Origin of the sequence: Paracoccus aestuariivivens (genome assembly GCF_009711225.1) — a bacterium.
Classification (GTDB): Bacteria; Pseudomonadota; Alphaproteobacteria; order Rhodobacterales; family Rhodobacteraceae; genus Paracoccus; species Paracoccus aestuariivivens.
In genome coordinates, this window is record NZ_WMIE01000001.1 from 167,833 (window position 1) to 222,033 (window position 54,201).

The 54,201-nt window shown below is 60.8% G+C and carries 60 protein-coding genes and 3 tRNA genes (1 of these 63 only partly in view); 12 read left to right on the forward strand and 51 right to left on the reverse strand.

All coding sequences use genetic code 11. The features are described from left to right. Window positions 1–52: 52 nt before the first annotated feature. The 4 genes from GL286_RS00855 to GL286_RS00870 form a co-directional block, all read right to left on the reverse strand. Window positions 53–1,342, reverse strand: coding sequence for a PQQ-dependent sugar dehydrogenase (locus GL286_RS00855; protein WP_155093664.1), 1,290 nt, complete (start codon window positions 1,340–1,342; stop codon window positions 53–55). Between the two features lie 336 nt (window positions 1,343–1,678). Next, window positions 1,679–2,287, reverse strand: coding sequence for an SCO family protein (locus GL286_RS00860; protein ID WP_155093665.1), 609 nt, complete (start codon window positions 2,285–2,287; stop codon window positions 1,679–1,681). Next, a complete protein-coding gene (locus tag GL286_RS00865; RefSeq protein ID WP_246184794.1) occupies window positions 2,274–3,251 on the reverse strand; it encodes a copper chaperone PCu(A)C domain-containing protein in 978 nt (325 codons plus the stop codon). Before GL286_RS00865 ends, GL286_RS00860 begins: the two co-directional genes overlap by 14 nt. A gap of 57 nt (window positions 3,252–3,308) precedes the next feature. Further along, a complete protein-coding gene (locus GL286_RS00870) occupies window positions 3,309–3,668 on the reverse strand; it encodes a hypothetical protein (protein ID WP_155093667.1) in 360 nt (119 codons plus the stop codon). 224 nt (window positions 3,669–3,892) lie between these two features. Between GL286_RS00870 and GL286_RS00875 the strand changes: the two genes are divergently transcribed. Beyond that, window positions 3,893–5,773 (forward strand): bifunctional sugar phosphate isomerase/epimerase/4-hydroxyphenylpyruvate dioxygenase family protein, encoded by a 1,881-nt coding sequence (locus tag GL286_RS00875; protein ID WP_155093668.1) that lies wholly within the window; start codon window positions 3,893–3,895, stop codon window positions 5,771–5,773. 36 nt (window positions 5,774–5,809) lie between these two features. Here the strand turns inward: GL286_RS00875 and GL286_RS00880 are convergent, their stop codons facing one another. Beyond that, a complete protein-coding gene (locus GL286_RS00880) occupies window positions 5,810–6,217 on the reverse strand; it encodes a metallopeptidase family protein (RefSeq protein WP_155093669.1) in 408 nt (135 codons plus the stop codon). Window positions 6,218–6,295: 78 nt separating this feature from the next. On the opposite strand from GL286_RS00880, the gene gltX reads away from it, so the two are divergent. Continuing rightward, complete coding sequence (gene gltX / locus GL286_RS00885) at window positions 6,296–7,621, forward strand: glutamate--tRNA ligase (protein ID WP_155093670.1); 1,326 nt, start codon at window positions 6,296–6,298, stop codon at window positions 7,619–7,621. A gap of 225 nt (window positions 7,622–7,846) precedes the next feature. After that, window positions 7,847–7,923 (forward strand) — tRNA-Met (locus tag GL286_RS00890). 131 nt (window positions 7,924–8,054) lie between these two features. On the opposite strand, the gene GL286_RS00895 is transcribed toward GL286_RS00890, so the two are convergent. The 11 genes from GL286_RS00895 to rpmH all read right to left on the reverse strand — a co-directional run bounded on the left by GL286_RS00895 (window position 8,055) and on the right by rpmH (window position 17,524). After that, entirely contained in the window at window positions 8,055–9,050 is a 996-nt protein-coding gene (locus tag GL286_RS00895; protein WP_155093671.1) for a Hint domain-containing protein, read from the reverse strand. A 228-nt stretch (window positions 9,051–9,278) separates the two neighbouring features. After that, window positions 9,279–9,797, reverse strand: a complete 519-nt coding sequence (locus tag GL286_RS00900) for a SixA phosphatase family protein (protein WP_155093672.1) — start codon at window positions 9,795–9,797, stop codon at window positions 9,279–9,281. Between the two features lie 86 nt (window positions 9,798–9,883). Then, window positions 9,884–10,783 (reverse strand): acetylglutamate kinase, encoded by a 900-nt coding sequence (gene argB / locus GL286_RS00905; RefSeq protein WP_155094486.1) that lies wholly within the window; start codon window positions 10,781–10,783, stop codon window positions 9,884–9,886. Window positions 10,784–10,877: 94 nt separating this feature from the next. Then, entirely contained in the window at window positions 10,878–11,528 is a 651-nt protein-coding gene (gene yihA, locus GL286_RS00910; RefSeq protein WP_155093673.1) for a ribosome biogenesis GTP-binding protein YihA/YsxC, read from the reverse strand. Then, a complete protein-coding gene (locus GL286_RS00915) occupies window positions 11,525–12,289 on the reverse strand; it encodes an MOSC domain-containing protein (RefSeq protein WP_155093674.1) in 765 nt (254 codons plus the stop codon). The genes yihA and GL286_RS00915 overlap by 4 nt, the downstream gene beginning before the upstream one ends. Continuing rightward, the gene (gene yidC / locus GL286_RS00920) at window positions 12,286–14,187 is read right to left on the reverse strand and encodes a membrane protein insertase YidC (RefSeq protein ID WP_155093675.1); all 1,902 of its coding nucleotides are present in this window, start codon (window positions 14,185–14,187) and stop codon (window positions 12,286–12,288) included. The genes GL286_RS00915 and yidC overlap by 4 nt, the downstream gene beginning before the upstream one ends. A 225-nt stretch (window positions 14,188–14,412) precedes the next feature. Next, entirely contained in the window at window positions 14,413–15,639 is a 1,227-nt protein-coding gene (locus tag GL286_RS00925; protein ID WP_155093676.1) for an EAL domain-containing protein, read from the reverse strand. A 60-nt stretch (window positions 15,640–15,699) separates the two neighbouring features. Beyond that, window positions 15,700–16,602: a tRNA 2-thiocytidine(32) synthetase TtcA gene (ttcA, locus tag GL286_RS00930; protein WP_155093677.1), complete on the reverse strand. Its 903-nt coding sequence runs from the start codon at window positions 16,600–16,602 to the stop codon at window positions 15,700–15,702. Between the two features lie 60 nt (window positions 16,603–16,662). Then, window positions 16,663–16,899 (reverse strand): membrane protein insertion efficiency factor YidD, encoded by a 237-nt coding sequence (yidD, locus tag GL286_RS00935; RefSeq protein WP_155093678.1) that lies wholly within the window; start codon window positions 16,897–16,899, stop codon window positions 16,663–16,665. Next, window positions 16,896–17,357 (reverse strand): ribonuclease P protein component, encoded by a 462-nt coding sequence (gene rnpA / locus GL286_RS00940; RefSeq protein WP_155093679.1) that lies wholly within the window; start codon window positions 17,355–17,357, stop codon window positions 16,896–16,898. The genes yidD and rnpA overlap by 4 nt, the downstream gene beginning before the upstream one ends. A 29-nt stretch (window positions 17,358–17,386) precedes the next feature. After that, window positions 17,387–17,524, reverse strand: a complete 138-nt coding sequence (rpmH, locus tag GL286_RS00945; RefSeq protein WP_036742148.1) for a 50S ribosomal protein L34 — start codon at window positions 17,522–17,524, stop codon at window positions 17,387–17,389. 242 nt (window positions 17,525–17,766) lie between these two features. On the opposite strand from rpmH, the gene GL286_RS00950 reads away from it, so the two are divergent. The 3 genes from GL286_RS00950 to GL286_RS00960 all read left to right on the forward strand — a co-directional run bounded on the left by GL286_RS00950 (window position 17,767) and on the right by GL286_RS00960 (window position 19,585). Beyond that, the gene (locus GL286_RS00950; protein ID WP_155093680.1) at window positions 17,767–19,197 is read left to right on the forward strand and encodes an ATP-binding protein; all 1,431 of its coding nucleotides are present in this window, start codon (window positions 17,767–17,769) and stop codon (window positions 19,195–19,197) included. A 105-nt stretch (window positions 19,198–19,302) separates the two neighbouring features. Then, window positions 19,303–19,379 (forward strand) — tRNA-Arg (locus GL286_RS00955). Between the two features lie 129 nt (window positions 19,380–19,508). Continuing rightward, window positions 19,509–19,585: transfer RNA gene (locus GL286_RS00960), tRNA-Arg, on the forward strand. Between the two features lie 119 nt (window positions 19,586–19,704). Here GL286_RS00960 and ptsP read toward each other — a convergent pair. Further along, complete coding sequence (gene ptsP / locus GL286_RS00965; protein ID WP_170295051.1) at window positions 19,705–21,948, reverse strand: phosphoenolpyruvate--protein phosphotransferase; 2,244 nt, start codon at window positions 21,946–21,948, stop codon at window positions 19,705–19,707. A 30-nt stretch (window positions 21,949–21,978) separates the two neighbouring features. Further along, window positions 21,979–23,235, reverse strand: a complete 1,257-nt coding sequence (locus tag GL286_RS00970; RefSeq protein ID WP_155093681.1) for an aspartate kinase — start codon at window positions 23,233–23,235, stop codon at window positions 21,979–21,981. 491 nt (window positions 23,236–23,726) lie between these two features. Here GL286_RS00970 and GL286_RS00975 point away from each other — a divergent pair, with 491 nt between their 5' ends. Together GL286_RS00975 and GL286_RS00980 are read left to right on the forward strand one after the other, a co-directional pair. Continuing rightward, a complete protein-coding gene (locus GL286_RS00975) occupies window positions 23,727–24,377 on the forward strand; it encodes a hypothetical protein (protein ID WP_155093682.1) in 651 nt (216 codons plus the stop codon). A gap of 535 nt (window positions 24,378–24,912) precedes the next feature. Next, window positions 24,913–25,872 (forward strand): calcium-binding protein, encoded by a 960-nt coding sequence (locus GL286_RS00980; protein ID WP_170294999.1) that lies wholly within the window; start codon window positions 24,913–24,915, stop codon window positions 25,870–25,872. A 98-nt stretch (window positions 25,873–25,970) separates the two neighbouring features. On the opposite strand, the gene GL286_RS00985 is transcribed toward GL286_RS00980, so the two are convergent. Together GL286_RS00985 and GL286_RS00990 are read right to left on the reverse strand one after the other, a co-directional pair. Beyond that, window positions 25,971–26,624: an SOS response-associated peptidase gene (locus GL286_RS00985; RefSeq protein WP_343038807.1), complete on the reverse strand. Its 654-nt coding sequence runs from the start codon at window positions 26,622–26,624 to the stop codon at window positions 25,971–25,973. A 71-nt stretch (window positions 26,625–26,695) separates the two neighbouring features. Beyond that, window positions 26,696–26,896, reverse strand: a complete 201-nt coding sequence (locus GL286_RS00990) for a hypothetical protein (protein ID WP_155093684.1) — start codon at window positions 26,894–26,896, stop codon at window positions 26,696–26,698. 149 nt (window positions 26,897–27,045) lie between these two features. On the opposite strand from GL286_RS00990, the gene GL286_RS00995 reads away from it, so the two are divergent. After that, on the forward strand, window positions 27,046–27,282 hold the full coding sequence (locus tag GL286_RS00995) for a hypothetical protein (RefSeq protein WP_155093685.1): 237 nt from the start codon (window positions 27,046–27,048) through the stop codon (window positions 27,280–27,282). 13 nt (window positions 27,283–27,295) lie between these two features. Here GL286_RS00995 and GL286_RS01000 read toward each other — a convergent pair whose 3' ends face one another. The 25 genes from GL286_RS01000 to GL286_RS01120 form a co-directional block, all read right to left on the reverse strand. Beyond that, window positions 27,296–27,889 carry a glycoside hydrolase family protein gene (locus GL286_RS01000; RefSeq protein ID WP_155093686.1) on the reverse strand — a complete coding sequence of 198 codons (594 nt, stop codon included), beginning with the start codon at window positions 27,887–27,889 and terminating at the stop codon, window positions 27,296–27,298. Between the two features lie 60 nt (window positions 27,890–27,949). Then, the gene (locus tag GL286_RS01005) at window positions 27,950–28,216 is read right to left on the reverse strand and encodes a hypothetical protein (RefSeq protein ID WP_155093687.1); all 267 of its coding nucleotides are present in this window, start codon (window positions 28,214–28,216) and stop codon (window positions 27,950–27,952) included. Between the two features lie 72 nt (window positions 28,217–28,288). Then, window positions 28,289–29,110 (reverse strand): hypothetical protein, encoded by an 822-nt coding sequence (locus GL286_RS01010; protein WP_155093688.1) that lies wholly within the window; start codon window positions 29,108–29,110, stop codon window positions 28,289–28,291. A gap of 11 nt (window positions 29,111–29,121) precedes the next feature. Then, window positions 29,122–31,212, reverse strand: a complete 2,091-nt coding sequence (locus GL286_RS01015) for a hypothetical protein (RefSeq protein WP_155093689.1) — start codon at window positions 31,210–31,212, stop codon at window positions 29,122–29,124. After that, a complete protein-coding gene (locus GL286_RS01020; protein ID WP_155093690.1) occupies window positions 31,212–31,553 on the reverse strand; it encodes a hypothetical protein in 342 nt (113 codons plus the stop codon). Before GL286_RS01020 ends, GL286_RS01015 begins: the two co-directional genes overlap by 1 nt. A 61-nt stretch (window positions 31,554–31,614) precedes the next feature. Beyond that, window positions 31,615–33,381, reverse strand: coding sequence for a hypothetical protein (locus GL286_RS01025; RefSeq protein WP_170295000.1), 1,767 nt, complete (start codon window positions 33,379–33,381; stop codon window positions 31,615–31,617). 283 nt (window positions 33,382–33,664) lie between these two features. Beyond that, on the reverse strand, window positions 33,665–35,701 hold the full coding sequence (locus GL286_RS01030) for a phage tail protein (protein ID WP_155093692.1): 2,037 nt from the start codon (window positions 35,699–35,701) through the stop codon (window positions 33,665–33,667). Next, the gene (locus GL286_RS01035) at window positions 35,702–36,097 is read right to left on the reverse strand and encodes a hypothetical protein (protein ID WP_170295001.1); all 396 of its coding nucleotides are present in this window, start codon (window positions 36,095–36,097) and stop codon (window positions 35,702–35,704) included. After that, a complete protein-coding gene (locus GL286_RS01040; protein ID WP_155093694.1) occupies window positions 36,085–36,699 on the reverse strand; it encodes a hypothetical protein in 615 nt (204 codons plus the stop codon). Before GL286_RS01040 ends, GL286_RS01035 begins: the two co-directional genes overlap by 13 nt. After that, window positions 36,696–37,382, reverse strand: a complete 687-nt coding sequence (locus GL286_RS01045; protein ID WP_155093695.1) for a hypothetical protein — start codon at window positions 37,380–37,382, stop codon at window positions 36,696–36,698. Before GL286_RS01045 ends, GL286_RS01040 begins: the two co-directional genes overlap by 4 nt. Further along, window positions 37,382–39,688, reverse strand: a complete 2,307-nt coding sequence (locus GL286_RS01050; protein WP_155093696.1) for a hypothetical protein — start codon at window positions 39,686–39,688, stop codon at window positions 37,382–37,384. The genes GL286_RS01045 and GL286_RS01050 overlap by 1 nt, the downstream gene beginning before the upstream one ends. Before the next feature lie 34 nt (window positions 39,689–39,722). Further along, complete coding sequence (locus GL286_RS01055) at window positions 39,723–39,917, reverse strand: hypothetical protein (protein WP_155093697.1); 195 nt, start codon at window positions 39,915–39,917, stop codon at window positions 39,723–39,725. Window positions 39,918–40,006: 89 nt separating this feature from the next. Next, the gene (locus tag GL286_RS01060) at window positions 40,007–40,360 is read right to left on the reverse strand and encodes a hypothetical protein (RefSeq protein ID WP_155093698.1); all 354 of its coding nucleotides are present in this window, start codon (window positions 40,358–40,360) and stop codon (window positions 40,007–40,009) included. 2 nt (window positions 40,361–40,362) lie between these two features. Next, the gene (locus GL286_RS01065) at window positions 40,363–40,839 is read right to left on the reverse strand and encodes a phage tail protein (protein WP_155093699.1); all 477 of its coding nucleotides are present in this window, start codon (window positions 40,837–40,839) and stop codon (window positions 40,363–40,365) included. Next, window positions 40,832–41,221 (reverse strand): DUF3168 domain-containing protein, encoded by a 390-nt coding sequence (locus GL286_RS01070; RefSeq protein WP_170295002.1) that lies wholly within the window; start codon window positions 41,219–41,221, stop codon window positions 40,832–40,834. The genes GL286_RS01065 and GL286_RS01070 overlap by 8 nt, the downstream gene beginning before the upstream one ends. Window positions 41,222–41,226: 5 nt before the next feature. After that, a complete protein-coding gene (locus tag GL286_RS01075; RefSeq protein ID WP_246184796.1) occupies window positions 41,227–41,742 on the reverse strand; it encodes an HK97-gp10 family putative phage morphogenesis protein in 516 nt (171 codons plus the stop codon). Then, on the reverse strand, window positions 41,742–42,083 hold the full coding sequence (locus tag GL286_RS01080; RefSeq protein WP_170295003.1) for a head-tail adaptor protein: 342 nt from the start codon (window positions 42,081–42,083) through the stop codon (window positions 41,742–41,744). The genes GL286_RS01075 and GL286_RS01080 overlap by 1 nt, the downstream gene beginning before the upstream one ends. Next, complete coding sequence (locus GL286_RS01085) at window positions 42,083–42,586, reverse strand: hypothetical protein (protein ID WP_155093702.1); 504 nt, start codon at window positions 42,584–42,586, stop codon at window positions 42,083–42,085. The genes GL286_RS01080 and GL286_RS01085 overlap by 1 nt, the downstream gene beginning before the upstream one ends. A 6-nt stretch (window positions 42,587–42,592) precedes the next feature. Continuing rightward, window positions 42,593–43,039: a hypothetical protein gene (locus tag GL286_RS01090; RefSeq protein ID WP_155093703.1), complete on the reverse strand. Its 447-nt coding sequence runs from the start codon at window positions 43,037–43,039 to the stop codon at window positions 42,593–42,595. Between the two features lie 58 nt (window positions 43,040–43,097). Continuing rightward, complete coding sequence (locus tag GL286_RS01095; RefSeq protein WP_155093704.1) at window positions 43,098–44,414, reverse strand: phage major capsid protein; 1,317 nt, start codon at window positions 44,412–44,414, stop codon at window positions 43,098–43,100. Between the two features lie 80 nt (window positions 44,415–44,494). Next, entirely contained in the window at window positions 44,495–45,394 is a 900-nt protein-coding gene (locus GL286_RS01100) for a S49 family peptidase (RefSeq protein WP_155093705.1), read from the reverse strand. After that, window positions 45,384–46,661 carry a phage portal protein gene (locus tag GL286_RS01105; protein ID WP_155093706.1) on the reverse strand — a complete coding sequence of 426 codons (1,278 nt, stop codon included), beginning with the start codon at window positions 46,659–46,661 and terminating at the stop codon, window positions 45,384–45,386. Before GL286_RS01105 ends, GL286_RS01100 begins: the two co-directional genes overlap by 11 nt. Then, window positions 46,658–48,319 carry a terminase large subunit gene (locus tag GL286_RS01110; protein WP_155093707.1) on the reverse strand — a complete coding sequence of 554 codons (1,662 nt, stop codon included), beginning with the start codon at window positions 48,317–48,319 and terminating at the stop codon, window positions 46,658–46,660. The genes GL286_RS01105 and GL286_RS01110 overlap by 4 nt, the downstream gene beginning before the upstream one ends. Then, window positions 48,306–48,743, reverse strand: coding sequence for a P27 family phage terminase small subunit (locus GL286_RS01115; protein ID WP_155093708.1), 438 nt, complete (start codon window positions 48,741–48,743; stop codon window positions 48,306–48,308). Before GL286_RS01115 ends, GL286_RS01110 begins: the two co-directional genes overlap by 14 nt. Window positions 48,744–48,890: 147 nt before the next feature. Then, window positions 48,891–49,298, reverse strand: coding sequence for an HNH endonuclease signature motif containing protein (locus GL286_RS01120; RefSeq protein ID WP_155093709.1), 408 nt, complete (start codon window positions 49,296–49,298; stop codon window positions 48,891–48,893). Window positions 49,299–49,460: 162 nt separating this feature from the next. Here GL286_RS01120 and GL286_RS01125 point away from each other — a divergent pair, with 162 nt between their 5' ends. Further along, on the forward strand, window positions 49,461–49,724 hold the full coding sequence (locus GL286_RS01125) for a hypothetical protein (RefSeq protein WP_155093710.1): 264 nt from the start codon (window positions 49,461–49,463) through the stop codon (window positions 49,722–49,724). A gap of 113 nt (window positions 49,725–49,837) precedes the next feature. On the opposite strand, the gene GL286_RS01130 is transcribed toward GL286_RS01125, so the two are convergent. From GL286_RS01130 to GL286_RS01155, 6 genes are all read right to left on the reverse strand, one after another. Further along, window positions 49,838–50,605 (reverse strand): hypothetical protein, encoded by a 768-nt coding sequence (locus tag GL286_RS01130; RefSeq protein ID WP_155093711.1) that lies wholly within the window; start codon window positions 50,603–50,605, stop codon window positions 49,838–49,840. Beyond that, window positions 50,602–51,165, reverse strand: coding sequence for a hypothetical protein (locus tag GL286_RS01135; RefSeq protein WP_155093712.1), 564 nt, complete (start codon window positions 51,163–51,165; stop codon window positions 50,602–50,604). Before GL286_RS01135 ends, GL286_RS01130 begins: the two co-directional genes overlap by 4 nt. 233 nt (window positions 51,166–51,398) lie before the next feature. Then, window positions 51,399–52,028: a hypothetical protein gene (locus GL286_RS01140; RefSeq protein WP_155093713.1), complete on the reverse strand. Its 630-nt coding sequence runs from the start codon at window positions 52,026–52,028 to the stop codon at window positions 51,399–51,401. Beyond that, window positions 52,025–52,357, reverse strand: coding sequence for a LacI family DNA-binding transcriptional regulator (locus GL286_RS01145; RefSeq protein ID WP_155093714.1), 333 nt, complete (start codon window positions 52,355–52,357; stop codon window positions 52,025–52,027). Before GL286_RS01145 ends, GL286_RS01140 begins: the two co-directional genes overlap by 4 nt. After that, window positions 52,354–52,530, reverse strand: coding sequence for a hypothetical protein (locus GL286_RS01150; RefSeq protein ID WP_155093715.1), 177 nt, complete (start codon window positions 52,528–52,530; stop codon window positions 52,354–52,356). The genes GL286_RS01145 and GL286_RS01150 overlap by 4 nt, the downstream gene beginning before the upstream one ends. Before the next feature lie 262 nt (window positions 52,531–52,792). Beyond that, on the reverse strand, window positions 52,793–53,020 hold the full coding sequence (locus GL286_RS01155; RefSeq protein WP_155093716.1) for a hypothetical protein: 228 nt from the start codon (window positions 53,018–53,020) through the stop codon (window positions 52,793–52,795). A 402-nt stretch (window positions 53,021–53,422) separates the two neighbouring features. Here GL286_RS01155 and GL286_RS01160 point away from each other — a divergent pair, with 402 nt between their 5' ends. Beyond that, a complete protein-coding gene (locus tag GL286_RS01160; protein ID WP_170295004.1) occupies window positions 53,423–53,818 on the forward strand; it encodes a helix-turn-helix domain-containing protein in 396 nt (131 codons plus the stop codon). A 206-nt stretch (window positions 53,819–54,024) separates the two neighbouring features. Continuing rightward, window positions 54,025–54,201, forward strand: partial view of a hypothetical protein gene (locus tag GL286_RS01165; protein WP_155093718.1) — the 5' portion only. It continues 6 nt past the right edge of the window; only the first 177 of its 183 coding nucleotides appear in the window; its start codon is at window positions 54,025–54,027; its stop codon lies beyond the right edge, outside the window.

Below are 54,201 nucleotides of genomic sequence, written 5' to 3' on the forward strand. Positions count from 1 at the left end.
CTGCCAGACGATCGGGCCACGTGATCAACGCCCGAACATAATTCTGGCGAGATCAGGCGGCGCTGACCCGCCAGATCACGTCGCCCACATCATCGGCCATCAACAACGACTTGCCATCCGGCCCCACGGCAACGCCGACCGGGCGGCCATAGGATTGCTTTTCGTCGGCAGACAGAAATCCCGAAAGGATGTCACGCGGGGGACCGGAAGGCTTGCCGTCCTTGAACGGCACGAAGATCATCTTGTAGCCGCTCAGGATCGCGCGGTTCCATGACCCGTGCTGGCCGATGACCATCCCGTCGGGAAAGCCCGGCAACGTGCCCTCGGGCATCCAGCACAGACCAAGCGAGGCGGTATGACCGCCCAACGCATAATCCGGCTGGAGCGCGCTGGCGACCAGTCCCGCGTCTTGGGGAACGCGGTCATCGACGGTCTGGCCCCAATAGCAATAGGGCCACCCATAGAACCCACCATCCTTGACCGAGGTCAGGTAATCGGGCGGAGTCTCATCGCCCAAGCCGTCACGCTCGTTCACGACCGTCCACAGCGCGTCGGTCTGCGGCTCCCATGCAAGGCCGACAGGATTGCGCAACCCGCCCGCAAAGATCCGGGCCTTGCCGGTCTCGATCTCAAATTCCCAGATGGCGGCGCGACCGATTTCGACCTCAAGCCCTTCATCACCGATATTACTGAGCGAGCCGACACCCGCGTAAAGCCGCTTGCCGTCGCTGGATGCGATCAGGCTGCGGGTCCAGTGGCCACCCGGTTTGAACTCGACCAAACGCTTGCCATTGCCCGACAGGCGTCCGGTCGCGCGATCATAATCGAACGCGTAGATGCCGTCGGTATTGCCAAGATAGAAACGGTCTCCGACCAGCGCCATGCCGAATGGCTGATTCTGCTTTTCGACAAAAACCTCGCGATGTTCGGCAACGCCATCACCATCCAGATCACGCCACAGGCTGACGCGGTTGGCGCTTTCCCCAACGGCACGAGCCCGCCGCATGGTCGCGATCATCGCATGATCCATCAGCGAGCGCGGCTTGCGATCGGCCTGCATCGATTCAGCGACCAGAACGTCGCCATTCGGCAGCACCTCGATCCAGCGCGGGTGGTGCAGATCGGCCGCAAAGGCATTCACCTGCAACCCCGGAGCAGCCGCCGGTTTGCGACCATTCGACCAACCTGTCGCGGTCGGCATTTTCAGGGTCATGATCCCCTGCTCTTTGGCCTTGGGAATCGCGGGGGTCGCGCCAATGGCCTGACCGCCGGGCACATCCTTGCGCCGCAACGCGACCATCGCTGCGCCGACCAGTTCAGTCGCCTTGCCCATCAGATCCATGAAACACCCCCGCTTTCGTTCGCGTGCCAAGCTAACCCAGAGCCAGATATCGTCAAGGGCGCGCAGAGCAAAGATCAGCGTTTCCAGACATTTGCAGGTTACGGGCAAAACCCAATTAAAAAAGTCAAGTATATGATTTAATTGAGTTTATTGACAACCCCTGTAATGATTCCTACATAGGGCAGAGGAAGCAAGCCAGCGTAACGCCCGCCAGCGCCTCAAATCACCCACATCCTAAGCAAGGACGCAGGCAAGACCCTGCCCCAGCCACGCTTGCAGGCATTTCCGATTGAAAAACCGCGATGCCGGGCGCGAACGCCCGGCGTACGGGGCGGTTCAGCCCTTTGTCAGTTTCTCAAGACTGACTTTGGTGCGGGCGGGATCCTCCTGATAGCCGATCAGGCCGGAATAGCGGCCGTTCTGGTCAAACAGCAGCGTCATCGCCGAATGATCCATCGTGTAGCCATCATCGTTCGGCACCTTGCGGGCATAGACGCGGAAGGCTTTCGTGGCCTTGGCAATCTCCTCGGGCGTTCCGGTCACGCCGATCACACCCGGCACCCACGAGACATATTCCTGCAACTTTTCAGCCGTGTCGCGCTCGGGATCGACAGTGACGAAGAGAACACGCAGCGTCTTGCCCTGCGCCGCCAGTTCTTCCTGCCAGCCTGCGACTTCGCCCAGCGTCGTCGGACAGACATCCGGACAATGGGTGAATCCGAAGAATACCGCCGTGGGCTGCCCTTTGAGGCTGTCCTGAGTAAAGGTCGAACCGTCTGTGGCCACCAACCGGTAGTCACCGCGACCCAGATTGTCGGTTCCGGCCTCGCTGAGGGTTTGCAATCGGGGCGATATCACCATGAACCATGCCGCCGCCAGCGCAGCCAGCCCGACCAACGTCCAAAGCAGCCAGCGGATCAGCCGCAAAGGATCAGTGGTGCGCATGTTCATTTCCCTTGGCGTTCATCGGTCCGACCTGCAGCGACAGATCGACCTTACCCGCTTTTTCGAACTCCAGCGTCAGCGGCACGGATTCACCTTCGATCAACGGCTGCTTCAGGCCCATCAGCATCAGGTGGAAGCCGCCCGGTTTCAGATCGACACTCGTACCCGCGGGAATCGGCAGACCATCGGGCAATTGGCGCATCTTCATCACGTCACCCTCCATGGCCATCTCGTGAATTTCGACTTTCTCGGCGGCGGGGCTTGAGGCAGAGACCAGACGATCATCGGCGGACCCGCCATTCGCGACAGTCAAAAAGCCGCCGCCCACCGGTGCGCCCGGAGGGGTCGCGCGGCTGAAAGGTGACGAAATCTTCAGATCACCCACCGTAATTTCGGCGGCGGCGTGATCGCCATGGCTTGGCGCGGCAGCACCGTGATGCGCGTGTCCGTTCCCCTTCGCTTCGGTGACATTCAGCGCCGGAGCCGGATTCGCGACACCCTCTGCGCCGGTCACGTCGATCCAGGCCTCTTTCGCCGTGCCGCATTCCTGGATCGTCGGGAAGTAGATCGTGCTGCCCGCAACGACATCGGGTCCGACCGTGCCACGGAAGACAAACTCGTCGTACCATTCATCGGGCAGTTCGCCTCCGGTCCAGATGATCTCGCGCACGCCCTTGGTCATCTGGGTGCCGTGATTGTCGAACGGTCGGGCATAGTCGCCGGTCACGGTTTTCAGGGTCCATCCGGCCTTCGGCATCGGCTTGGCATTGTAGAAACCGTCGGGAATTTGCACGCGTAGCGTCTTGGTCGGCTTCGAGCCGCAACCATGCCCGATGCGGACCACCGCTTTATAGGTGGCGCCCGCAGGGGCCTCGGTCTGCTCCAGCGTAGCATGGGCAAAAGCGGGGCCAGCGGCCAGCAACAGCGAAGCGCCAAGCGCAGCAATGGAGATCGTCATTTTCATTTTAGTCATCCGGTAAACAGTCTGTCGTGCAGGATCACGGTCCTGCGGCGAAGGAGTTTACATGCGGACAGGTGGACCGCGCGCGATCGGAGGAACCGGCCCGGGCAACACAGGCAAAGCCGCCCGCGCCAACGCAAACTCCTGTCCCCGCGAGTTGCGGGATGGCAGCACGACCGGTTGCACGGCATTCAGCGCGTGTTGGGCGTGGCTGCTCCAGATACAAGGCTGATGCGGCTGGTTCGGATTTTTCTCGGAAATCGGTTCGACCGTGCCATCGGCGGCCAAGGCCATCTCGATCGGCGTGTCGCTGCCGCACAGGATGACTGTGACCCGCCCTTCGGTGTCGACGGCGGGCATGGCACCCGACATCACCAAGGACGAGCACAGGAAAGGGATCAGCAGGACAAGTGCCAGCATGCGCAGGAATTCCCCGCACACACCCTGCCCATATGATTCCCGCTGTCGCGTCATGCGTCCCACTATCCGGTTTGCGCGACGTTGCTGCCAGAAAAATCCGCAGCGGAAAAGCCCGCTTCGTATCACGGCCCCCATGCGGCGGGGGATGTGGTCTTGTTTTTTCACCCGTTTCGTTCATCAAGGCAGCAAGCCCTTGGGCTTGGAACTCGGAGGAAAAACGCAGCATGAAGACCTCGATCGCCACCGTCTCGCTTTCGGGCAACCTGACCGAAAAACTGGCTGCCATTCAGGCGGCAGGCTTCGACGGGATCGAGATCTTCGAGCAGGATTTCATCGCTTCGGATTTCAGTCCGACCGAGGTCGGCAGGATGGTCCGCGACCACGGGCTAGAGATCACATTGTTCCAGCCCTTCCGCGATTTCGAAGGCCTGCCCGAGCCGCATCGCAACCGAGCCTTCGCCCGCGCCGCCCGCAAGTTCGAACTGATGAACCAGCTCGGCACGGACCTTGTGCTGTTCTGTTCCTCGCTGCATCCCGCCGCCATGGGGGGCATCGACCGCATGGCCGCCGATTTCCACGAGCTTGGCGATCTGGCCGCGCAACATGGCGTCCGCGTCGGTTACGAGGCCCTGTGCTGGGGCCGCTTCGTCAACGACCACCGCGACGCATGGGAGGTGGTGCGCCGCGCCGACCATCCAAATATTGGCCTGATCCTCGACAGCTTCCACACATTGGGTCGCAAGATAGACCCCGATTCGATCCGCTCGATCCCCGGCGACCGGATCTTTTTCGTCCAGCTTGCCGACGCGCCCGCCATTGATATGGACCTGCTGTATTGGTCGCGCCACTTCCGCAACATGCCCGGAGAGGGCGATCTTGAAGTTTCAGCCTTCATGCGGGCGGTACTGGCGACGGGCTACGATGGCTGGCTCAGCCTCGAGATTTTCAACGACCAGTTCCGTGCTGGCCTGCCGCGTCTGGTCGCGCTGGACGGGCATCGCAGCCTGATCGCATTGCAGGATCGCGCAAGGCGCGAGGAACCGGCCCTGTCCGTGGATCTGCCCGACTTCCCGCCGCCGGCCCCGGTCGAGCAGATCGAGTTCATCGAGTTCGCCACCAGCCCCGAGGACGCAACCGAACTGACCGACCTTCTGTCGGCGACCGGATTCGAGCCCGCGGGCAACCATGTCTCGAAACCGGTGACACTTTGGCGGCAGGGTAACGTGAACCTGCTGGTGAATACCGACGCGCATGGTTTTGCCCGCACGTCATTTGTCGCACATGGCACGACAGTGTCTGAAATCGGGCTGAATGTACCGGATGCTCAGGCAAGCTTCGCCCGTGCGACCGCTCTGCTGGCCCAGCCCCATACGCAAGAGATCGGCGCTGGCGAATTGTCGATTCCTGCCATTCGCGGAGTCAGCGGCAGCGTCATCCGTTTTCTGGACAGCGCCTCGGACCTGTCGCGCATCTGGCAGGTCGATTTCCGGACCGAGTCGAAATCGCTGAACGGCGCGGGTATCATCGGCATCGACCACATTGCGCAGACCATGCCCTATGACGAGATGCTCAGTTCTTCGCTGTTCTACACCGAGATATTCGAGGCTTCGAAATCTCCGATGGTAGATGTGATCGATCCGGACGGGCTGGTGCGATCACAAGCAATCCGGTCGGGAAAAATGCGCGTCACCCTGAACGGGGCCGAAGCGCGGCGCACGCTGGCCGGACGCTTTATCGAGGAAAGTCTGGGCTCGTCAGTGCAGCACATCGCCTTTGCCAGCGCCGATATTTTCGCCACCGCCGCCGCCATTCAGGCACGCGGCTTTCCTGCCCTGCGGATCGGGGCCAACTATTACGACGATCTGGCGGCCCGCTTCGGGCTTGATCCCGCCCTGACCGATAGGCTGCGCCGCGCCAATATCATGTATGACGAAGATGCGGGCGGTCAGTTCTTCCAGCTTTACTCGATGCCTCGCAAGGACGGCTTCTTCTTCGAAGTGGTTCAGCGTCAGGGCAACTATCAGGGCTATGGCGCGCCGAACGCACCCTTCCGTATTGCCGCCCAGAAACGCACCGCGCGTCCTGCGGGGATGCCTCGGGTCTAAGGCATTCGGCCTGAAGCGGTCAGGCCGAAGCGGGTTTTACTCCCACCAGCGATCGATGACGGCGATGTCGTCATCGGACCAGCCGAAGTGATGCGCGAATTCGTGGATCACGACATGACCGACCAGCGCACCCAGCGTGACATTGCCGCGGCTGGACCATTCGTCCAGAATGGCGCGACGGAACAGCCAGACCGTGTCGGGGAAATGCTGCGGCTCGGTCGCCGATTTTTCGGTCATCGGCACGCCGTCATAAAGACCGGTTAGCTCCAGAGGATCGTCGATCTCAAGCTCGTCAAGGAACTCCTCGCCAGCGAAGTCCTCGACCCGCAGGACGACCTGTGCGGCAGGTCCGGCGAATTCGGGCGGAAGTCCGGCAATCGCCTCGCGGGCAAGTTCTTCGATCAAGGCCGCGTCGGGCGCCTCGGCATTCTTCCAGTCTTGCATCTGCTTACCTCATCTTTAGCCCCCGATATGGACAAAAACCGCCATTTGTGAAAGAGCGAAGCCGACAGGAGAACGTCCATGACCACGACCCGTTTCGCCCCTTCCCCCACCGGCCACATCCATGTCGGGAACCTCCGCACCGCGCTGATGAACTACCTGATCGCGCGTAAGTCGGGCGGCACCTTCATCCTGCGGCTTGACGACACCGACCGCGAGCGGTCGAAGCAGGAATATGCCGACGGCATCCAGCGCGATCTGGAATGGCTTGGCCTGCAATGGGACCGGATTGAGCGCCAGTCCGACCGCCTTGACCGTTATGCCGAGGCCGCCGACGGCCTGCGCAAATCCGGCCGCCTTTACGAGGTATTCGAGACGCCGGTCGAACTGGACCTGAAGCGCAAGAAACAGCTGAACATGGGCAAGCCGCCGGTCTATGACCGCGCGGGCCTCAAGCTGTCCGCGGACGAGATTGCCAAACTGCGCTCCGAGGGCCGCGACGGCTATTGGCGCTTCCTGCTGGATCAGGAACGCATCGAATGGCCGGACGGCATCTTGGGCGATATCTCGATCGACGCGGCCAGCGTTTCGGACCCGGTTCTGATCCGCGCCGACGGTCAGGTGCTGTATACGTTTGCGTCCTCGGTCGATGACGCCGATATGGGCGTGACCCATATCGTGCGCGGTGCAGACCACGTGACGAATACCGCGACCCAGATCCAGATCATCCGCGCGCTGGGGGCCGAGCCTCCGGCTTTCGCGCATCACAGCCTGTTGACCGGCGCACAGGGCGAGGAACTGTCCAAGCGCCTCGGCGTGCTGGCAATCAAGGACCTGCGCGAAGCCGGCGTCGCCCCCGAGGCCCTGCTGTCGCTGATGGCCCGCCTTGGCTCGTCGCAGCCGGTCGAGCTGCGCATGGATCTGGACAGTCTGGCCGCGAATTTCGAGCCGTCGCAATTCGGCGCTTCGCCGACCAAATTCGACGCCGAGGATCTATGGCCGCTGACCCGCGAAGCGAACCAGGCGCGACCCTTCGAGGTGGTCAAGGATCGCATCGCGGCGCTTGGCGTTCCTGACGAACTGGCCGAACGCTTCTGGCGCGTCGCCTCGAAAAACATCACCAAGCTGGACGATCTGGCTGGCTGGTGGGAGGTCTTCTCGAAAGGTGCCGAGCCGCTGATCGAACCCGAGGATGCCGATTTCATCGCGCAGGCAATGACGCTGCTGCCGCCGCCGCCTTACACGGACGCGACCTGGGGCGAGTTCACCGCAGCCGTCAAAGACGCGACGGGCCGTAAGGGAAAGGGCCTGTTCATGCCGCTGCGCAAGGCCCTGACCGGTCAGGCAAGCGGGCCAGAGATGGCGGATGTCATGCCGCTGCTGCAGGTCGTACGCGCCAAGGCCTAATTCGCTTCAGTTCCAGATTGAATGGGGCAGCCACGTGATCGCGGCTGCCCCTTTTTCGTTTCCGCCGATGCGGATTCCCGCGTGATTTCCATCGCTTCGCCTTAAATGATCACGTCGCCACAGGGGGGGCCGAAGTCATTGAAAAAACCTTCCGCCTCGGCAAGATTTCTTTCCGAAAGCGCTTGACGCCACCCGCCACTCGCCGTAATTAGCCCGCACTCCAGTGGCGGAGTAGCTCAGCTGGTTAGAGCAGAGGAATCATAATCCTTGTGTCGGGGGTTCAAATCCCTCCTCCGCTACCATTTCCTTCACAGGAAATTCGAGAATGAAAAAGGGCGCATCTGCGCCCTATTTTCATTCGTTCGGTCGGCAACGATCCGGCTGTCACCCTGACGCGGCCGATTGGGCCGCGCCTGTCAGATCAGCCGGAAGTTCAAGCGGTAACCCGAAGCTGGGTTTGCGGACCCATCGTCCAGCGGCCGGGCCGGATCACCGGACGGGCCATCGAGTAAACATGCTGACCGCGCAGCGGAGCCGTCACAAAGCGCGACAGCGAGCGCTGATTGCGTTTTCCCAACATCTGCCAGCCCTGAAAGCCGGGATTGAAACTTTCCGTCGACGCACCTTCGGACAGCAGCAACTCGTGGCGCTCAAGCAGGACGTGGTAATAATGCGCAAGCCGCGCATTCGCTTGCGACACACCCGGCATACCCAACATGGCCTTGGCAGCCACCAGCGACGGCCCGCCCGTCTCCGAGCGCACCAGAACCCTGTGTTGCGGCGAAACCGACAGGCGGGCCTCGTTCCCCAGCACGCCCTGCTCAAAGACGACCGGCGCGGTCTTGTCGGTGACGTGAACGATGCTGTGGCCAATCCAGACAATCGGCTGACAGCCATTGTCCAGCGTCTGCAAAAGATCGCCCTGACGCAGCATATGAACCGGCAGATCACCGCGTTTTGTCCGGATCAGCGTATGTGCTGCAAAGCATACGAACAGGTTATCGTAGGAAGTGCTGGGTTCGTCGTCATATGCGCCCGTAAAGACATATGTCTGGCTCGGGTCGATATCGCCGGAAGCCGCGAAGCCGACGATCGGTCCACCTCCATCCAGACGGATGGCATAGATTTCGATCGCATCGGCCGGATCGTCCGAACCTTCGGGCATGATCGTATATGCATATTCAGGATCGACGCGTACATTGTCTTCGTATTCGACCCCGTTGACCGTCAGCGGGCCGTCAAGACGCTGCGAACTGGAACCGTCAAGGAACAGGTTGTCGTCATCCACGACCGACATCATGATCGGTTCGGCATTGGGGTCAAAGGTAAGCGTGGTGCCCTCCATGCCGGTATCGACAGAGCTTGGATTATCGAAAGCCGCGCCAGCACTCGCGACGCTATCGAGTTCCCAAATTACGAAATCTGGCATCAATCGTTCCTTTACTCAGAATTGGAAGCGAAGGCCTGAAGACTCACCTCTAGCGAACGCGCGGAAGTGCCTAACGAATCCCAGCTTATTTGTCCAATTTGCATGGTCAAGTTTCCGAGACCGCATCCAGCACGGGATTCGTGGATTGCCCATAGCAATGGCCTTGGGGCCCGCCGATCATGGACCGGCATGCTGAATTTCAGTTGTCAGTTTTAGGCTAGGAAAGGCTCAGGCGCGGCCGTCGATGCGCACGAAGTCCAGCACGCTGCCCTCACCGGGCTGCAAGTCGATCCATTTGTCGATCTGGAAGTCGACAACCAATGTGGCAGCGGTCGGGTAGCGGCGGAACTCGGGATCCACCGGCACACGCGCCGGAAGCATGGCGGCAAATTCGGCAATGCCGGGATTATGGCCCAGCAGCATTACTGTAGGCTCACTCGCAGTACGCAGGATTTCCAGCATTTTTTCGGGTGAGGCGTGGTACAGACCGGGTTCGAGGCGCAGATGCGGACGAACCTCCAGCGGCGCAACCGCAACGCGTTCCCATGTTTCGCGGGTGCGATGCGAGGTCGAGCATAGCACCTCTTCGGGTTCGTAGCCGCGGCTGGCCAGCCAATCGCCAAGTGCGCGCGCCGCGCGCCGGCCGCGATCATTCAGCGGCCGGTCGTGGTCAGCTTGCGAGGGATCATCCCAAGACGATTTGGCGTGGCGGGTCAGGATCAGCCGGCAGTGTCCGAGAGGTGTCATGGAATTGCCTTTTCGGCCGTGGAAATTTCAAGCAAACCTGCCACAGCTTTCGCTAGACGGGCAAGCGCTCGTTTCCGCTAAACCGACTACAGTCCCGTGCCACCTTGTCGCAGACCCCGGGGTTTCACCCGCGGCTCGGTCGTGCGGATCAAAGAACCGGCACCGTGTTCGGTGAAAAGCTCGAGCAAGCTGGCGTTCGGAACGCGTCCGTCCAGGATGACGACGGCGCGAACACCCTCCTCCACGGCCTTCAGCGCCGTCTCGGTTTTGGGGATCATGCCCCCCGCAATCGTCCCGTCAGCGATCATCGCGCGAACCTGATCGGGATGCATCGAGGTCACGACCTCGCCCGAGGCATCCTTGACCCCCGCCACATCGGTCAGCAGCAGAAGACGATCCGCCTTGAGCGCACCCGCGATGGCACCGGCAGCGGTGTCGCCATTCACGTTGAAGGTCTCGTTGTCTTCCATACCCGTCGCGACCGGCGCGATGACGGGGATCAAACCCGCATTGTAAAGGTCGCGGATGATCTGCACGTTCATCTCGACCGGGCGACCGACGAAGCCCAGTTCGGGATCGTCTGCCTCGCAGACCATCAGGTCGTCATCTTTGCCCGAGATCCCGACAGCGCGCCCGCCTGCGTCGTTGATCGCCTGCACGATGCGCTTGTTCACAAGGCCAGACAGCACCATCTCGACCACTTCGACGGTCTCGCGCGTGGTGACGCGCTTGCCGCGAACGAAACGGCTTTCGATGCCCAGCTTGCCCAGAAGATCGTTGATCATCGGCCCGCCGCCATGGACCACGACCGGATGGATACCGACCTGCTTCATCAGCACGATGTCTCGGGCAAATTCTGCCATGGCGACATCGTCGCCCATGGCATTGCCGCCGAATTTCACCACCACGACCGCGCCGGAGTATCGCTGCATATAGGGCAGCGCTTCCGAAAGGGTGCGAGCGGTAGGAATCCAGTCACGGTTCATGTCTTGCTTTCTCATCAGGAGCCCCCGTAGATCGGCGGTGACACTAGGACCAAGCCCCGGCAAGGTCCAGACCGACAACGGCAAGGCTCACGCCTTAGTCAAGCCCGGCGATAATCGCACGGAGCGTCGCGATTCCCTCACCCTTTTCCGAACTGGTCACGACAATCTCGGGATAGGCGGCGGGATGTTTTTGCAGCGCCTCTTCGACCTGCTTCACGACTGCATCCAGTTCCTGACGGTTGATCTTGTCGGTCTTGGTCAGGACAACCTGAAACGGCACGGCGGCGCGGTCCAGCAGACGCAGGATCTCGTGATCGACATCCTTGACCCCATGGCGCGAGTCGATCAGCGCGAAGGCACGACGCAGCGTCGGACGGCCCTGCAGGTAGTTCTTCAACAGGGCCTGCCATTTGGCGACAACGGCGACCGGCGCCTTGGCAAAACCGTAGCCCGGAAGGTCGACCAGATAGGCCTTTTCGCCCAGGGTGAAATAGTTGACCTCTTGCGTACGGCCCGGCGTATTCGAGGCTCGAGCGAGCGACTTACGTCCCGTCAACGCATTGATCAGGCTAGATTTCCCGACGTTCGAGCGGCCGGCGAAGCAAACTTCGGGGCGGTCGGCTGGCGGTAGGCCATCCATGGCGACGACGCCCTTGAGAAAGTCGATTGGCCCCGCGAAAAGCAGGCGAGCCTCTTCGGCAATCTCTGCTTCGGGTTCAGGAGCGATCGGGAAGGAAACCTTCATGCGCGAATCTCGTCTTTGAGGGCGATCTCGCCGCCGGTAACGACCTCGGCATAGATACCAAAGTCATGATGGCCGAATGCAGCGGTCAGCGCGGCTGGCATGTCGCAGTCAAGACGGCCCGTGTTCGTGTTGGCGCTGGTCGCGGCGCAGCGACCGATGGTTTCGGTAACCCGCAACTCGACATCGCCGATATTCAGAATCCGGCCCACCAGATCGCGTTCGGCGTAAGGCGGCCATCCATCGACCCAAAGATTGCCACGCCAACGCTCGATCCCAAGGGGGTGTCCCACCCGGTTCTCAAGATCGCGCAAGCTGGAAAGCGACAGGATCGACAGCCAGGGCTGGTTCACATCGGTCCAGCCGGTCGGACCTTGGACCAAACGCGTTGCAGAGGGCTTATCGGCGGGCCACAGCGGGGCAACCCAGTCGATCAGCCGCGCGGCTTCGGTTTCGGGATCGAAGACCAGATCAGCCAGGTCAGGATGTGTCAGGCGTATGGCACCATGCGGCGCGCCGTTGACCCAGCCGCCCTGAATGGCTTGCAGCGCAGCCGAAGCCACGCCGCGTACAAAGCAGGATTTCGGCAACCAGCGCTGGGGATTTCCCCCCTCGCCTGCATGACGCTCACCCGCTTCGGTAAGTATCGCCCACAAGCGGTCACCCGGAAGCCGACGCGCCGCTGTCAGCCGCGCGTTGGCCATATCCTCGCCACCGATCGACTTGATCGGGTGGCGGCGGATCCGGGCGATTGTCGCAATCATTTTCCGCCTTTCGTTCCAGCCTTGTCGTCGCCCTTCTTCGGACGGGACGGAATGCCGGATTTGATGTTGCCGAAGAAGTCGGGACGGTGCCCGTGCATCGACATGATCGTGTATTGCTGCCCGATGGTGATGAGGTTGTTCGTGATCCAGTACAGCACCAGACCCGAGGCAAAGCTGCCCAGCATCAACATGAAGATCCACGGCATCCAGGCAAAGATCATCTTCTGCGCCGGATCGGCGGGAGCCGGGTTCAGTTTCTGCTGCATCCACATCGAGATGCCCAGGACGATCGCCAGCGCAGGCAAGGTGAAGCTGTGCAACATCGAGCCTTGTCCGGGCGTGGCCCAGGGCAGCAGACCGAACAGGTTCCACAGGCTAGACGAATCCGGAGCCGAAAGGTCAGTGATCCAGCCGACCCAAGGCGCGTGACGCAGTTCGATCGTGACGAAGATCACCTTATACAGCGAGAAGAAGATCGGGATCTGCAGCAGGACCGGAAGGCAGCCTGCGGCGGGATTGACCTTCTCGCGCTTGTAAAGCTCCATGACCTCTTTTTGGTACTTCATCCGGTCGTCACCGGTGCGTTCCTTGATCGCCTCCATCTGCGGCTGCAATTCCTTCATCTTCGCCATCGAGATGTAAGATTTGCGCGCCAGCGGGAAGACCAGCAGCTTCAGGATGAAGGTTAGCGCGATGATCGACCAACCCATATTGCCGATATGGCCGTGCAACCAATGCAGCAGGCGGAAGATCGGTTTAGTCAGGAAGTAGAACCAGCCCCAGTCGATCGAGTCGACAAAGCGGTCGATGCCGGGGTTTTCCTGATAACCATTGATGGTTTCCCAGACCTTCGCACCCGCGAACAGGTAGCTCGAGCTGGTGCCGGTCGCGCCGGGAGCAACGGTCTGTACCGGCATCCGTGCCTCGGTCTGGAAGATGTCCGCACCGGGGGCATATTTCACCACAGCGGTGAATGAGCTGCCCGGCGCCGGTGCCAGAGTCGTCATCCAGTATTTGTCGGTGAACCCGATCCAGCCGTTTTCCTTGACCTCGATCAGTTCGGCGGGCCCTTCGCCCGCAACCGCATCAAGCTCGGTGATATTCTTGTACTTCTTCTCCAGCAGCTCGCCATCGGTCATGCCGACCGCGCCCTCGTGAAGAACGTAGTAGTTCTGCGTGTCGGGTTTGCCGTGACGCGCGAGAATACCATAAGGCGCCGCCGAGAACGGCGTCTGGGCGGTGTTTTCCAGCGACTGGCTGATCGTGAACAGGAATTTTTCATCCAGCGCATAGGTGCGGCGGAAGATCTGCCCTGCGCCGTTGTCCCAGCGCAGGGTAACGGGTTTGCCGGGGGCCAGCACATCGCCGGACTCGATCTGCCACACGGTTGCCGGACCGGGGACCAGAGCCGGATCGGTCCCTGCGGCGGGCATCCAGCCGTAGACTGCGTAATAGGGCTTCTGCACCGTCGCTTCCAGATTGCCACCGGGCGCGACGGGCGAACCTTCGGCCTGTAGTTGCATCTGGGCTGTCGGCGCCAATAGACGGACATTGGGCGAGCCCGGATCAAGCGTCTCGTGATAGCCGGTCAGCGCGAGATCATCGATGCGGCCACCAGCCAGCGAGATCGAGCCTTTCAGCGAGGGCGATTCGATCTGCAGGCGACCGGCTTTTGCCGAAGGGTCCGCGCTGGCGCTGTCGCCACCGGCAAGGGCGGGCGCAGCGCCCCCTTGTCCCGCAGCCGGTGCGCCGACCACAGGCTGACCGTCAACCGCTTGCGTCTGCGCGGTCTGCGGTGCCGGAGGCACGGGTTCCGGAGCGAAGAAGATCGACCAGACAAGAATGACGAGGGCCGAGAGGACCATCGCCAATATGAGGTTGCGGTTATTGTCTTCCATTCCGGACCAGCCCTTCGTCGTCTATGACCCAATGGGTTCGGGCCGCTTCAACAGAAGCGACCGCAAAAGGTCAAGGGAATTTGCCCGAATCGAGGCCAATGGTCATCATTCTCGATCAAACTTTCACTCGCCGCCTCTCCCCCGGACGCCGATGGCGCGTGGTGTGACCGCTGCGCCCCCATGAATGGCTGACGGCTTACGACCGGATGCGACGGCGGCAACGTTTCAGACGCTACGACCCAAACACAGATTTTGCGGCAGTGAGCTTTTATGCATCACCAGAAAGTCACCGGTTTCCACATGCGACATGATGGGGGCGACGGCGCTACCTTGAAGCGCGCTGAACCCGATCTGGGACAGGAAAGAGCGTTCCTCGACCGTCGTAACGCCATCTCCCAGAACCTCGAGATCCAGGCTCTCGGCAAGGGCCAGAATCGCCAGAATCATGCGTTGTTGATCGCTGCGATGGTTCGAACCGACGATGAACGAACGTCCCACCCGCACCCTTCGGACACCATATCCGCGCAGATGGTCCAGTCCGGCGCTGCCTGTTCCGAAATCGCCGACCGCGATACGGCAGCCAGCATCCGCCAAACGACGCAGATTCGCCTGAATCCTGAGGCCAAGATTCAGGTCCGCAGGTTCGGAGAACTCGATCTCGATCCGGCTCGGCGTCAGATCATGCCTGTCCAATTCCCACAAAATTCTGTCGACCAACAGTTCATCGCTCAGGTCACGCTCGGACAGATGCAGAGAGAGGAAAGGAACGTCATGGCCCGATCTCTGCCAGTGACGCAAAGCGTCGAATCCATGCCGCAAGGTGTCCAGAATGCGATCGACCGGTTGCCCGTCTTCAAGGTTGACCAGAGGTTCTAGACGCAGCGCGATCAAACGGCCGGTATCGCAGCAAATCTGAGGCTGGAAGCGGATACCACCGGCGACAGAGGGTAAAGCCTTCGTCGTTTCGGCCTTTCGTTCCGGCACATAGTCCAGAACCTGCATCGTTCCGCCCGCCGCTGCGGGGTCAATGCGCGATAGCGCGCCATGCCCGTATGCAAGAAGCAGATCGGTTTCGACGGCAGACTTGCCCCGCACGATGACCCCGTCCGCTTTCGCGGCTAGGCAGGAATTGCCCAGATCCACCATTTCCGAACAAATTCTTCCCAAAAGAGCGACTCTTTGGGGCAAGCTGATATCGCTTCGTGCGGGTAGAACGCCCGCAATCTCGATACTGCCGATCCCACGCGACCGAGGCTCCAGACCGAGCCCGATGGTCAAGCGCAGCGTCAGGTTGTCCAGCAACCGCTCGAACAAGGCGGGACCAAGACTGGCGCGGATCCGGTCCGCGTCCAGCAGCCTGAGCACAAGAACCGAGCGCGCCTTACCAATGGATGCAGACCACCGTATCGCCTGCCTGAGCCGACCAACCACCAAACGAAATCCCACAACCATGGCTCATACCGAATCGTTATCCCTGATCCGGACGCTACGGCGGCGATACTTTTTGTTCGGTTAAAGTTCCCGCAGCACCGGCACGTCACCGGCGGGTTTTTCGCTAAAATCCGATCCACCCGGAAAGAGCGAGGTAAAGTCGAACAGCTTCGGATCGGGTAGATGCGAAGGCCGCACATTCATCAAGGCGCGGAACATCACCTGCCGACGCCCGGGGGCGCGGCTTTCCCATTCATCCAACAACTTTTTGACCTGCACACGCTGCAAGCCTTCTTGGCTGCCACATAAATCGCAGGGGATTACGGGGTAATTCATGGCACGGGCGAAACGCTCGCAATCCGCTTCGGCAATGAAGGCCAGCGGACGCAGCACGTTCAGATCACCTTCTTCATTCAATAGCTTGGGCGGCATCGAGGCTAGCCTGCCACCGTGGAACAGGTTCATGAAGAAGGTCTCAAGGATATCGTCGCGGTGATGCCCCAGCACGACGGCCGAGCAGCCTTCCTCGCGGGCAATGCGGTACAGGTTGCCGCGACGCAGCCGCGAGCAGAGCGCGCAATAGGTCCGGCCCTCGGGAACCTTTTCCTTAACGATGGAATAGGTGTCCTGATATTCGATCCGGTGGGCGACCTGACGGTCGGTCAGGAACTCGGGCAGGACCGTCGCTGGAAAGCCGGGTTGTCCCTGATCGAGGTTACAGGCCAGAAGCTCCACCGGCAAAAGGCCGCGCCACTTCAGTTCGTGCAAGACGGCCAACAGGGTGTAGCTGTCCTTGCCGCCGGACAGGCAGACCAACCAGCGGTCGCCGGGCTTGATCATGTCATAGGTTTCGATCGCCGCGCGGGTCTCGCGGACAAGGCGCTTGCGCAGCTTGCGGAACTCGGTCGAGGACGGCGCGCCGCGAAACAGCGGATGGATTTCCTCGTCGTAGGAATCGTCCTGGATGTCGATGTCGTCCCGCATCGGTCTTGTCCTGATCTTGGCGCTGTCGCGCAGGTTCATATCACGGATGACGCAGCAGCGTCAGTCCTGCGGCTCAGAGCCCGGCACGGGGTCGTAGCCATCGCCGCCCCAAGGGTGGCAGCGACATATCCGCCGCACGGTCAGCGCGCTGCCACGCAGCGCGCCGTGGCGCTCGAGTGCCTCCAGCGCATAGGCCGAGCATGTGGGCTGGAAGCGGCAGCCATGACCGACCCAAGGACTGGCCACAAGGCGGTAGGCATGGACCGGCAACGCAACGATGCGGGCCAGCGGGCTCATCCTTTGCCCTCACCTTTCGGGGTGGAATGGATGCGCGACAAAGCTTGCAGCAGGTCAGACTTCAGCTCGGCGAAATCACGTTCGATCGTCGCGCCCGGACGGCCGACCAGAACATAGTCCCAACCTGCCATGGCTTTCGCTGGCAGGATCTCATGCGCAAGAGCCCGCAGCCGACGCTTCGCTCGGTTACGGGCAACGGCATTGCCGATCTTCTTCGAGCAGGTGAAGCCGATGCGGATACCCTCCGCCGGCTCATTTTCGCCGCGGCGGCGGGCGTGCAACAGAAAGCCCTGCGTACCCTGCCGCTTGGCAGAGGCAGCGCGCAAGAAATCAGCCCGCTTTCGCAGGATCTCCGGCATCGGAGGCAAGGCCCCCTTGGAAATGCCGGAAGCCGCCCTGTCCGGTTGCCCTTGCAGGACATTCCGGTCAGCGGCGGCGACTTCGGCAGATCGCGTCATGTGCTCAGGTCACGCCTTGCGGCGCGAACTTATGCGCTGAGCGACTTGCGGCCTTTGGCGCGGCGGGCGTTCAGCACGCGGCGGCCGCCCTTGGTCGCCATGCGCGCGCGGAAGCCGTGACGGCGGGCGCGAACCAGGTTCGACGGCTGGAAGGTGCGTTTCGACATCTTGTAACTCCGGGTCAGTGCGAGTCAGGGTATGGGCATACAGCCCACGCAAGACGCGCCGGTCTATTCGAGGCCCGCTGCATAGTCGGAGCACAGACCTGAGTCAACTACATTGCTGATAATTCGCCACAGCGCGGCATTCGCGGGAACCGCCGCCCAGTCACGTAGGTTTGATCAGCGGCGGTGCAACCAACTGCTGCGCCGCCAACGCCACGGACTAGGGTGGAATACAAAAGGTTAACATGTCCCTGAATACCCTTTCCGGGCGATTCGCACTTCTGACCGGGATCTTCGTGCTGCTGGCCGAATTGCTGATCCTGTTGCCATCGCTTGCGAACTATCGCCTGGATTTTCTGGAATCGCGCCTTGAACGGGCGCAGATTGCCAGCCTCGCCCTGTTGGCGACCGACGAGTCGCTGGCCTCGGATCTGGAATCCGAGTTGCTTGAGAATGCCGGCGTTTTCAACGTCGTCCTGCGTCGCGACGAAGTCCGCCAACTGGTATTGTCTTCGCCGATTCCCGGCCCGGTCGCGGACACATATGACCTGCGCGAACAACCGTTCTGGACCTCGGCGCGCGATGCGGTGGCGCAACTGCTGGACCCCGAGAACCGTGTGATCCGCGTCATCGGTGCGCCGGTCAATCAGGCCGGCCAGCTGATCGAGATCACGATGGACACGCACCGCCTGCGCACCGAGATGATTGATTACGGATTGCGGCTATTGGCGATTTCGGCCGCCTTCTCGATCCTGACCGCGCTTTTGCTGAACGTGGCAGCCCAGCGGATGCTGCTAGTCCCGATCCGGCGCGTCATCAATCACATGACCGCCTATGCGAATGCCCCCGAGGATGCGCGCTCGATCATTACCCCGACCGCAAGACTGGCCGAGCTGAACGAGGCCGAAGCCGCTTTGGCCGCGATGCAGCACACAGTCACCTCGGCCCTGAAGCAGAAGGCCAGACTGGCGCAACTGGGGCAGGCCGTTGCCCGCATCAGCCATGACCTGCGCAACATCCTGACCACCTCGCAGATCTTTGCCGACCGGCTGGAGACCAGCGAGGATCCCGCCGTACGCCGCGCGGCTCCGAAGCTGGTGAACTCGATCAGCCGCGCCGTGAACCTGTGCGAGACGACATTGGCCTTTGGAAAGGCCGAGGAGCCGGCACCGTCGCTGTCACGCTTCAACCTGTCCGCTTTGGTCACCGAAGTCACCGAGGCCGAGGCACTGGCTGCCGAGGTTGCGGATGACGCAGCGCCGATCGAGTTCCTGACCGATGTACCCTCGGGCCTGATGATCCGCGCCGACCGTGACCAGCTTTTCCGCGTTCTCTCGAACCTCGTCCGCAATGCCCGTCAGGCCATCGAGGCCACCCGCCGCCCCGGCACAATCGAGATCGGCGCAAGCGAGGACGAATCCGAATGGCTCATCCGCGTCGGCGATACCGGACCCGGCCTGCCGAAGAAAGCACGGGACTACCTGTTCCAGCCCTTCTCGGGCGGGTCGCGCAAAGGAGGGACCGGGTTGGGGCTGGCCATCGCCGCCGACCTTGTGCGCAACCATGGCGGAAAGCTGGACCTTCTGCGCAGCGACGAAGAAGGCACGCAGTTCTGCCTGCACCTGCCCCGCGATCTGATCATGACCCCGATGCGCGAGGAAAACATGGCAAGCTAGCGGGCCGTTGAATGGCCGTGGCAAGTTTTTCGTGGGATAAGTCACGAAAGTTCATTTTTAACCTTGCACCCTCCAGCCACTGCCTCTAAATCCCCGCCTCACAGCGGACCCGTAGCTCAGCTGGATAGAGCACCAGACTACGAATCTGGGGGTCGGGCGTTCGAATCGCTCCGGGTCCGCCATAACTACCTATCGCAAGATAGAGGAAACCACCCCGAGGGGTTATTCGTCTAACTTCGCGACATCAGGTGTAAGGATGGAATTGTGCCTTGTAACTCAAGGCAATAACATCTAGACCACCGAACTATAGTGGACCCGTAGCTCAGCTGGATAGAGCACCAGACTACGAATCTGGGGGTCGGGCGTTCGAATCGCTCCGGGTCCGCCATACCTTCCATCCCTTACAAACGATGCCCTTATGGCTGCATTCAGCACGTTTGGCATTGCGTCGTTAGCAAATAGCCGCCCCGTGGGGCGACCTTTGTGCATGCGGATCTGCGGCTTCGGCTATTGGCGGGCCAGCCAATCGGTTACGGGGCCCCGCAAGTTCGTTTCGCCGATATCGCGCGCATCGTCGATGACTCGGCGCAATTCGCTCAGATCGACACGCCGGATCAGATGCTTCACCGGACCGATAGACGCGGGCCGCATCGATAGCCGACGGAAGCCAAGGGCCGCGAAAGTCACGGCCTCGATCGGTCGTCCCGCATCCTCGCCACAGAAGGACACCGGCACACGGGCGTCATTGCACCGCTGCAGGATCTGCTCCAGCAGACTGATGAACGAAGTGTTCAAGGTGTCGTAGCGGCGGCGTACGCGCTCGTTCTCGCGGTCTGCGGCGAAGAAGAACTGTTTCAGATCGTTGCCGCCGACCGAGATGAAATCGCACATCTCGAAAAACTTCTTCGGTGCAAAGGCCAGCGAAGGAGTTTCCAGCATCGCCCCGACCCGTACATCGGTCGGCATGCCGTGACCCAGACGCTGCTCGCGCGCGATCTGTTCCATCAGCAGGCGATGCGCCTCTTCGAATTCGTTCATCTCTGTGATGAAGGGAAACATGACGTAAAGCGGACGCCCGACCGAGGCGCGGATCAGCGCCTGTAGCTGCATCCTGAGCACGCCGCGCTTGTCCAGACCCACACGGATCGCACGCCAGCCCATCGCGGGGTTGGGCTCGTCCTGCGGCTTCATATAGGGCAGCACCTTGTCCGAGCCGATGTCCAGCGTGCGGAACATCACAGGCTTGCCCTGCGCGTTCTCCAGCACCTTGGTATAAAGCGCAGCCAGTTCTCCGCGGCGTGGAACGCGGGTTCGGGCCAGAAACTGCAACTCGGTCCGGAACAGTCCGACACCTTCGGCGCCCGAGTTTTCGAGGCTGGGAAGATCGGCCATCAATCCGGCATTCATATAAAGCTGGATCGTCGTGCCGCATTTGGCCGAGGCAGGAAGGTCACGCAGACCGGCGTAACGCTGCTGGGCTTCGGCCTGCATCGCCATCTTGTCACGATAGGCCTTGGCGATGGTTTCCTCGGGGCGCAGATGCACCATGCCGGTATCGCCATCGACAAAGATCTGGTCGCCGTTCAGCGCCTCGGAGGTGATGCGTTCGGCGTGGATGACCAAGGGAATCGCCAGCGCCCGCGCCACAACTGTGGCATGGCTACCGACCGAGCCCTCCTCAAGCACGACGCCGCGCAGCTTGCGCCCGTAATCCAGCAGATCTGCCGGTCCGATATTGCGCGCAACCAGGATCGGGTTCTCGGGCATCTCGGCGCCGGTATCCTTGCCCTGCCCCGTCAGGATACGCAGCAAGCGGTTCGACAGATCGTCCAGATCATGCAGCCGGTCGCGCAGATAGGGGTCAGCGGCGCTTTCCAGCCGCGCACGGGCCTGACTTTGCTCTTTCTCGACCGCAGCTTCGGCAGAAAGGCCACGGTCGATCGCCTCCTCCATCCGCCGCAGCCAACTGCGGGAATGGGCGAACATGCGATAGGTCTCCATGACCTCGGCACTGTCACCCGCAGCCATGCTGGTCGCCGCCAACATCGAATCGACAGTGGTGCGCAGCATCGCAACGCCCTCGGTCAGGCGCGCCTTTTCCTTGAGGGGGTCTTCGCCCACCGGATTGGCAATGACCACGCGCGGTTCATGCAACCAGACCCGACCTTCGGCGACGCCTTCCTGCGCGACCCCACCGCGGAACACGATCGGAAACCGGTGCTGCAACGGCATTCCGTCCGATTGCGAGCCCAGAAACGCGCCCAGTTCTGCCATTTCGGCAAGAACCATGGCGACGACATCCAGACCGTATAACTCGTCGTCGGTGAACAGTCGGGCATCGCGGGACTGGACGACCAGCACGCCCAGCTTTTCGCCGACCCGCTGGATCGGAACCCCAAGGAAGCTGGAATAGACCTCTTCGCCGGTCTCGGGCATGTAGCGGAAACCCGGCTCGGACGGCGCGTCGGCGGTATTCACATAGCGGCCCGAACGGGCGACGCGACCGACCAGCCCCTCGCCCAGTCTAAGGCGCGTCTTATGAACGGATTCAGGCTTCAGCCCCTCGGTCGCGCATAGCTCAAGGGTCTCGGGATCGCGGAACAGATAGATCGAACAGACCTGTGTTCCCATCGAGTCGGCGATGTGGTGGGTAATCCGGTCAAGGCGATCCTGCCCACCACCGGGAGCCGCCAAGATCTCGCGCAGCCGCAGAAGCAGCTTGCGCGAGTCGCTGTCCTTGCGTTCGGGCACAGATCCTCCGATCATGGCCCGAGACGTCATTCAGGCCTGCTCAAGTTCGAAGGCATCATGCAGTGCCTGCACCGCAAGTTCCATATATTTGCGGTCGATCAGGACCGAAATCTTGATCTCGCTGGTGGAGATCACCTTGATGTTGATGTTCTCGTCAGCAAGCGACTTGAACATGCGCGCGGCGACGCCAGCGTGGCTACGCATCCCGATGCCGACGACCGAAACCTTGCAGACCTCGGTATCGACGACCAGATCGTCATAGGCGATGGTTCCGGCCGCGCGGGCTTCTTCCATGACCTTGCGCGCACGCGCGACCTGATTGACCGGGCACGAGAAAGTCATGTCGGTCACCGAACCGGGGTGATCGTCATAATCCTTTTCCGAGATGTTCTGGACGATCATGTCCACGTTCACGCCAGCTTCGGCGAGAGGGGCAAAGATCGCGGCCGAGATGCCCGGCTTGTCCTCGACGGTCACCAAGGTGATCTTGGCTTCCTCGCGGGAATAGGCGACGCCGTTGACGACTTTCGATTCCATGATTTCATCCTCATCGCAGACCAGAGTGCCCGAATTCTCGTCGGTATCCTCGAACGAGGACAGCACCCGCAGGCGGACTTTGTAGCGCATGGCCAGTTCGACCGAGCGGGTCTGAAGGACCTTCGCGCCCAGGCTGGCCAGTTCCAGCATTTCCTCGAACGCGATCTTGTCAAGCTTGCGCGCTTTCGAGGTGATGCGCGGATCGGTCGTATAAACGCCGTCCACATCGGTATAGATATCGCAACGCTCGGCCCCGAAAGCCGCTGCGAAGGCGACAGCGGTCGTGTCCGAACCGCCGCGACCCAGCGTGGTGATGCGGCCCTCGGGCGAGACGCCCTGGAAGCCTGCGACCACAGCGACTTTCATGCCTTCGGCAAATTTCGTGTCGATGTTCTTGCGCGGAATGTCCACGAAGCGCGCCGACGAGTGCTGCGAGGTCGTGTTGATCGGCACTTGCCAACCCTGCCAGCTGCGCGCGGGGACATCCATCTCCTGCAGCGTCAGGGCCATAAGGCCGGCGGTCACGTTCTCGCCCGAAGCGACAACGGCGTCGTATTCACGCGCGTCGAACAGCGGAGAGGTCGCTTCGACCCAACCCACGAGTTCGTTCGTCTTGCCCGACATGGCACTGACGATAACGATGACGTCGTAACCGCGCTCAACCTCGCGCTTGACCTTCATCGCGGCATTCTTGATGCGATCGAGATCGGCCACCGAGGTGCCGCCGAATTTCATCACCAGAAGCGGCATTCCCTTGCCCCCAGCTACCACAGGATATCGGAGGGCGTTCTAGGGGCGGGATCGGGAAAGGGCAAGTGCGGAAAGGACTTGCCCGTTAGAACGGCGCCCTATCACGCAAAATATATGGATTCAGTCAGGATTCCACAAAATCGGACAGGCCAAGACGGCGGGAGCCCCAGAACAGAGCAACGAATTCGCGGATCACCGATCCTGATGACAATGAGGAAACTGGTCGGGGCGAGAGGATTCGAACCTCCGGCCTACGGTACCCAAAACCATCCCAAGATACTGTTATGCATTTGGTTAAAAGCAAACCGCCGACTAACTTCAGAAAACGAGATCAATGCGTTACGATGAATCTGCAAACCTGCACAGCTTCAGTTAAGCACCAAGTCGGACCAAGAGTTCAAGTTGTCACCGCTTGACCTCCCGCCCCGAAAGACCTTCACATTTGACGTAAAAATTGCATTTGTTGCCTAACCAGACCTTCGAGGTAGGCCATGTATCGTTTCAGTTTTTTTGTTGCGCTCATCTCATATTCAACTGCGATCAATGCGCAGCAGATTGAACTACGCCTTCACGGGTGCCAGACAAAGAGTGACAAAACATACTTCTGTCAATTGTCCAACTTAGGACCGATTGCTATTCCAGCCATCGAATATAACGTAACTTTGGCAGAAGATGGACGAACCTTCCCTTGGGCCGAGCATCGATCAGGCCAAGAGATTGCCGGCGGCCTTGAGCCCGGCGAGACAATGGATTTAGCAATACAGCTGCCTACGCTACCCCTGCGCGCGAACGAAGAAAACGTATCCATTTCAGTTGAACTTCTTCCGCAGTACCTGCCGCCACCCAGACCGCCAGCAGATGCGCCCGCTACAGCAAAGACTTTCGCCAATCAGGTCGAGGCCTGCTTTAATCGTAGCACCCTTTCAAGTGCTGCGGCAAATGGAGCTATAGACGTAAATGTCACTGGACTAAAAATCCAGAAAGTCAAGAATTACGTAACAGACGATGCCGCGGCGGAGCAGCTATTTCAGGCCGCCCGCAGAGCAATTCTAGTTTGCATGTCGAGAAACGGCACAGCAGACGTTGATGTATCGCTTCGGTTTGACGGTTCTGGCGTTCATGGTCTCCCGAGTGATTACTGACTACCAATCATCAAGACAAAGGCATGAACAAATATTAGTTTAAACCAGTCGTGCAAGTTCGTCACTACACCCGCTTGGCCAGCCAACTCTTATATGCGGAAGAATGACAACTAGACTGTCACCAGTTCGCTAGATCTCGATCACCGGCAGCGCTCTCAACTCCCGATTCCGCTGCTCCCAGCCCGGACCGCTGTACTCAGCATCTACGATCACCGTCATGTGCTCAGCGCCGCGGTGACCACATACCGAGCAGCGAGCGCGTCGAAGCAGTTCCGCACGAGAAATTGACCGAGACATGCAAATCGTCGATCGATGCCCGCAACGGCAGGTCAGATGGATATAGTGGCGCATTGGGCAGAGATAAGACGCGCTCCCTTAAGCGCAAAAGAGCCAAGACGGCTGCACAATGGCCTTCTCGGGCGCAAATCAGCATTTATCAGGCAAGTTTCGCTAAGTCTAAATAGTGACATGCGAATCTTATATAAAACTGATATTCTCATCGGCACTGTTGATGATTCTGTCAGAGGTAAAGTGCATGCCCTACATTCCCACAGGCACCTCATTAGAGGACGATATCTTAACCGCAAACGGTAGTGATTTTCACACTACTACCTTTCTTTACGGATTGACCTATACGATAGGTATGCTGGGGAATAGCAGTGGCGATGGAACACTATTGGATCCATACCTGTTAATGACACCTCCAGAAGGTGCGGTTGTCTACAACGACGATGCGGGTATTGGATTAAATGCTCTGATCACCTATCGAGCGATTACCACGGGAACACACAGTCTAGAGGCCACATCCTTTGACGGTGGCACAGGCTCATACACCATTTCGATTTCCGCAGGTCTAGGAACTCAAAATGGAGATGTGGTGAGAGGTTCTCAGTTCGCCGACATGGTCAACGGGCTAGGAGGCAATGATCAGATTGCTGGCCTTGGTGGAAATGATCGCATATCCGGTGCTAGCGGCAATGACACTCTTGGAGGGGGAAACGGCGCCGATACACTGCTTGGGGGAGAAAATAGTGATGTCCTCATCGGTAACACAGGTAACGATGTATTGCATGGTGGCAACCATAACGACGTAATTTATGGCGGTCCGGGAGCGGATATCTTAGGCGGAGGCTTTGGCGCTGACCGGTTTGTATTCCAACTAGCTGAGCACTCTACGGCTGGATCTGTCGATCGCATTGTCGCATCGGAAGGAGCCATCGCAATGCAAGGAGTGGGAGCAGTCGGTGGCGATGTGATCGACCTTCAACAAATTGATGCCAATACGACAGTCTCGGGAAATCAAGCCTTTGTATTTACCGGAGGAGGATTTGACTCTGGGCAGAGATCTGCTGGTCGCGTCTGGCTAGAGGAATATGGTGGCAGAACTTTGCTCCGTGGCAACACTGACGCAGATGCACAAGCCGAGATTTCAATTTGGATCGAAGACGGCAACGTTGCATGGAATCGGTATTATGCTGGTGACTTTGTCCTCTAACCCCGAGCTGTTAAAGGATACGATCCATTAACAAACAGGCGCTCCTGCATAAGCCTGATACCCAAAAACCGCCCCTCAGTGCGAATCGAGGGGCGGAATCAAGCTCTTATACGCAACGACCCGCTAGCAATGGGCCTCTGCAACTTCATAGCAATTCCCCAAGGCGCGCTCATCCACGTTTCCCATTCCTGCTGAGTTCGCAGAATCACGGGCATGGCCTTTGGGTGGATTTCCTCGACCTCGGCGTTTGGGGAACAGGTCAAAAAACCAAATAGATCGTCGGTCGTTTCGCCGTCCTTGACCTTGCGGATACTAGTCCAGCCCCGCACCTCTATACCGGCAAAGAACATGGGGCCACCATCGATCGACGCGAACCATACTGGCTTCCGATCGGCGCCTGGCTCACTAAAGCGATCAACCGGAACAAGGCAGCGGTGCTCAGGTCCCAGCCAGCGCCGCCAATGAGGTGATCCGACGTTTCGGATATTGGTCACGCCGCTATCACGCCCCGATGCGGGCAGATAGGTCGGCGGGGTAGGCATTCCCCAACGCGCCTTCACGATTTCTGCGCCATGTACACCCTGCCTGATTATAGGTGCCAACCGGTCAGGATATGCATCGTCAGGCCAAGGTTCATTGCCTGTTCGATCATGAGCAGGAAATAACCGGCCTATCTCAGCTGCAGTGCGGATCGGGGTGTAGAGGTTGCACATCCTGTCAGGTTGAAGGGTCGCATAGCGATTCGCCAGCATTGAGATTGAGACTGGGCTAAGAGGCAGTCCCTCGGTCTAAGAGGCGAGGTGATTGACTGATGAGTTGGGCGTTACTTGACGCCCCACTTGGCAAAGATGGCGCCTGAGATCCCGAGAGCCGAGACTATTGCTGTCACAGCGGTCTCCAGATGGATCGTCAGGATGCCGGTATCGGCGTTGAAGCCCACGCCCCAACCAGTCAGGAAACCAGCCAGCGTGACGAGGACTGGCGACAGGACATAAAGCGCCATGCGGACTGCGATGTTGTTCATGGGTCATTCTCCAATAAAAAAACCCCGACTCGGCGGGGTCGTGTGGCTGGCGCAATCCGCGCCCTAACATGTGACGCTGCGGCACATATTGCTGGTCTCACACCCCTTAGCTAAAGGCGCGCGGTTAATTGGTTAGGGTGTGTGGTTCGATGAACGGTGTTACTGAGGCTTGGGAAGATACGCTTAAACGCATCGAGAATGTCGAGCGTGGCACGGACCATTTAGATGTTCAGCTAGGCAGGGTTCTCGGGGAACTGACTGACATCCTGAAAAATCAGCACATTATCCTGTCGAACCAAAATAAGATCATCCGCAAGCTGCTGATGATTTTGGGTATTGCCCTGGTCACGCTCGCTGTCACGATGGCGTCGGGCTTTTACTCCTGAGAAGCGAGACCTCTTACGCCCCCGAAAGCGCGGCGATCCGGTCGCGGGCGAGGTTGAAGGCGTCCAGCGCGGCTTGACTGCGCGGACCCCATTTGCCGTCAATTTTCGAGGTGTAGAGGCCGAGCGCGGCGAGGATGGTTTGCATCTCATGCTCTGGAGTGGCCGCGCCCGCTTCGAACAGTGCGCGCTCGGCGGCACGGCGACGGATCAACCCGTCCAGCTTCACGCCGTCATCATAGATCCAACGCCCGAACTGTTCGGCAGCGCCCGCGTAGTCGCCCGCGTTCAGCTTGCGCAGCAGCGTGGACGATGCCACCTGCCCGCGCCCGAGGTTGAACACGAACGAGACAAGCGCCCCGAACTGGTTTTCCGTCAGCGGGACTTTGACCATTTCGGCAACGTCCGATTCCGCCCCCACCACATCGCGCGTGAGGATTTCAGCCGCTTCCGCTGCCGTAATTTTCATCCCCGCCATGACGCGTGGTGCGCCTGCGGCAGAGGTATGGCCGTAGCCGATTGTTAGCACGTTGCCGGTATCGTAATAGGCAGTCGTGCGCAGGCCTTCGAACTCGCGGATCAGCGCGAATGCAGCGTTGTTCGTTTTCATGGTGATCTCGCAAAGAAAAAGCCGTCCGGAAGGACGGCGTGAAGGGTTGCGGGTTGAGGGCTATTCGCTCTCGATCCTCGCCTCGATCTTCCGCAGACTGTCGAGGATCAGGATCATCCGCTCGTCCTGCCGCGCATTATTGGTTTCCAGCGCCCGCACTCGCGCCTCCGCGGCCGCAATGGACGCGGCGTTATGCACGACCCGCTCGTTGATATTGTCGGCGCGACCCGAGAGATTGCCCCACGCCACCGCGATTGACACGATCATGCCCCCTGCAACGAGGATGTTGCCCGTTGAAATTCGATTGTCCACTTGCACCATACTCATTGCGGCCACCTGTAGCGGATGAATGTGAAAAGCCCCGCGCAGTGGCGGGGCCGCTCGGTGAATGCGCGAGCCTCACAGCCCGAAAATCGATCCAGAGCCGAACGCCCATGCGTTGATCTGGTCGAGCAGCGCGGGTTCCGCATGCGCATCGTGGCCAACGAACGTCAGCGCCCCCGCCATGCGACCCGAATAGCTGTCAGCCGTCCCGAGCGCGTTATGAGCGCCAAGCGTCATCAGCGTTTGGGTCGGCGGGTACGGCACCGGCCAGACAGCCGTCGCCCATGTCCAGGATGCCGCGCCGGTCGCCCGCACGCCGCATTTGACGGTCCGCGTATCGGGATCGAGGCACATCGCCACGGCCTGCCACGTATCGAGTGGGATACCTCCTGCCGGAATCTCCGCATTGCCCCAGTTCGGCGAGACATCACCGACCCATGCATACATGCCGAGCTGGCCGCTGGTCTGGCGCAAGATCCACGTATTGCGGCCCGTGCCAGTCGAGCGGGCTGACAGCAGGTGTTGGTTGACCGCCGCATCGGTGATCGTCGGGCGGATGATCAGGACTTTCGTCAGCTTGCCGATTGCCAACTCGCCAAGCGCCATTTGGTCCGGTCGTGTTTTGACAAATTCCAGCGCGTCCGTCAGTCCACCGGGGCCGCCGCCCGCAAGATAGGCGGGCTGGCTTGCCGGCACGCCCTGTGTCAGCGGACGTGAGGTGCCGATCGGGTTGATCTGCGAGACGCGCTGCGTTCCGGACACGTCACCGCGCACGATCGAGGGCGCTTTGAATTCGAACCGGTCGGTCAACCCGAGGCCCGAAAAATCGATGGTGCTATCAAAATAGGTGGCGAGCGCCGGATTGACCGGATCGCCGGTGCCGATGATTTGAGCCATAGCCAGCCCCCTCAGATCGTGATGTTGAAATAGTCGGACGCCATCCAGCGATGCATCGGACGACCGGTCAGGATCGCGCGGCCCTGCCAATCGGCGCGGATGTTGCCACGGTTGGCCGACCGGTTATCGCCCCATGCGGAGTTAACCGTTCCGTCATTGTGCATCGCATAACGGACCTGCAGCGTGCCGGAACTCGGCTCGCTGGCAAGCGTCAAGGTGATGCGGCGACGGTCCACGACTACGCTGGCGATGGGGACGTTCACGCCATCAACTGAAGCCTCGAAGCCGTAGAACGGGATTGGCGCGCCGCCCGTATAGGCCCCTGTCGTGGCGTTATACGTCCCGCCAGTCTGGTGACGGTCGGAAACGATGGACGTATCTGCGATGACGTCATGCGCGCCGATCACGTCGAAGGTCACGACCGCGCCCGAGCGGCGAGGATTAGCCAACTGCGGCCCGCCCCATGGTTCACCGCGCAACGTTTTCTCTGCCGCGATGGCCCGCAATTCGCCAACCTCGACCGAAGCCCAGCGGGTCAGGTGGATGTGGTCGATATGCTCGTGACCGTAGCCCCCGGTGACCATGACACAATCATCCCGCTCGCGGCACAGATCTGACGTGACCTTGATGTGATCAGCGTAGCCTTTGTTCTGCGTCGGCATCTGCTGCATGACGAGGAACACCGGTTTGACGGTCTGGCCGGTGATCTCCATGACCGTCTCGCTCATCCGGTCGAGCAGCAGTTCCAGATTGGTGCGATAGGTGGCGTAGCTGTCGTCGGTGTTTGCCTGCCCGTGCGTCCAGGGAATGAAGCGCACTTCGTAGGGCACGCCCAGACCTGCGGCGATATCGAAAGCGTCTTGCACAGCACCTTCCCACGCCGCCCAGCACGACCCGTCGCCTATGGCATAGGGCAGATCGAGCGGCGCGAGAACTTCCAGAGCCGTGCCGCCCTTGGCCTCGGTGCGGGCCATGACGACTAGCGGTCGGCCTTCATCGTTGGCGGATCGCGCCAGCCGGAATGCCAAAGCACCCGTCAAGGTCTGGATATCCGCGTCCGTCTCAGACCCCGCGGCGAATGCGGTTGCCGGCACCCGGCCTGCCGCGCCCTCCCAGCCCAGAAAGCCCCGCCCGTCATTCAGGGTCAGCACGTTGCGAGGGAACCGCTGGCCAGCCAGCGTGTAGCCTGCCACATCGTTTTGCGCGATGCCGGTCTGGGCGTTCCGCGCTTCCCACGACTGACCATAGGCGTGAATGCCGACAATCGCACCCATAGGCTTGTGGAACTCGGCAGGCCCGCTGGTCAGCGTGGGATAGTCGCCAACCGCAACGGGCAGATTGTCGGCGATGTATGCCAGCGTCCGTTCGTCCGGCTGGAATCGCACGCGTCCGCGATAGTCCCACGCCATCAGCGTGGTCAGCCCGTCGCTCGACAGGATACGGTCCACCCAACGGCCAGAAGTCACGCGGCCTGCAATGTTTCGCGCTATCAGCTTGGTCGCCTCCCAAGCCCCGTCCAGTGCGCGAAATCCCCCGAGCAGGTAGCGCAGGCGGGCGTTGATTGCCGACTTGGCTACAAACTCGTGCATGTAGGTCTGAGCTTCGTCGGTGATGACCGCACGCCGCGCCGCTTTTTCGTCGTCCATTTCGGACGGGGCCACCACCTCGACCAGAGGCGTTTGCGTCGTCGCGCTTTCCCGCCGGTAGATCGTCGGGCGGGTCAAGCCATCAGCGCCCCTCGAGACGACGGCAAAGGACTCGTCGTCCGCAACTGCAGCCCGACCGATCGCGATGGTATCGTAAAAACGAGCATTGAACGCCGCTGCGACCGCTGCAGCCTGCGCGTCCAGCCGCGCCTGCTCGGTGGCGCTGCGATGTGCTGTCGTCTGAGTACGATCCGAGGCGGTGGCGCTACGGTCCTGACCCGTTTGCGCGCGATCCAGCGCCGCAGCTCCGGCCGCCGTGGTCGATGCAGTTTCGGCCTGCAGGATGCGGGCCTCACGCTCCTCGATCGTCTCCGCCACGCCGACCGCCCGATCGAACCGCTCGCGGTCCGCTGGGACTATCCCACCGGGCAGTCCACGCCATGATCCTACTGCCATTAAGGCCTCCGCGCGTTGATGCGATGGTCTCCATGGCCATCGAGCGTTGACCAGTCGTTTCCGATCTGGATCTGGACCGCGCACCGATAGGTGCGGGCGTCTTCCAGGATCAGTTCGCCAGTGAAATCGAATGCGGCGATAGACGGATGATCGAGTACCGATCCGTCTTCGTACCGGAACGGTCCCGAGGACACGTATCCGGGGATCGTGATGATCACCCCAGATCGAGAAAGGACAAGCCGCAGCGATAGCCCGTCCAACGGCATCGGCGCGCCGTCCGGCTGATCGATCGGGAAACCGAGCGTTCCCGCCTCACCAATTACATAGTCGAATTGCGTCATTACGATCTCGCAACAAAAAACCCCGCGCGATGGCGGGGCGTCAGGTTTCAGGATTTTCGGGTCACTCGACTCGGATGATCCGCAGGATCGCGCTGATGATCGCGTTAGACCCCGCCGAAGCCGCGTAGAGCGTCAGGGCTACGGCCCCGCCGCCATTGACGCTGAAATACCCAGACGCCGTGTCGGACGCCCCCGCGCCAGCCGGAACAGCGGGCCGGTCGAGAATGAACGTGGTTAGCGGGAAGGCGATAACTCCTGCGCCCGCAGACTGTGCCACCTGGAAGTTGATATTCCCCGCCGTGGCGCCTTTGGTCGCTTGATATTCGATGTCGAAGCGGTACCGCTCTCCCGGCGCGACGGTCACCGTGTTGCTTGTGCAGATGACCGTTGCCGAGGCCGTCACCGCGACCGCCACGCCAGCAACAGAGTTTTGCGCTCCCGCGGCGGCATGGATACGGTTACCCAAAGCTGTCGCCCCACCTGCAAAAGTATAAGCGCCGAAGCCGGTTTCTTTGACGGACCCCACGCCGATAAACATGTTGTCGGTCATGATGTTATCTGACGCCACGGTCAGGAAGCCGAAGCCGGTGGACGCCCGCCAGATCGTGTTATCGCGCACGTGGGTGGATCGCAGAACATCGAAGGTTCCCGGCGACGAAACCAGACCAGCCTCGCTGCCGTCACGCAGGTGGTGGTAGCAGAGGATTTTGTTGTCGCGGATCGTGGACAGCGACATGGTGTTGGCGCTGATCGCGTAAAAATTGTACCCCCAGACGGCAGCATAGCGGTACAACTCGCAGCCGCTGATCAAAACCTCGGTCATGCGGGTCGTGGTAATACAGAACTGCGACGCGTTTACGTGGCAGTTCTGAATCCACAGCGCCGGCTGCGTATTGGTCGGCGCGATGTCCGAGGTCACATCAGCGATAATGCCGGTCCGCGCTGCGACAACCTTGCTATCAATAACGCGCAGGCCCTCGACCGGACCGTCGAACACGATGCCGCGCTCAACGGCGCGAACGTTGGCATTGTAGAATTCGATTGACGTTGCGGTGTCAGCCTCGGCCACGTCATCGGTCGTGACGAGAATGCCGGTCGTGCCGTCCGTCCACGAGAAAGCCGACGCGCCGTTGGCAAAGGACAGATCGCGCCGCCCGTGAGTGCGGACATCTTTCATCACCGCCATGTTAGTGTTGTGGAAGTGGAACCCCACGGTCCAGCAATGGGCGAACTGGTCCACGCCAACTGCGTTCAGGTTCTCGAAGTAGAAAAAACCGTCGCGTCGGGCTGCAACAATGCCACCAGATGCAAGCGACACCTTGAAGGCGGTGCCAGACAGCAGCCCGTTGGTGAGAAATTTACAATCCCGCCAACGGGTCAGCTTCGGGACCGCGAGGCTGACATCAACGCCACCCCCCGCGCCCGTATTCAGGATCGTCAGACCCGTGACCTGCGTCTCGACATTCGTCACGGTGATGCGGCGACCACAAGCGTAGATGCGGCCAAGCCCCCCAAAAACTATGTGACCAGACCGCAAGGTGCGTTCCAATGCGTCGGCGTCGTCGATCAATCCGTTGCCAGTCGCGCCGTAGGCCAGCGGGGTAACGACCCCGCCGCCACCAGGGAGGACACGCAGCATAATGCCGCCCGCGGTGGTGATGTCCGGATCTGATGCAACAACCTCGTAGGCGTATCCGCCGATACGGGTCTGGATCACGTCCCCGACCGCGACAGTATCGAGACTGCCAGCCGTCAGCGTGAAAGATGTGTCCGCTTTGAGCGCCGCAACGCTGGACGACCAACGGCCCGTCTGGTCGGTGCGGTCCACGCGGTCGATAACCGCCTCGATCCGCCCGTCCGCCTCTGCGATCAGGTCGGCAAAATCACCTTCAAACCGGTTCGACCACTCTCGGAAATCCTGCTTGCCCGGATAATGGGTTCCCGACCGTGGGTCGCCTCCCGGCGCAGGGCGTCCAACCGGTTCGTCCGGCAATCCGTCCCCGGTATAGCGGACATAATCGCGGAAAAGGATGTCAGCTGTCGTGGGCATAGCACCTCGCACATACAAAAACCCGCGCGAGGCGGGCTGAGTCAGTCAGATTTCAGGGAGATCAGGCGGTGGCGGTCACTGGACCGGCCGTTACGGACGCGACTCCGGAACCGTTGATGGTGATGGCCCAATAGTATCGCAGCGCCGAAGCCCCCGGCGGATCGTCGTCGTAGCCGGAGACCTGTCCCGCCAATCCATCCACGGTTTTGATATGCGTTGCCGTCGAGAAATTGTTGACGGAGTTGCGGAAAATCTGCGTCTGGTAGAAATTCGATGCCGCATTGACCCAATCCAGAGCCACAACCCCGCCAGCAGCAACCGCGCTGAATGATGTCGGCGGGTCGGGCTGCTCGGCGTTGGCCCGCACCGTGATCGATCCGGTATTGACCCAGTCCGTGCGACCAGCCCACTTAATGCGGACGGTGTGCGTGGTGTTGTCATCAAGAATTCCCGATTTCGCCCGCAATCGCCCGCCAGTCATGGCAACCCATTCTCCCGGCCCGTCATCACTGACATCCGCGACCGAACCCGGCGAAGTCTCGGCCCGCAGCCGCAGCCCTTCACGGTCCGGATTATCCACAGTGACCGCGATCTGGGCGCCATAAACCCCCGAGCTGACAAGCACACGTTCTTGCGTCAACACCGCGCCAGCCGGATTTCCAGTCGGATTATCCGGCGTCGGAATTGAGGTATAGGTCAGCGGCAGATCGGTTTCCTCGGTCGGGGCATGCCAGCCATAAGGATTGTCGAGGCTCGCAATACCGATTTCACAGAACCCGGACGGAATGTCGAAGGTGTGGCCGGTCACCTCAAAAACACCATTCAGCCCGATATCCGGCGCAACAACGCCGATCGTGTGGATGCCATTCCCTTTCGGCCACCGCGCTTTCATACCGACCAGATTGGTCCGCAGCGTCCCAACGATTTCTCGGCGATCCTTCGCCATCTTGATTTTCATCAGCCGCTGCAACTGCGTCCCTGAAGGACACATATCCAGATCAAGCTGCTCCGTCCGCACCTCGCTGTTCGCCAGGGAAACGGCATCCTCGATTTCGCGCACCTCGATCGGCTGATAGGCGTGTGCCGGACTGACAAACGAGCCTTTCAGAACGTTATAGGCATCCAACGGATCGTCACCATCGCCCAGATCGAACTCGAGAATGTCGGCATCGGTGATCGTTACATCGGGCACCGACCATGCCCCGCCCAAAATGCCGATCTTGCCCTCGGCAGTCTCATAAAGCTGCGCATCGCAGACCGAGAGCATCCGTGCTGTCACATCTTTCAGCGACTCATCCAGTGCATAGAAACCGCAGAGGCTATATCGCGGCTCTGTCCCACCATTTTTCAGGGCCACGGTTTGGCTGGAGATCGTCACAAAATTTGCCCAGCTGTCATCGTCCAGCTTCGACAATGGAAACCCCCAACCATCCGGATGGGTCATGAAGTCGCGGATGCATAGACCCGCATTCTCGGTATATTGCTGGAAGCCCAGCAGGTTGCGCACCCGCGAGCCCCGCACCTCGACCTGTACCTTGGTGCCGGGACCATTCGGAAAATACTTGCCGAAATCCTCATCCGAGGGATCGCCAAAGCAGGTCAGAAACGTCGCCTGCCCTTCAAGCCGATGCTGTGCCGTCCATAGTGCCGGGAAAAGGCTCAGATTGCGGGGCGGAATCGCGGTATAATCTCCGCCATTGCCGCTGCCGTCGCGGAAATAGCTGCGCTTGTATCGGGACACCCTGCCTTCGGCATCCTGCGAAACCGGCTTACCATCCCACCAGAACTGGATCAGCCCATCGACACGACCGTGATGGCATACGACCAGCTGGAACAACTCACCCTGCGCTGACTCATGGAATGAACGAACGCCTCCAAGCAGCAGCCTGCCCCAACCGCGGATGCGCGGCTGATCGGCCTGGCTGATTGTAGCCTTCACCGTCTGGCCATCGACCTTGCGTCGCTGCATTGCCATTCCGACGATCGACCAGCTCAAACTCTGGCCGAAGGCAATGATTGCACCAGCGGCTGTCGTGCCGATCGCACCGGCAATCCCCGCCCAAGCAGCCGTGCCGGCAATAAAGGAAAAGATCGCCATTCATTTCACCCAAGCCAGCTCCGCGCGCCGGTATCCAAGCCGCGTCAAATCCAGCCCCTCAGGGCCGGTCGATAGTTGAACCAAGGTTGCCCCGCGCTCGGATGCCCAGGCCTCGAAGCCGCGCAGCAGCCTGAGCCCCGAACGATCCCGCGCGAACCAACCCATCTCTTGCGCGATCAGCGCCGGGTTGATGATCGTTGGCCGCAAAATGCCCGCGATGAACCCACCACCCGTTACAGCAACATATCCGTCGTCACTGGCAAGCAATCCCGCCAGTGTCCGGGATACCCATGCGCGATCAACAGGAACCGGACCGGAAACGGCAACCCGAAGATCCTCGATCATGTCGACGATGTCAGGGATGTCGATTGACGCCGCGCGCCTCATTTTCGCCAATCCGTCTCGTATCCGTTGGCGTAAAGCGGCAAGCGCTCGAAGCCGATATCCCCGGGATAACGGGCCTGCTGATCGGCATGGGTCCAGCGCCCGCGCGGAGCGGCATTGCGCTTGAGCCAGATGCCCCAGGTCTCCAGGGTGATGCGGCGCTGCGTCGTGCCCGTTCCGCCATAAGGCATGCGCTGCATGGTTCCGGTGTATAGCGACATCGGCGATCCGATAGGGTCGCCGTACATCAACTCACCCCCGCCAGCGGTAAATCCTGCCATCGTCGCATTGGCGAAAAGCTGCAGATAGACAGTGACATCACGGTTGCGTACCCGCGCCTTGGCGTTCAGAGCCAACCCCAGCATTTCCGGCGTGGCAGCTACGGTGAAGTCAACCTGCCGGGCCGAGGTCGAATAGCCGCTGGCGATCGGGCTGACCGCAATCAGGTCACCCAGACCCTTCCACCTGTGGCCCGCAACATCGAGATCACCGAAGCCTGTCCACCAACGCTGCGGCGAATCCAGAAAATCCATATGGACCAGCGCAGCCTGCGCAATGCTGCCGTTGCGCAAAACCTCGTCGGGAATTGCCAGAAGATCATCCCGCGCGGTCATAGCGCCTCACGGAACTGCACCTGCACGGTGGGATAAAGCCCCTCATAATCATGCGGAATCGCCCCTGCATCTTCATTGACCAGCCGCATCCTGCAGACTGGTCGGTTGATGTTGACGACAGCGCCCGCCGCGACAGCCTCCCGCAGCGGCGGATCGAAATGCACGGAATAGCGCGGGCCGGTCTCGGTCTCGCGCGAGAGATCTACATAACGGACGCGGTGCAGGCGGTCGGCGATACTGAACAGATGCCCCGGTCTCAGCCCGAGCGTGTCGGGATAACGGACCTCGATCTCGGTCGCGCGCAAAGCTGCAGCCCGGTTGACCACGACATGCACCGACTCGCTATTCACGAAGCCGAAATGTTCCATGGTCTGGGCATCGCGCAGGTTGGCAATGGTGAAGAACGGCACGCGCTGGCCATTCGCATCCCGTGGCAGGTACTTGTCAAAGACCGGCACCAACGTGGTGCCGATCCGACCCTGCATCTGCGCAAGGAAAGCACTCCACTGCAGAGAGGCTGCCTCATTGTGCAGAATCAGAGTCAGCGATCCGGCCCAACGCCCGCGCATGGTAGGTATGGTCGTATCGACACCGGAAATGCTTTCCTGCGGTTCCTGCGACAATCCGATCAAGGAAAACTCGGATCGCCGCAGCCCGGGAAGGTGCGGAAAGGTGACCTGCATCAATACGCCATCTTTTCGTTGCGCCGGACATATTCCGGGGTCTTTGACAGGGTTCGCTGACTTTCCTGACGGATTGAGGCCTTAATGGTTGCCAAGATCCGGCCGTCATCGGTCAAGGTCAGCTGCGATGCCTGCAATTCCGGTCGCAGCGCCCCACCGGCCTTCTGTGCCACGATCTTGGACAGGCCACCCGGAACGACATCCGAACCGCCCGGCAGCTTGACGATTTCACCGGAGCGTTCATTGATCTGCGCCCAGCCGCCGGAGAAGTTTTTCACGCCGTTGGCAAACCCCGGAATTGCGGGCAGGCCAGCGCCACGCAGCGCGCCTGCCAGAGCATCGCCACCGCCGCGGAAGAAGTTGCCCATACTGGCGAACAAGGAACCGCCACCACCAAAATTGGAGAAAGCGTTGTCCCATGCTGCCGCCGCGCGCATTTCGACCAGCTTGGCGACAATGTTAGCGAGCGCATCCTTGACGCTCATCGCGCCGGTGCTGACCTGCGTAAACACGTCCTTCATCGAATTGCGCCAGTCCAGGGTGCGCTGGTTTGCTTCATCAAGAGTGGCGTTCTGGCGGGTCAATGCCGCGATCTGCTGGCCGGTCGCGCTGGTCGCCGAGACCTGCGCCTCGCGCAGATTTTCCCAGACAGCCACTTCCGTTTCCGACATCCCGAACGTGCCTTTAAGCTTTTCGTTTTCTTCACGAAGGCGCTTCATCACATCCTGTAAGGGGGTTAGCTTCGCAGCGGCATTCTTGCCGGCCTCGCCAGCCTTGTCAGCCGCACCGGCAACACCGGTATCTGAACCAAGAGCAGAAGCCGCTTCAGTCGCACTTTCCGAAACCGTCTTGTTGAGCGCCGCGAGTGACGTGAGCGGCGCGCTCGCCGCGTTCCAACTCGCGCTGAGCGTCTCTCCGGCTGCCCCCGCAGCATCGGATGCTTCGGACGAGGCCGCACTAAGTCCGGCAATAGCTTCTTGAAACGGCTCGGCAGTGCTCAGCGTCGTCCCGAAGATCGTGTTCATACCGGAGGCGATCTGCGACACAAACCATGCGAAGTTCGACAGCATGTCATGCAGAGCCGCGAAGAAGACGCTCTTCATTTTCTGAACGCCGCCACTCACCGCCGCCGGGACCATGTCAAAGGCGATGCCAATCCGATCGAAAACCTCGACCGCGATGTCCTTGAGCAAGCCAAAGGCCTCGCCCACCCCGCCTGCCGCGTCCACCAGATCAAGAAACTTCCCGACCAGATACCCTGCAGCCACGACGAGCGCACCGATCCCGGTGGAAATCAGCGCACCGCGCAACAGGATGAAACCGCGCGAAAGCGATTTTGCGGCTACTGCAGCTCGCGCCGCTGCAAGCGATTGCGCACCAAGTGCCATTTCCAACGCAACTGACTGCGCCACCGCCGCGGTCATCGCCCTCACTGCCGTGACCCCGACAGCAACGGCATAGCGTGTCGCGAAGGCCGTCGCGACGACGATCGCGATCCCCGCCAGCGTCCGCATCCCGCTGGAAATCGCGTCGGCATGCCGATGAAAGAACATGGCCGCCGAGGTCACTGCCGCCGCGAGCATCTTGATGACGGGCACGGCCTGCGCGCCGATGGTATTTTTCATGCCATCAACAGCCAGCCGCATGTCAGAGATCGCCGACTTCCCCTCGCGGAGAGATGCCAGCATGGGGCCACTCAGGATTGCACCCATCTTCCCAGCGCGATCGCCGTATTCCTGCATCAACCTGCCGCCATTCTTCAGCAGTGGCAGCAGCAGGGTGCTGTCAGAGGCCATGGCCTCCATGTAGAAGGTAAAGTCCTGCTGGTTGACGTTGGCCTTTTCCAGCGACGACACATAAAGCTGCATTGCATCCGCACCCGAGAGGTTGCGGAACTGCTGTGCGGTGACACCTATTTTCGGGGCGATCTTCTCGAAGAAATCCGCCATCGGCCCGCCGCCCGTCTGGACGAAATCGCCGACTCGATCGTTCACGTCCTTCAGGATATCGCCCAGCTTTTCTTGCTCGATACCTACCGATTTCGCACCCGCGCTCCAGCGCTGGAACTGCTCAGGCAGGGTATTGGCGACCTGCGACAGACGGTCGATCTCGGCACCTGCTTGCACTGCGCCCACACCCATCGCGGTCATCGCGGTTCCGAATGACGCAACCATGCCTGCGGCGATTTTTCCAGCAGCCGCAGCGAAGCGGGTCAGCTTGCTGCTGGACTGGCTAAGACCGCGCGAGAACTGGGCGCTGTCGAGACCAAGATTGACGCGCAATGCGCCGATGACCGATGCGACCATGATCCACCTCAGGCATTAAAAAAGACCGGGCAGATCACTGCCCGGCATGACGGGCCAAGGCCCGGTCGATCCTGTCCCATTCTGCGTGGAACATCTTTGCCCGCTCGGCACGATCAGGCTTTTCGCCCAGAAACTCCGGCAGCTGGATGACCCTTTCCAGATGGGGCAGCATCGCGCCGAACCAGACCAGCTCACGATCGCGCCGGTCACGCAGATCCGCACCTTCCATTTCCAGATGCAGCAGCCGGGGCGTCAGATCCCAGAAGCGGGCGGGATCAAGGCCGAGGCGCAGATACTGCCGATAGGCCGCCCCGATATCTAGCGCCGACGCGGCTTCGGCGCTTTCGGCTTTCCCGCGGGCTCAGGATCCGCGTCAGGGCTGCTTTCCGTCATCAAGCGATCAAACGCGCCTTCATTCTGGGCCAGAAGATCATCCACCAACCATCTGTCAGCCACATCGGCATGATGGCGCTGCAAGGCACCAAGGAACATGGCCTGCACAATCTTGAGCGGCGGCATCCAGTTTTCCGGAGCATCAGCCGGAGCCTCCAGCTGATTGAAGAAGTCGTTGCCGAATTCCGCCTGCAGATCGGCCAGAACGCTCATACCCAATGACAGACGATAGTCCTCGCCGTTTGCCTTCAGGCGCAGGTCACCACGAATATTTGCCATGATCAGCCACCCACCGGCGGCACGACACGCGGGTTCGGCGTGACGCGGTTGAATATCTTGAATGCCACGGTGGACATGCGCTTTTCGCCGACCGCCCCGGTCGGCGTGAAGGCGTTGACATAGCCACGATAGGTGCGGCGCAGCCCGGCGACGACCATTTCAACCAGGATATGTTCTTCGGTCCCGGCTTCGGTCAACCCAGCCAACTCATCCAGCATGGTGTCGCCCTCATCAGCGGCCCAAAGCTGTTTGTCGATCGAGTAATCCGCTGCGGCCATCAGACCCGGCTTGGTCTCGCGCGAGCGGCCCGGCGATTGCTGGTGCGTGACGTCCTGATCCTCAGGGGCACGCTCAGGCATCGGCAGGGTCTCGACGCCGAAAATCTGGGTGAAGGTGGCTGTGGTGCTGCCAGCAGCGAAGCGACCGATCCACAACTGATCGTCCCAGCTGACATCGGCCTCTGAACGGCGTTCAGGCATTGGCGTTTCTCCAGTTCGTGATGAAGTCCATCGAAATCCAGTACGGGCGGTCCACCGCCTGCTGGTTTTTGTTGCTGCGTTGCTGCGACAGCGAGATGAGACGAAAGCCGCCGGCGCGATAGCCGTGCAGCACATCTCGCACCGCCCGTGCCACAATCGTCGCGCCGCCGAAGGTCAGATCGTAAACATCGACCTGTACCCGACCCTGCCACAGACCGTCCGGCCCCTGCTGGGTCAGACCATCGACATTATCGATCAGATGCAGCGCGATTGCGGGCGGTCGAGCGCCTTGCGGCACCTCACCCCAATTGATGTTTGCAGGCGCAACCAGCGCCATCACCGCTGATGAAGTCGTCAGCAACGCGCGAAACTCTTCTTCCATCGCGCTCAAGCCTCCCAGCCGTTCCGTTTCGCCTGACGCTTGATTGCCGCCTCGATCTCCGCCCATAGAAGCGGCGCGAGCCTGTCGACGGTCGGCCGAGCCTCCGCATCGAAAGCGGGCCGCATGAACGGCTGGGGCGCCGTGCCCGGATGTTGCGCGCCAGCAAACACGCCGCCGACGATATGCGGCTCGGTGCCGAATTCGACCAGATGGCCATGACGCCCCCCTGCGCCCAGTTTGTAGGAAGGACCGACAAACAGCTCGATGGAAGACCGCTCATCAGCCGTAAGCTTGCGGTGCTTGCTCTTCTGGCTCTTATTCAGCAGGCCGCCGATGATGACGGAATCGCGCAACTCGCCATCATCGACCGGCGCCAGTGACTTCGCCATGTCGCGCATCGGCCCAGCAGCCTTACGCAGGGATTTCCGCAGAACGGAGCGATTCACCGACTTGGAGAGGTTGTCTAATGCCTTCTCCAGATCAGCCAGCCCCTGAATATTCATCCGCGACGAATTTGCCATCAATCCACCCTTGCGGTTGCGGTGATTTCCAGAAGGTTGCGGCGGCCGAGATCGTGAACCCCGGCGATGTCATAGACTGCCCCGCGCCAGACCAGCCGATCCGTTGCAGTGATCCCGCGCGAGAAAGCGCCAGACCGGATCACGAAACGACAGGTCCGGCTGGCCTCGACCCATCCTGCAGCCGCCCGCTCTGCCTCGGACAGAAACTCGACTCCGGCCCAAACCGGCGGCCCATGATTGTCCGATGCCGGATTGGCGGCATTCCAGACCCGATCCGCGCTGAAGCCGTCATCCCTGATGCGGGCGCGGCGGAACTGGATCCGCTGATCAAGCCTTGCCATCAGCGCACCTCGCATGGGCGGCGGTACCGCGACTGCCGCATGATCTGGTGAAATCCGAAGCTCAGCGACGGTCGGGTATAGGCTTCCTCTACGGTGATGTCCGAGGCGTGCCATTCCTTGACCAGAAGGATGATGGCACGGCGCAGGCGGTCCGGGATGGTACGTGGATCGGCATGACCGACCCGCACCTGCAATGTGTCACCGACATAGTCTTCGCGGATGAACCGTGGCTCATTGAAGGGGCGAACCAACCGCCCGCTGGTCACCCCGACCAGCTCGATCGCCGGTGCGCAGGGCAGCCAGAATTCCGACCAGCAACCCTCGGGCAGATCGATCTCGACCACACGTGGTTGAATCGGATGATTGGTCGCCGTTTCGATCACATCGGTCGCAGCGGCGATCAGCTGGTCAAAGACCATGGCGTCGGCTTCGTCGAAATGAAGCTGCTCGGCCAACTCCTTGACGGTGACCGGCAGATCGTCCGGCGCGTCGATGATGCGCATGACCGATCAGCGGCCTTGCTTGGGCAGAACCGCCTTGCCGGTTGCAGCCGGTTCCGCCTTGGCCTCGGTGACCACGCCATCGGCATCGACCACCTCTGCAGGCTCCGTGGGCGCGGCCACGGGATCAACCTTCAGTGCGGCCTCGCGCCGGTCCAGATCCAAGGCGCGCGCTTCCAGATCAGCTTCGCGGGCAGCAAGATCCGCCTCGCGGTCAATGAGGTCCTGCGCGGCGCGTTCGATTTCGGCACTGGCCTCCTTGAAGGCATCGGTGTCGCGCGGATCGATCAAGATGGAGGCGATCACGCGATCACCAGCCTCGGGCTGATCGGGGGCTTTTTCGGCAATTCCCTGGTCGATCAGCGCCTCGGCCTGATCGGCATCGAACCCGGCAATTTCTCCGGCATTGTAGCGCGACCAACCGCGCAGAAAGGTCAGGGCAATTTTCCGTGCCATGCATGCAGTTCCACAAATGAGGGGGAAAAGGCGCGGGCGATATCACCCGCGCCAGGGATCAGAGCGACCAGCCCTTGGCGTTGAAGCCCGCAAAGGCCACGTCATGCTCGAGGGCGAAGTCATGCTCGGAGATCGCGCGCATCAGGGTCAGGTCGTTCTGGAACGCGCTGATCCAGTTGGTGCCATCGTAGTAGCTGGCGCTGGAGTCCACAGTCAGCGTCAGATCCATGCTGTCGCCAATCATCGCCTCCGAGAACTCGCCGAAATAGATTTCGGTCTCATCCGCCGCTGTGGCGAGGTTGTTCGCGATCTGCGACGTGGTGTGGATCGGTGCGCCCAGCAGCCGCCCACTGGCCTCGATCGACGGGAACAGCGGATTGCCGTTCGCATCCTTGAGCGAGGCGAGGAAGCTCTTGGCCGAGGCGCGCATGATCCAGCCGGGATTGGTCAATGTCACATTAGCGTCCTCGACGCGCGAGACAACGCGGCGCAGCGCGACCTCGGCTGCAGCCGCCGTCGCAGCAACGCCCGAGTTCAGGGCGGCGGTCCAGTTTCCGGCCACCAGCCAGTTGCGAATGCCCCTCGGCGTATTCGCGGTGCCATCGCCACGGATGAAGGCCAGATCCTCGCGTTGCGCCATGACCTTCAAGAGGTCGTCACGCACCATCTGGGCCATGGCAAAGCTGGAATGGCGCAGCAGGGAATTGCCGACCGGAACCAGACCGGTCAGCTTCTTGAACGACTGATCCAGCTTGTCGAAGGTCGGCTCGCTCGCACCGATCTGGCCGTTTTCAGCCGTATAGCTGGCCGTCGCCGAGGCCAGCTGCTTGGCGTGACGAACCTGTCCGGCGGGCATCGGGAAGGTGCGGGCACCGGCAGCGCGCACGACGACGCGCGGGCGCAGCAATTCGATCAGTTCCGCCGCCATCGGGCGCGGCACCGTTACGCCGCCTGCGGCATCGGTCGCACCGGAAAGTGCCGCCGAGATGCCCGAATGACCCTCGGCATCGAGATAGGCCACGGCCTTGTCACGATCGCCTTTGTTGCGGGCCAAGGCATGGACGACGAAGCCGAGGGCGACGCCCTTCTCGGCCGGGTTGTGCGGTTGAGCCGGACGGGACGCGCCGGGCTGGTTGCCTTGATCGCCCACGGCAGCGGCAGCGGCGGCCGCCTCGGCAGATTCGGCCCGCTTCACGCTTGCGTTCAACTGATCGAAGCTAGCCTGCGCTTTCTCAAAATCCGCGACGGCAGCGATATGGGCCTCGGCATCGGTCGCAGTGCCTGCGTCTTCCAGTGCGGTGATCGCATCGGCGGCGGCCTGCAGGGCGGTGGCAGCGGCCTTGCGGTCGCGGCGGAGGTCGTCAAGTTTCGCCATCGGGCGTCTCCTATGAAAAAGCCGCGCTCGATGGCGCGGCCGGGAACCCCTGCCGCGACCGGCAGGTGGGGGAACTGATGTCAGGCCTCGGTAGCGGCCATCGCGGCAGCGGCGCGCGCCCTGAACTGCGCCCGCGTCGAAGTCCGGTTGCTCGCGCCGTAAGTCTCGAACAGCCGGGCGTAAAAGCCGCTTCTGGTTTCGACCGTATCGGCCAGACCGCGCGCAATGGCGTCCTGCCCCCGAAAGACCGCGCCGCCATCACGCGGATCGGCAGTGACCGACAGGCGGGCCGGAAGATCGTCTAGAGCCATGCCGCGACCCGAGGCAACGGCTGCATGAAACACCGCCTCATACTCATCGAGCGAGCGGCGCAACTCGGTCATACCTTCCTCTGTGCCCGGATCAGGGCGCTTGGCGCGGGCGTGGCTGGAGGTCAGCGCATATTGTTGCTCGCCCCAGTTGTCCGGCCCGACGATGCTGTACGCGACCATGGCCACGCCGATCGATCCGACGACGCCACCGGGGATCACCGCCAGCGTGCTGGCCTGCGATCCGATCCAATAAGCGGCCGAGGCGGCGAGTGGTGCGGCCAAGGCATGAACCGGCTTCACCGCACCGGCGGCCGAGACGGCGGCGGCGGCCCCTTCGCATCCGGTCACCGTGCCGCCGGGGCTGTCGATATCGAGGACAATGGCCGAGACATCGGCTCGGCCTGACAATTCAGCCAGTGCATCGGCAATGCCGAAATAGGTTGACCAGCCGAACCAGCGTTCCAGAACAGCACTGTTCGGGGTGAGGATGCCACGTACCGGCACCACGGCGATGCCGCGCTGCACGGTGAAACGCTCGACAGCCGCCGCCACCGGCTGACCCCCTCGCGCATCGACCTGCGGCAGATCCATCGCCAGAAGGTCGCGGGCGAAATCCACCGCGACCGCCGCCGGCGCGCCGGAAAACATCGACATGACGCTATTCCGCATCTTGCTCATCCTTTGTCTGGTTTTCGCTGCGGGTCATGTTCGGCGGTGGATAGAGGTCGTCGCCGCCTGGTTTCGGCTGCCAACCCTCCTTCACCCGTGCCTCATTGGGCGAGATGAACGGCCCGCCGACCGCCTTGGCCATGGCCTCGTAGCGTTCCTTGGTCGTCGGGCGCAGCAGCGTGTCGAAATCATGGCGGAAGAACATGCCGCCTTCCCGCTCGCGCTGGGTCAGCAGCGACAGTGCATATTGGTCCTCGAGCTGCTTGCCCCAATGCAGCAGGCAGTCGGTCAGGTAGTCGATGGCCGCCTGTTCGGCATTGGCCTTCACCCCGTATTCGAGGATCTGCAACTTGGTCGGCGGCACCCGGTAGACCGAGGCAATCTGTTCCCGGTCGAAGCGCCGCGCCGCCAGCAATTCCTGCTCGGCGGCGGAAAGATCAAGTCGCTGGATCTTGTCGTTCATGCCGAGGAGGGGCAAGCCATTGGCCTCAGGGTCTTCGATGGCAGCGCGCACCCGCCGGGCATTGCGCCGATAGGCCTCATCGTCCTCGTATGTGTCTTCCATGTTGATATAGGCGCGGATCGAGGTTCCCGAGACGGTGCGCGCCGCCGATTCCTGCCCGGCCAGAGCGAGGCCGATGCTCTCCGCCGCCACCTCGAGCGGAGAGCGCCCGGTCCAGCCATCCAGCGCCATGTAGCGCAAATGCAGGATGGTGCGCGACGGGGAACGGCGCAGCACTCCGGCCCCGTCCTCGATATCGTAGAACCGTTCGCGACCCGATTTCAGCACCGAGACCGCATCCGGATTCAGAACGTCCAGCAACTCCAACTCGCCGCCGCCGTCGCGCGGCGCGTAGGCAAAAGCATTTCCGCGCAAGGCAAAGGTATAGGCCAGCGCATAGCGCGACACGATGGCAGGAATACCGGGCGCGCTTTCGACATTCAGCAGATAGGCGGCGGGATGGTCTCGCAGCCGGTCTTCCTGTCCGTCTTCGCGGCGCTGGTAAAGCTTCAGCGGGATCTTGGCGAGATCGCCCGCGATGACATTACAGCAGGAAAAAACCGTGGCGTGCCGCTGGGCGAGGGTGGCCGAGACGCGCGGCAAGGTTTTGACCCGGCTTTGCGCCCCCCAGCCGCCCTCGGAAATCCAGCCGCGCGGTTGCGAAGTGCCGCTCGGGCCATCGGCGCAGGCCACCGGAGCCGCTACACTGGGCTCGACCCGAACCGGCTGCACCGGGCGGGCAAAGATCCTTCCAATGATGCTCATACCGTCTCGATCTCCCGCGCCTTGCGCTTGCCTTCTGCGGCCTCGGCCCGTCCGACGGCCATGATTGCCGCGACCGCGGGATCAATACGCCCCCGCGATCTGGCCTTGTTCGGTTTGACGTTTTCTGCCGCGTCCTCGTCGCGGTGGACATTGCCGATGGCCCAAGCCAGCACCGGATTGCCGTTGTGGCGCAGGCGCTTGTTCATCATCGCCACCTCGAAGCGCTTCATCGGCGATGACATCGAGGTGTAACCCTGCCCATGCTCGACCAGCGGAAAGCGGCGGCGGTTCAGTTCCTTGGCGACATATTTCATGCCCCATCGGTCATAAGCGACCTCCTGGACATTGAAGATCTGCCGGATGACTTCCAGGCGCTCGATGACCTTGTCCTCATCAATGGCGCCACCGCTATGTACTTCCAGCCAGCCCTCATTGCGCCACTGGACGTATTCGCGCTTCTCGGATTGCGCCCGCTGGATGAAGCCCTTCGGCCCCGCCGCGATGAAGCTGTAGCAGATCAGGTAGATCAGCCCATCATGCGGCACGGCCACCACGATCGATGTCAGGTCGGTGGTTTTCGAGAGATCCACCCCGACCCACGCTTTCTTTCCGTAAAGCATGGCGGGGTCGAAAGGCTCGGCCCCGATATCCCACACGCTGCGCTCGATCCATGACTGCGCACCCTCGGTCCATAGATTCAGGTGCAGACGGCGAAAATTCGGCATCCGACCCGCAATGGCGAGCGCTTCCCGAAGCTTGGCCGAGAAATCATCTTCCTTGAAGGCCACCCCCAGATTCGGATTGGCCATGCGCCAGACCTTCGGATCATGGATGTCGCAATCCGGTGGAGGCTCCGCCACATAGGCAAAGAACCGGTCATCAACCGTCTGCCCGCGCAGCACCTGTTCCGAATATTCCCGCAACTCGCCGCAGATCGACACCATGTCCGCACCGGCGGTCGTGATGGCCCAATCTATCGGTTGCGAACGCGCGATCATCGAGTTCACGACAACCTCGGCCAGCTCGCGGTCATTCCAGCGGTGAACCTCATCGCGGGCCGCAAAATGCGGGTTAATCCCGTCCGAGGTATTGCCGTCGCGTGACAGGCATTTGATTTCGCCACTGGTCTGCGGCACCTCGATCGAAGTCCGCCAGGGCTTCATCAGCTGGCTGAGCGCGGGCGAAGCCGCGATCATCCGTTTCAGTTCCTTGAACAGCAGTCCGGCCTGATCGCGCGTTGTCGCCGCGCAGTAACCCTGCGGCGCGGATTCTCGATCGAAGAGCTGCGTGAACAACATCGGCACGGCGGTATCGGTGGTCTTGCCGTTCTTCTTCGCCACCTGATGGTAGGTATTGCGGAACCGGCGCAAACCGTCTTCCTCGCGCTTCCAACCGAAAACGCTGCCATGGCGAAACACTTGCCATGGCTCCAACTCCAACGGCTGGCCACCTTTTGGACCGGTCGTATGCTGGATCAGCTTGGCGAAGTTCGTGACCCGTGATGCTGCCTTGCAGTCAAAAAACAACCCGCGATCGCGCCCGGTTTCGAGATCCAGCAGATGACGATTGCAGGCGAGCTGAACCAGATCGCCCGCGACGGTGCGCCCCTCGACCACATCAAGCGCATAACGCGAGACCGGATGATCAATCGGGTCCATCGAGACTTCTCATCAGATCGGCGAACAGATCACCCTGCGCGCCGCCTTTCAGCCGCGCCTCATCGACAGGCGTCAGACCGAAGCGCGCGGCAAGTTGGTTCATGCCTGCCACAGCCTGCGTCAGCTGAACCCACGAGGCGCGATGCTTCTGCTGCATGCCGTTGCGGGTTTGCACCTCGTACCAGCTGCCCATCATGGCAACTTCATGGGACATCGCCACGACATGCCCTGCCATGACGCAATAAGCGGCAAAGGTGTCTTCGTATTCCGGCTCCAACCGGCCCTTGTTGATCAGGACCGGGGCCAGCCGTTCCCATACCTCGCGGGCATGGTCATCGAGATGTTCGGGCGCAGCCGGGGCGCGGCGGGTTTGTTCACCCTTCATCGGGATGACGTTATCGAGGCTCGGTTTCGCTCCGCGCATCGCCATCTCCTTTGCCTGAATGATTTGAGAGTGGGCTTTTTTTCCTAAATCGACGCGCACGAAATGGAGGGTCCATCCGCCGGTTCGGGCCAGCCGAGCCAAATTTTCAGACCACCCCCGGTCTAAGAAATTGGTAGCCTTATGACCCTAGCGCTGCGGCGCAGCATCGCTCGACTTCACCGATCCGAAGACCTCTCGCGCCGTTTTACGGCTATGGCAGCACTTGCAGAGTGACTGCCAGTTCGATCTGTCCCACATCAGCCGCGCATCGCCGCGATGGGGAATGATGTGATCGACCTCCGAGGCCAGCACATCCACTCCGAGTTCGCCGCAATCCGCGCAGAATGGATGCCGGAAAAGGAACAGCTTGCTTTCGCGCCGCCAGCGCGGGGTGGCGTAGAAAGCCGCACCCGCCTGAGCCGCAGCCCCAAGCTTAGCCTTGGCACGCCGCGCATTAGCACGCGCCAAGGCCTCGGTTGCATGCTCATCGCAATGCGGCTTACCGGGCAGTGCGAGATCATCACATCCGGACGCGCAGCAGATCTTCATGGACATAGCGCCCTCCGCAACAGGAAATGCTCGCCCGATGCGATCCATAACGGAGAGGTTAGTGGCACGATGGACGCATAGGATTGCCATTTCCATCACTCACGGTTGCGTGATTGCAGGTCCAGTGAGTAGTGAGAAACTGGGAAATCTTAATTCTAGGAAATCACTATGATCAGACCAACACTGGCAGCAGCGAGCATCATGGCGTTGCTTTCAGCCTGCGCACCGCCAACCGCAACCGTATCGGATTTCAACGGCGATAGCGTCAAAATCCAAAGCAATCAAATGGCCGACGCAGAACTGGCGAAGGCGAATGCTACCGCCGAGGCCAACCGCATTTGTGCTAAGGGTCATAAAAAGCGCGCCGAGTATGCGTCGACTCGCCAACTTCCGAACTACATCAGCGAACACCTGTTCCTCTGCTTGGAATAAGCGCCGAATGAGAAGCGCCCGCGAGGGGTGATCCCTGCGGGCGCAATTCTTGATGATGTCAAAAGAGATACGTCGGTGTGATATAAGCCGTCAAGAACTTTTGTGCAGGCCCTCTACGCGGTGAACTGCATACGGTCCAAGATCTTCCCCAGCGCACTGGTAACGGCCTTTGCGTTTTGACCTGACGCCTTCCAACCGTGCAGTTCCAGAACCTCACGAAACGACCGACCCTCCATACAGATCGCATCGACCAGTACGCGGTCGTAGATAATCCTCGCCCTTTCCCCGCCACGCGCCGAAGGCCGAACTCGCCGCACCGGCATTGCAACACCATTGCCGATCCGCCGCCGCATCCAGGCGATGGCGTCACCTTCCGCGATGAACGCATCCATGAACTCGCCGCCACTGCTTGGGCCGGACGCGCGCTGTGCCTCCAGACTGGAACAGCGCATCCCGCCAGCCGAATGGCGTTCGACCATATCGCGGTACCGTCGTGCAGCGTTCACCTGCCCCTTCGTAAACGGCGAAACGCCAGGATTACCGTCTTTGTCCTTACGGTTAGCAGCGCGACGTTCGAGATCATCAAAGATGTCCATGGCCCGAGCGGCTTTGAAGCCACGCCAGCCGGTGCGCTCGGCCTTCCAGCCATCGTCGGACTTCTCGTCCGGCAGCATGACATGAGGCGTGACCGAAACCTGCGGTCCCCGCGCCGGAGAAATAGGGATACGGGGGCTGCAACCCTCTGCAGGAGTCGCGCGTGCGATAATCGCTGCCATCCGCTCACGTTCAGCCGCAAGGCGTTCGCCCCCGGCATCGCAATCAAAAATGACGCGCGGCTGATCCAAACCACCCTCGCCAATACCAATATCCATATCCTTCATGCCGCTTGCCCTTCCGTATTGCCCGACTGGATGGCCTCGATCTCGGCCATGTCCTTGTGCCAGTCACCCAGCCACGCCCGATCGGCGTCACTGGCCAAACCGGCCTGAATGTTTTCGCTGATCAGGGTCCGACGACGCCGGTTCTGCTCGGCTTCGTCTCGCAGCTGCGCGATGATGTAGCGCCCGGGTGGCGGGCCCAACCGCTTGGCGATCTGGAACAGCTCGACCGCCCATCCTTCATCACGCGCTTGCCGACCCATCGCTGACCGGATCAGGCTGATGGCATAATCGCAATCGCGCGGCGGCGGGCATTGCAGGGTATAGGCCCAAGCCTTGATCAACGCCTCTTCTGGCCACACGCCCTTGACCGCATGCCGCAGGATCAAATCGACCATGCCGCGCAGGTTCGCGTCGGTCATATAGGCGAGCCGCACGCGCAGGCGATCGAGCATCTCATCATGCTTGTCCGATCCTACGCCCCGCTTTCGAGCTAAACCTGCCAAAGGCTCGATCAACAGCGCCTCAACCCGCGCCTTGGCTTCCGCTTTAATCACTGTCATGGCCAACCCCTTTTCCCAGCACGCCGACTTATCCACAGACGCAGCATTGGGATTTCGCGCCTTCTATCTTTCTCTTTTTCTTTCTCATCTCTTTTCAGAGTGGAATTTTGCGGAGCGAAAACGACCGGAACTCGGCATAGATCAATCCCGTTCCTTCCGAATTCCTTCCGGTTTCCTTCCAGTTCTTTCCGCGTTCCTTCCAAATTCCTTCCAGTGGAAGAAATGGGAAGAAATCAGCCGGCCGCCGTCATGGCGTCCAACTCCATACGTTCCATTGCTTCACGCACGACATTCGGGCGGCGCTGCTTTGATCCGAAGTGATCGAGAAGGTATTGATCGAGGCGCACGATATAGGCGTCATCCTCGGACATCTGCCGACTGCCACCGGCCCGGATGATCTGCGCGGGCAACTGGCCTAGACGCTTACGCTCGCGATCATTAGCAAGCTTTTCCTCATGGTCTCCCTTCATGCCCAAGGCCGACTGCGCGACCTCCAGCACGACTGGGTGAAACAGTCTAATCTGGCCATTGTCGCAGATGCATCGACGCCAGTTATGCAGCGGAGTGATTTCGCGATTATTTAGCTGCCGCCAAACATCCAGCGGCACATCCACAGCATTGGCGAGAAGCCTTTCATCCGTAGGCAATGTGCCGATGGGGGACTGCTCCTGCGCGGCGCAGAACAGGTCTACAGCCACGCCACGAACCTCTCGATCAGCGAGGCTACGAAAGTCGCTATTCATCCAGCGGCGATAGTTAAACATCATGAAGAAGTGGCTATCGAGCCGCAGGCCCGAGGCGATCGGGTATTCCGGCAGATCATCGACTGGGATGGGATTGACGGATCGTAAAACCATGGTCATGCCGTCACCCCCTGCCGCGCATCCGCAGCCATCAAAGCTGAAAGCAACAAGTCGCCGCGGCCCGCACGCATCCAGTGCGACACCCGGCTATCCGAGCGTCCGACATATGCGGCCAATGCAGTGCGCGACGGCCAGACCCGTCCAAATACCCGTACTGGCTTTCCACAAGCTCCCGCGTTTCCGCCGGGCTGCACTTGTAGCCGCTCCAGATGACCATGGCGGTTCAGGTGATAGCTGACAGTGTGCGTGGTCACACCCGCGGCGCGGGCAACCGAGCGAAGGCCGACATAGGATCGCCCACGCCACATGAAGTTGCCAGGCGCACTCATTCTTCGTCCCGCTCGATCTGCTCGACTTTGGAAAGGACGGCTTCAGCGGGGTACGAGCTCAAAACCCGCAGCGCAGCTGCTTCGGCGTCAACCGCGCGAAGGACATGGCTGACAATTCCGGATCTCGGACTGGTCACTGTGACCTGAAACTTGGGCAGGCGGGAAAAGCTCATACCAAAGCCCCTTTCGCAGGTAGGCTGGCGCGGCGGCCGGGAATGGATGGAGCCGCCGCGCCCTTCTCATCGGCCCAAACGGAGGAGGATGGCCGATGGAAAATCGCCCCACCGCCAAAGCGGTTCTCGGCCGGGCCAGCCGCAGGTTCCACGATCCCAGATTTTTGCCGCCCGAAGCGGCCGGAATCGTGACGGGTTAAGGAGCAGGTGCTGCGCCCCGCCCCGATTCCCCGCTTCGGGCAACCTGAAAACCCGATCCCCATCACCGCCTCCGCATGACCTGATCGTAACGGGGCAGCGTTGCCATCGCGTGATCGACGATGTCGCCATAGGGACGGCACATGCCGTCGAACCAGTTGCAGGCCGTTTGGAAGGTCACACCGAAATGCACGGCGCATTCTTCGCGGCTCGAGAAACTGCCGATCATCAGCAGCGACCAGCGCCGCATGAAAGCGTCACGGTCGATGCCATGGACGTGGGCGCGGCGCATAGCGCGGCTGCCGCGCGTCGGGCAGTCAAATGTCCTTGCACGGGACATTTGGCGGAATGCATGGGAAGCTTGCGAAAGCTCAGATTTACTGAGGGGTTTGGACATGGGGAATCTCATTGATCAACAAAGTGGGGCAGCCCCCCACAAGCACGACGATCCGGCGCATGATGAAGCCGGGTGAGAACATCGGCGGTGATCGGCAACGATCTCCTGCGTGCCGAAGAAACGAGACCTTGGTGATACTTGGCAGGGATAGAGCCCAGCTGCGCCCATTTGTGAACGCGATCGACGTTTAGCTCGAACCCCTGCTCGTGAAGATCGTCAACGATATCCTTTCGGCTCGGCCAAAGCGCAAGCAGGTCTCGGACAGTGGCAAGGATGATACTCATGTTGAGATGGCTAATGGAACTTATCTCCACTCGTCAAGATGGAAATAACTTCGATAGCAAATTGCGTACGCACGCGCATTCTGCAGAAATGAAACCAAAGATTCTTAACGCACTTATTGAACGCGAGAGCACTCCCCAAAAAGTCGGACCACGTATCAGTGCGGTCCGTGAAGCTTTGGAGTTATCCAAGGCGGAGTTTGCTGACTCAATCGAGTTCGACCGCAGCTCGCTCACCAAGGTTGAGCGTGGCGTCATGGGTCTGGACATAGCTGTTGGTGAAAAAATATCAGCAGTTTATGGTGTTGGTTTGGACTTTATCTATCGTGGCGATCTTGCAGATCTGCCCCCAGAACTGCGCCCAAAAGTCGTTCCAATTTTGGCGAACGCTCGAAAGAACGCCCAAGCCTGACCGATCCGTATGCCGGTAATGCGTGCAATCAACAGCACTACAAAAGTGCGAAAATTATAGCCCATTTCTTCCTCCAATCGATCAATCGCGCCCAGTGGGGCGCGTGATCGCATCAACTAAATGGATTTTTTTTCCATCGCAATGTTGACTATGGAAGTTTTATCCATAATTGTTACCCCATCCGCAACCCTTGGATGGAGCTCTTCATGCAGACCCATTCGCTACCGACTGCCTCTCTCGCGTTTATCGGCGCGTGGCGGGTCGTCACCGATCCCGAATTTGCCGCTACTCTGCCCGCAAGCACGCGTCGCATGGCCCTGAATGTCGTCGCCAACCAACGACGCCTCGGCTTATTGCGGGGCCTCAACCTTCCCTCGGCGCGG

What these genes read in the sequence shown, in the direction of transcription:
- GL286_RS00855 (WP_155093664.1), bottom strand. Translation starts at nt 1,342, where the DNA reads ATGGATCTGATGGGCAAGGCGACTGAACTGGTCGGCGCAGCGATGGTC.
- GL286_RS00860 (WP_155093665.1), bottom strand. Translation starts at nt 2,287, where the DNA reads ATGCGCACCACTGATCCTTTGCGGCTGATCCGCTGGCTGCTTTGGACG.
- GL286_RS00865 (WP_246184794.1), bottom strand. Translation starts at nt 3,251, where the DNA reads ATGAAAATGACGATCTCCATTGCTGCGCTTGGCGCTTCGCTGTTGCTG.
- GL286_RS00870 (WP_155093667.1), bottom strand. Translation starts at nt 3,668, where the DNA reads ATGCTGGCACTTGTCCTGCTGATCCCTTTCCTGTGCTCGTCCTTGGTG.
- GL286_RS00875 (WP_155093668.1), top strand. Translation starts at nt 3,893, where the DNA reads ATGAAGACCTCGATCGCCACCGTCTCGCTTTCGGGCAACCTGACCGAA.
- GL286_RS00880 (WP_155093669.1), bottom strand. Translation starts at nt 6,217, where the DNA reads ATGCAAGACTGGAAGAATGCCGAGGCGCCCGACGCGGCCTTGATCGAA.
- gltX (WP_155093670.1), top strand. Translation starts at nt 6,296, where the DNA reads ATGACCACGACCCGTTTCGCCCCTTCCCCCACCGGCCACATCCATGTC.
- GL286_RS00895 (WP_155093671.1), bottom strand. Translation starts at nt 9,050, where the DNA reads ATGCCAGATTTCGTAATTTGGGAACTCGATAGCGTCGCGAGTGCTGGC.
- GL286_RS00900 (WP_155093672.1), bottom strand. Translation starts at nt 9,797, where the DNA reads ATGACACCTCTCGGACACTGCCGGCTGATCCTGACCCGCCACGCCAAA.
- argB (WP_155094486.1), bottom strand. Translation starts at nt 10,783, where the DNA reads ATGAACCGTGACTGGATTCCTACCGCTCGCACCCTTTCGGAAGCGCTG.
- yihA (WP_155093673.1), bottom strand. Translation starts at nt 11,528, where the DNA reads ATGAAGGTTTCCTTCCCGATCGCTCCTGAACCCGAAGCAGAGATTGCC.
- GL286_RS00915 (WP_155093674.1), bottom strand. Translation starts at nt 12,289, where the DNA reads ATGATTGCGACAATCGCCCGGATCCGCCGCCACCCGATCAAGTCGATC.
- yidC (WP_155093675.1), bottom strand. Translation starts at nt 14,187, where the DNA reads ATGGAAGACAATAACCGCAACCTCATATTGGCGATGGTCCTCTCGGCC.
- GL286_RS00925 (WP_155093676.1), bottom strand. Translation starts at nt 15,639, where the DNA reads ATGGTTGTGGGATTTCGTTTGGTGGTTGGTCGGCTCAGGCAGGCGATA.
- ttcA (WP_155093677.1), bottom strand. Translation starts at nt 16,602, where the DNA reads ATGCGGGACGACATCGACATCCAGGACGATTCCTACGACGAGGAAATC.
- yidD (WP_155093678.1), bottom strand. Translation starts at nt 16,899, where the DNA reads ATGAGCCCGCTGGCCCGCATCGTTGCGTTGCCGGTCCATGCCTACCGC.
- rnpA (WP_155093679.1), bottom strand. Translation starts at nt 17,357, where the DNA reads ATGACGCGATCTGCCGAAGTCGCCGCCGCTGACCGGAATGTCCTGCAA.
- rpmH (WP_036742148.1), bottom strand. Translation starts at nt 17,524, where the DNA reads ATGTCGAAACGCACCTTCCAGCCGTCGAACCTGGTTCGCGCCCGCCGT.
- GL286_RS00950 (WP_155093680.1), top strand. Translation starts at nt 17,767, where the DNA reads ATGTCCCTGAATACCCTTTCCGGGCGATTCGCACTTCTGACCGGGATC.
- GL286_RS00970 (WP_155093681.1), bottom strand. Translation starts at nt 23,235, where the DNA reads ATGCCGCTTCTGGTGATGAAATTCGGCGGCACCTCGGTGGCCGATCTC.
- GL286_RS00975 (WP_155093682.1), top strand. Translation starts at nt 23,727, where the DNA reads ATGTATCGTTTCAGTTTTTTTGTTGCGCTCATCTCATATTCAACTGCG.
- GL286_RS00980 (WP_170294999.1), top strand. Translation starts at nt 24,913, where the DNA reads ATGCCCTACATTCCCACAGGCACCTCATTAGAGGACGATATCTTAACC.
- GL286_RS00985 (WP_343038807.1), bottom strand. Translation starts at nt 26,624, where the DNA reads ATGCTGGCGAATCGCTATGCGACCCTTCAACCTGACAGGATGTGCAAC.
- GL286_RS00990 (WP_155093684.1), bottom strand. Translation starts at nt 26,896, where the DNA reads ATGAACAACATCGCAGTCCGCATGGCGCTTTATGTCCTGTCGCCAGTC.
- GL286_RS00995 (WP_155093685.1), top strand. Translation starts at nt 27,046, where the DNA reads ATGAACGGTGTTACTGAGGCTTGGGAAGATACGCTTAAACGCATCGAG.
- GL286_RS01000 (WP_155093686.1), bottom strand. Translation starts at nt 27,889, where the DNA reads ATGAAAACGAACAACGCTGCATTCGCGCTGATCCGCGAGTTCGAAGGC.
- GL286_RS01005 (WP_155093687.1), bottom strand. Translation starts at nt 28,216, where the DNA reads ATGAGTATGGTGCAAGTGGACAATCGAATTTCAACGGGCAACATCCTC.
- GL286_RS01010 (WP_155093688.1), bottom strand. Translation starts at nt 29,110, where the DNA reads ATGGCTCAAATCATCGGCACCGGCGATCCGGTCAATCCGGCGCTCGCC.
- GL286_RS01015 (WP_155093689.1), bottom strand. Translation starts at nt 31,212, where the DNA reads ATGGCAGTAGGATCATGGCGTGGACTGCCCGGTGGGATAGTCCCAGCG.
- GL286_RS01020 (WP_155093690.1), bottom strand. Translation starts at nt 31,553, where the DNA reads ATGACGCAATTCGACTATGTAATTGGTGAGGCGGGAACGCTCGGTTTC.
- GL286_RS01030 (WP_155093692.1), bottom strand. Translation starts at nt 35,701, where the DNA reads ATGGCGATCTTTTCCTTTATTGCCGGCACGGCTGCTTGGGCGGGGATT.
- GL286_RS01040 (WP_155093694.1), bottom strand. Translation starts at nt 36,699, where the DNA reads ATGACCGCGCGGGATGATCTTCTGGCAATTCCCGACGAGGTTTTGCGC.
- GL286_RS01045 (WP_155093695.1), bottom strand. Translation starts at nt 37,382, where the DNA reads ATGCAGGTCACCTTTCCGCACCTTCCCGGGCTGCGGCGATCCGAGTTT.
- GL286_RS01050 (WP_155093696.1), bottom strand. Translation starts at nt 39,688, where the DNA reads ATGGTCGCATCGGTCATCGGCGCATTGCGCGTCAATCTTGGTCTCGAC.
- GL286_RS01055 (WP_155093697.1), bottom strand. Translation starts at nt 39,917, where the DNA reads ATGGAAGGTGCGGATCTGCGTGACCGGCGCGATCGTGAGCTGGTCTGG.
- GL286_RS01060 (WP_155093698.1), bottom strand. Translation starts at nt 40,360, where the DNA reads ATGGCAAATATTCGTGGTGACCTGCGCCTGAAGGCAAACGGCGAGGAC.
- GL286_RS01065 (WP_155093699.1), bottom strand. Translation starts at nt 40,839, where the DNA reads ATGCCTGAACGCCGTTCAGAGGCCGATGTCAGCTGGGACGATCAGTTG.
- GL286_RS01070 (WP_170295002.1), bottom strand. Translation starts at nt 41,221, where the DNA reads ATGGAAGAAGAGTTTCGCGCGTTGCTGACGACTTCATCAGCGGTGATG.
- GL286_RS01075 (WP_246184796.1), bottom strand. Translation starts at nt 41,742, where the DNA reads ATGGCAAATTCGTCGCGGATGAATATTCAGGGGCTGGCTGATCTGGAG.
- GL286_RS01080 (WP_170295003.1), bottom strand. Translation starts at nt 42,083, where the DNA reads ATGGCAAGGCTTGATCAGCGGATCCAGTTCCGCCGCGCCCGCATCAGG.
- GL286_RS01085 (WP_155093702.1), bottom strand. Translation starts at nt 42,586, where the DNA reads ATGCGCATCATCGACGCGCCGGACGATCTGCCGGTCACCGTCAAGGAG.
- GL286_RS01090 (WP_155093703.1), bottom strand. Translation starts at nt 43,039, where the DNA reads ATGGCACGGAAAATTGCCCTGACCTTTCTGCGCGGTTGGTCGCGCTAC.
- GL286_RS01095 (WP_155093704.1), bottom strand. Translation starts at nt 44,414, where the DNA reads ATGGCGAAACTTGACGACCTCCGCCGCGACCGCAAGGCCGCTGCCACC.
- GL286_RS01100 (WP_155093705.1), bottom strand. Translation starts at nt 45,394, where the DNA reads ATGCGGAATAGCGTCATGTCGATGTTTTCCGGCGCGCCGGCGGCGGTC.
- GL286_RS01105 (WP_155093706.1), bottom strand. Translation starts at nt 46,661, where the DNA reads ATGAGCATCATTGGAAGGATCTTTGCCCGCCCGGTGCAGCCGGTTCGG.
- GL286_RS01110 (WP_155093707.1), bottom strand. Translation starts at nt 48,319, where the DNA reads ATGGACCCGATTGATCATCCGGTCTCGCGTTATGCGCTTGATGTGGTC.
- GL286_RS01115 (WP_155093708.1), bottom strand. Translation starts at nt 48,743, where the DNA reads ATGCGCGGAGCGAAACCGAGCCTCGATAACGTCATCCCGATGAAGGGT.
- GL286_RS01120 (WP_155093709.1), bottom strand. Translation starts at nt 49,298, where the DNA reads ATGTCCATGAAGATCTGCTGCGCGTCCGGATGTGATGATCTCGCACTG.
- GL286_RS01125 (WP_155093710.1), top strand. Translation starts at nt 49,461, where the DNA reads ATGATCAGACCAACACTGGCAGCAGCGAGCATCATGGCGTTGCTTTCA.
- GL286_RS01130 (WP_155093711.1), bottom strand. Translation starts at nt 50,605, where the DNA reads ATGAAGGATATGGATATTGGTATTGGCGAGGGTGGTTTGGATCAGCCG.
- GL286_RS01135 (WP_155093712.1), bottom strand. Translation starts at nt 51,165, where the DNA reads ATGACAGTGATTAAAGCGGAAGCCAAGGCGCGGGTTGAGGCGCTGTTG.
- GL286_RS01140 (WP_155093713.1), bottom strand. Translation starts at nt 52,028, where the DNA reads ATGACCATGGTTTTACGATCCGTCAATCCCATCCCAGTCGATGATCTG.
- GL286_RS01145 (WP_155093714.1), bottom strand. Translation starts at nt 52,357, where the DNA reads ATGAGTGCGCCTGGCAACTTCATGTGGCGTGGGCGATCCTATGTCGGC.
- GL286_RS01150 (WP_155093715.1), bottom strand. Translation starts at nt 52,530, where the DNA reads ATGAGCTTTTCCCGCCTGCCCAAGTTTCAGGTCACAGTGACCAGTCCG.
- GL286_RS01155 (WP_155093716.1), bottom strand. Translation starts at nt 53,020, where the DNA reads ATGCGCCGCGCCCACGTCCATGGCATCGACCGTGACGCTTTCATGCGG.
- GL286_RS01160 (WP_170295004.1), top strand. Translation starts at nt 53,423, where the DNA reads ATGGAACTTATCTCCACTCGTCAAGATGGAAATAACTTCGATAGCAAA.